At 67.7% G+C, this 55647-nt stretch carries 51 protein-coding genes and 1 pseudogene (2 of these 52 only partly in view); 25 read left to right on the forward strand and 27 right to left on the reverse strand.

The window, feature by feature from the left end; all coding sequences use genetic code 11:
- From U4Y91_RS32015 to U4Y91_RS32035, 5 genes are all read right to left on the reverse strand, one after another.
- Positions 1-1511, reverse strand: the 5' portion of a protein-coding gene (locus U4Y91_RS32015) for a (Fe-S)-binding protein (protein ID WP_321808411.1). It extends 415 nt beyond the left edge of the window; 1511 of the gene's 1926 nt are visible here — the first part of the coding sequence; its start codon is at positions 1509-1511; its stop codon lies beyond the left edge, outside the window.
- Between the two features lie 3 nt (positions 1512-1514).
- Positions 1515-3578 carry an NADH:flavin oxidoreductase gene (locus U4Y91_RS32020; RefSeq protein ID WP_321808412.1) on the reverse strand — a complete coding sequence of 688 codons (2064 nt, stop codon included), beginning with the start codon at positions 3576-3578 and terminating at the stop codon, positions 1515-1517.
- Between the two features lie 73 nt (positions 3579-3651).
- Positions 3652-4185, reverse strand: coding sequence for a DUF5943 domain-containing protein (locus U4Y91_RS32025; RefSeq protein WP_006488993.1), 534 nt, complete (start codon positions 4183-4185; stop codon positions 3652-3654).
- Between the two features lie 139 nt (positions 4186-4324).
- The gene (locus U4Y91_RS32030; protein ID WP_006756079.1) at positions 4325-5296 is read right to left on the reverse strand and encodes a dipeptidase; all 972 of its coding nucleotides are present in this window, start codon (positions 5294-5296) and stop codon (positions 4325-4327) included.
- Positions 5297-5337: 41 nt separating this feature from the next.
- Positions 5338-6612 carry a serine hydroxymethyltransferase gene (locus tag U4Y91_RS32035; protein ID WP_321808413.1) on the reverse strand — a complete coding sequence of 425 codons (1275 nt, stop codon included), beginning with the start codon at positions 6610-6612 and terminating at the stop codon, positions 5338-5340.
- Positions 6613-6981: 369 nt separating this feature from the next.
- On the opposite strand from U4Y91_RS32035, the gene U4Y91_RS32040 reads away from it, so the two are divergent.
- Positions 6982-8097 (forward strand): GlxA family transcriptional regulator, encoded by a 1116-nt coding sequence (locus U4Y91_RS32040; protein WP_321808480.1) that lies wholly within the window; start codon positions 6982-6984, stop codon positions 8095-8097.
- A gap of 54 nt (positions 8098-8151) precedes the next feature.
- On the opposite strand, the gene U4Y91_RS32045 is transcribed toward U4Y91_RS32040, so the two are convergent.
- Positions 8152-9564 carry a discoidin domain-containing protein gene (locus U4Y91_RS32045; protein WP_321808414.1) on the reverse strand — a complete coding sequence of 471 codons (1413 nt, stop codon included), beginning with the start codon at positions 9562-9564 and terminating at the stop codon, positions 8152-8154.
- 283 nt (positions 9565-9847) lie between these two features.
- Here U4Y91_RS32045 and U4Y91_RS32050 point away from each other — a divergent pair, with 283 nt between their 5' ends.
- The gene (locus U4Y91_RS32050; protein ID WP_321808415.1) at positions 9848-11269 is read left to right on the forward strand and encodes a PLP-dependent aminotransferase family protein; all 1422 of its coding nucleotides are present in this window, start codon (positions 9848-9850) and stop codon (positions 11267-11269) included.
- Between the two features lie 8 nt (positions 11270-11277).
- Complete coding sequence (locus U4Y91_RS32055; RefSeq protein WP_321808416.1) at positions 11278-12114, forward strand: ATP-dependent serine protease; 837 nt, start codon at positions 11278-11280, stop codon at positions 12112-12114.
- Between the two features lie 278 nt (positions 12115-12392).
- On the opposite strand, the gene fdhA is transcribed toward U4Y91_RS32055, so the two are convergent.
- From fdhA to U4Y91_RS32095, 8 genes are all read right to left on the reverse strand, one after another.
- Positions 12393-13589: a formaldehyde dehydrogenase, glutathione-independent gene (fdhA, locus tag U4Y91_RS32060; RefSeq protein ID WP_006755768.1), complete on the reverse strand. Its 1197-nt coding sequence runs from the start codon at positions 13587-13589 to the stop codon at positions 12393-12395.
- Between the two features lie 332 nt (positions 13590-13921).
- Entirely contained in the window at positions 13922-15112 is a 1191-nt protein-coding gene (locus U4Y91_RS32065) for an HlyD family efflux transporter periplasmic adaptor subunit (protein ID WP_321808417.1), read from the reverse strand.
- Positions 15112-16815 (reverse strand): efflux transporter outer membrane subunit, encoded by a 1704-nt coding sequence (locus U4Y91_RS32070; RefSeq protein WP_415750519.1) that lies wholly within the window; start codon positions 16813-16815, stop codon positions 15112-15114. Before U4Y91_RS32070 ends, U4Y91_RS32065 begins: the two co-directional genes overlap by 1 nt.
- A gap of 8 nt (positions 16816-16823) precedes the next feature.
- Positions 16824-17762, reverse strand: a complete 939-nt coding sequence (locus U4Y91_RS32075; protein WP_321808419.1) for a glycosyltransferase family 2 protein — start codon at positions 17760-17762, stop codon at positions 16824-16826.
- 10 nt (positions 17763-17772) lie between these two features.
- A complete protein-coding gene (locus U4Y91_RS32080; protein WP_321808420.1) occupies positions 17773-19359 on the reverse strand; it encodes a DHA2 family efflux MFS transporter permease subunit in 1587 nt (528 codons plus the stop codon).
- The gene (locus U4Y91_RS32085) at positions 19356-20639 is read right to left on the reverse strand and encodes a glycosyltransferase (RefSeq protein WP_321808421.1); all 1284 of its coding nucleotides are present in this window, start codon (positions 20637-20639) and stop codon (positions 19356-19358) included. Before U4Y91_RS32085 ends, U4Y91_RS32080 begins: the two co-directional genes overlap by 4 nt.
- Before the next feature lie 17 nt (positions 20640-20656).
- Complete coding sequence (locus tag U4Y91_RS32090) at positions 20657-21226, reverse strand: isoprenylcysteine carboxylmethyltransferase family protein (protein WP_321808422.1); 570 nt, start codon at positions 21224-21226, stop codon at positions 20657-20659.
- A gap of 67 nt (positions 21227-21293) precedes the next feature.
- Positions 21294-22196, reverse strand: a complete 903-nt coding sequence (locus U4Y91_RS32095; protein WP_321808423.1) for an alpha/beta hydrolase — start codon at positions 22194-22196, stop codon at positions 21294-21296.
- Between the two features lie 709 nt (positions 22197-22905).
- On the opposite strand from U4Y91_RS32095, the gene betI reads away from it, so the two are divergent.
- From betI to betA, 3 genes are read left to right on the forward strand one after another with little or no spacing between them, the layout of a single operon-like run.
- Positions 22906-23490: a transcriptional regulator BetI gene (gene betI / locus U4Y91_RS32100; protein WP_321808424.1), complete on the forward strand. Its 585-nt coding sequence runs from the start codon at positions 22906-22908 to the stop codon at positions 23488-23490.
- Between the two features lie 32 nt (positions 23491-23522).
- Entirely contained in the window at positions 23523-24992 is a 1470-nt protein-coding gene (betB, locus tag U4Y91_RS32105; RefSeq protein WP_321808425.1) for a betaine-aldehyde dehydrogenase, read from the forward strand.
- A gap of 22 nt (positions 24993-25014) precedes the next feature.
- On the forward strand, positions 25015-26715 hold the full coding sequence (gene betA, locus U4Y91_RS32110; protein ID WP_321808426.1) for a choline dehydrogenase: 1701 nt from the start codon (positions 25015-25017) through the stop codon (positions 26713-26715).
- A gap of 84 nt (positions 26716-26799) precedes the next feature.
- On the opposite strand, the gene U4Y91_RS32115 is transcribed toward betA, so the two are convergent.
- The 6 genes from U4Y91_RS32115 to U4Y91_RS32140 all read right to left on the reverse strand — a co-directional run bounded on the left by U4Y91_RS32115 (position 26800) and on the right by U4Y91_RS32140 (position 33527).
- Positions 26800-27921, reverse strand: a complete 1122-nt coding sequence (locus tag U4Y91_RS32115) for a hypothetical protein (protein WP_321808427.1) — start codon at positions 27919-27921, stop codon at positions 26800-26802.
- 223 nt (positions 27922-28144) lie between these two features.
- Entirely contained in the window at positions 28145-28648 is a 504-nt protein-coding gene (locus U4Y91_RS32120; protein WP_321808428.1) for an activator protein, read from the reverse strand.
- Between the two features lie 123 nt (positions 28649-28771).
- A complete protein-coding gene (locus U4Y91_RS32125; protein ID WP_321808429.1) occupies positions 28772-29596 on the reverse strand; it encodes an OmpW/AlkL family protein in 825 nt (274 codons plus the stop codon).
- 73 nt (positions 29597-29669) lie between these two features.
- A complete protein-coding gene (locus U4Y91_RS32130; RefSeq protein ID WP_321808430.1) occupies positions 29670-30923 on the reverse strand; it encodes a DUF2957 domain-containing protein in 1254 nt (417 codons plus the stop codon).
- 71 nt (positions 30924-30994) lie between these two features.
- Positions 30995-32608 carry a DUF2957 domain-containing protein gene (locus tag U4Y91_RS32135; protein WP_321808431.1) on the reverse strand — a complete coding sequence of 538 codons (1614 nt, stop codon included), beginning with the start codon at positions 32606-32608 and terminating at the stop codon, positions 30995-30997.
- A gap of 622 nt (positions 32609-33230) precedes the next feature.
- Positions 33231-33527, reverse strand: coding sequence for a cupin domain-containing protein (locus U4Y91_RS32140; RefSeq protein ID WP_321808432.1), 297 nt, complete (start codon positions 33525-33527; stop codon positions 33231-33233).
- Between the two features lie 418 nt (positions 33528-33945).
- Between U4Y91_RS32140 and U4Y91_RS32145 the strand changes: the two genes are divergently transcribed.
- The 3 genes from U4Y91_RS32145 (at position 33946) to U4Y91_RS32155 (ending at position 36513) form a co-directional block, all read left to right on the forward strand.
- The gene (locus tag U4Y91_RS32145) at positions 33946-34890 is read left to right on the forward strand and encodes an ABC transporter ATP-binding protein (protein ID WP_321808433.1); all 945 of its coding nucleotides are present in this window, start codon (positions 33946-33948) and stop codon (positions 34888-34890) included.
- A 5-nt stretch (positions 34891-34895) separates the two neighbouring features.
- Complete coding sequence (locus tag U4Y91_RS32150; protein WP_321808434.1) at positions 34896-35666, forward strand: ABC transporter permease; 771 nt, start codon at positions 34896-34898, stop codon at positions 35664-35666.
- A gap of 145 nt (positions 35667-35811) precedes the next feature.
- A complete protein-coding gene (locus tag U4Y91_RS32155; protein ID WP_321808435.1) occupies positions 35812-36513 on the forward strand; it encodes an MBL fold metallo-hydrolase in 702 nt (233 codons plus the stop codon).
- 49 nt (positions 36514-36562) lie between these two features.
- Here U4Y91_RS32155 and U4Y91_RS32160 read toward each other — a convergent pair whose 3' ends face one another.
- The gene (locus tag U4Y91_RS32160) at positions 36563-36793 is read right to left on the reverse strand and encodes a hypothetical protein (RefSeq protein WP_321808436.1); all 231 of its coding nucleotides are present in this window, start codon (positions 36791-36793) and stop codon (positions 36563-36565) included.
- A gap of 255 nt (positions 36794-37048) precedes the next feature.
- Here U4Y91_RS32160 and U4Y91_RS32165 point away from each other — a divergent pair, with 255 nt between their 5' ends.
- The 7 genes from U4Y91_RS32165 to U4Y91_RS32195 all read left to right on the forward strand — a co-directional run bounded on the left by U4Y91_RS32165 (position 37049) and on the right by U4Y91_RS32195 (position 42607).
- Positions 37049-37480, forward strand: a complete 432-nt coding sequence (locus U4Y91_RS32165; protein WP_321808437.1) for a YciI family protein — start codon at positions 37049-37051, stop codon at positions 37478-37480.
- Between the two features lie 143 nt (positions 37481-37623).
- On the forward strand, positions 37624-38430 hold the full coding sequence (locus U4Y91_RS32170) for a DinB family protein (protein WP_321808438.1): 807 nt from the start codon (positions 37624-37626) through the stop codon (positions 38428-38430).
- Positions 38427-39158, forward strand: coding sequence for an alpha/beta hydrolase (locus U4Y91_RS32175; protein ID WP_321808439.1), 732 nt, complete (start codon positions 38427-38429; stop codon positions 39156-39158). Before U4Y91_RS32170 ends, U4Y91_RS32175 begins: the two co-directional genes overlap by 4 nt.
- Positions 39159-39304: 146 nt before the next feature.
- The gene (locus tag U4Y91_RS32180) at positions 39305-40153 is read left to right on the forward strand and encodes an alpha/beta hydrolase family protein (RefSeq protein ID WP_321808481.1); all 849 of its coding nucleotides are present in this window, start codon (positions 39305-39307) and stop codon (positions 40151-40153) included.
- Positions 40154-40297: 144 nt separating this feature from the next.
- Positions 40298-41197 carry a LysR family transcriptional regulator gene (locus U4Y91_RS32185; RefSeq protein WP_321808440.1) on the forward strand — a complete coding sequence of 300 codons (900 nt, stop codon included), beginning with the start codon at positions 40298-40300 and terminating at the stop codon, positions 41195-41197.
- 52 nt (positions 41198-41249) lie between these two features.
- Positions 41250-41525: a carboxymuconolactone decarboxylase family protein gene (locus U4Y91_RS32190; RefSeq protein WP_415750520.1), complete on the forward strand. Its 276-nt coding sequence runs from the start codon at positions 41250-41252 to the stop codon at positions 41523-41525.
- Between the two features lie 74 nt (positions 41526-41599).
- Positions 41600-42607, forward strand: a complete 1008-nt coding sequence (locus U4Y91_RS32195; protein WP_321808441.1) for an aldo/keto reductase — start codon at positions 41600-41602, stop codon at positions 42605-42607.
- Positions 42608-42826: 219 nt separating this feature from the next.
- Here U4Y91_RS32195 and U4Y91_RS32200 read toward each other — a convergent pair whose 3' ends face one another.
- Together U4Y91_RS32200 and U4Y91_RS32205 are read right to left on the reverse strand one after the other, a co-directional pair.
- Positions 42827-43057 (reverse strand): hypothetical protein, encoded by a 231-nt coding sequence (locus U4Y91_RS32200; protein ID WP_124666872.1) that lies wholly within the window; start codon positions 43055-43057, stop codon positions 42827-42829.
- Between the two features lie 279 nt (positions 43058-43336).
- On the reverse strand, positions 43337-44242 hold the full coding sequence (locus U4Y91_RS32205; protein ID WP_321808442.1) for a hypothetical protein: 906 nt from the start codon (positions 44240-44242) through the stop codon (positions 43337-43339).
- Positions 44243-44320: 78 nt separating this feature from the next.
- On the opposite strand from U4Y91_RS32205, the gene U4Y91_RS32210 reads away from it, so the two are divergent.
- On the forward strand, positions 44321-44659 hold the full coding sequence (locus U4Y91_RS32210) for a helix-turn-helix domain-containing protein (protein WP_059511964.1): 339 nt from the start codon (positions 44321-44323) through the stop codon (positions 44657-44659).
- Between the two features lie 154 nt (positions 44660-44813).
- On the opposite strand, the gene U4Y91_RS32215 is transcribed toward U4Y91_RS32210, so the two are convergent.
- A complete protein-coding gene (locus U4Y91_RS32215; protein ID WP_321808443.1) occupies positions 44814-44981 on the reverse strand; it encodes a hypothetical protein in 168 nt (55 codons plus the stop codon).
- Between the two features lie 300 nt (positions 44982-45281).
- Here U4Y91_RS32215 and U4Y91_RS32220 point away from each other — a divergent pair, with 300 nt between their 5' ends.
- The gene (locus tag U4Y91_RS32220; protein ID WP_321808444.1) at positions 45282-47234 is read left to right on the forward strand and encodes a Xaa-Pro dipeptidyl-peptidase; all 1953 of its coding nucleotides are present in this window, start codon (positions 45282-45284) and stop codon (positions 47232-47234) included.
- 151 nt (positions 47235-47385) lie between these two features.
- Here U4Y91_RS32220 and U4Y91_RS32225 read toward each other — a convergent pair.
- Together U4Y91_RS32225 and U4Y91_RS32230 are read right to left on the reverse strand one after the other, a co-directional pair.
- Positions 47386-47517, reverse strand: a pseudogene (locus tag U4Y91_RS32225) (Zn-dependent hydrolase); the annotation flags it as partial.
- 178 nt (positions 47518-47695) lie between these two features.
- On the reverse strand, positions 47696-48625 hold the full coding sequence (locus U4Y91_RS32230; protein WP_321808445.1) for a 2-hydroxyacid dehydrogenase: 930 nt from the start codon (positions 48623-48625) through the stop codon (positions 47696-47698).
- A gap of 166 nt (positions 48626-48791) precedes the next feature.
- Here U4Y91_RS32230 and U4Y91_RS32235 point away from each other — a divergent pair, with 166 nt between their 5' ends.
- The 6 genes from U4Y91_RS32235 to U4Y91_RS32260 all read left to right on the forward strand — a co-directional run bounded on the left by U4Y91_RS32235 (position 48792) and on the right by U4Y91_RS32260 (position 53919).
- The gene (locus tag U4Y91_RS32235) at positions 48792-49715 is read left to right on the forward strand and encodes an ABC transporter substrate-binding protein (RefSeq protein ID WP_044844405.1); all 924 of its coding nucleotides are present in this window, start codon (positions 48792-48794) and stop codon (positions 49713-49715) included.
- A complete protein-coding gene (locus U4Y91_RS32240) occupies positions 49712-50890 on the forward strand; it encodes an ABC transporter permease (protein WP_321808446.1) in 1179 nt (392 codons plus the stop codon). Before U4Y91_RS32235 ends, U4Y91_RS32240 begins: the two co-directional genes overlap by 4 nt.
- Positions 50887-51825 carry an ABC transporter ATP-binding protein gene (locus U4Y91_RS32245; RefSeq protein WP_124521431.1) on the forward strand — a complete coding sequence of 313 codons (939 nt, stop codon included), beginning with the start codon at positions 50887-50889 and terminating at the stop codon, positions 51823-51825. Before U4Y91_RS32240 ends, U4Y91_RS32245 begins: the two co-directional genes overlap by 4 nt.
- On the forward strand, positions 51822-52595 hold the full coding sequence (locus U4Y91_RS32250) for an ABC transporter permease (protein ID WP_321808447.1): 774 nt from the start codon (positions 51822-51824) through the stop codon (positions 52593-52595). Before U4Y91_RS32245 ends, U4Y91_RS32250 begins: the two co-directional genes overlap by 4 nt.
- Before the next feature lie 232 nt (positions 52596-52827).
- Positions 52828-53496 (forward strand): lytic transglycosylase domain-containing protein, encoded by a 669-nt coding sequence (locus tag U4Y91_RS32255; protein ID WP_321808448.1) that lies wholly within the window; start codon positions 52828-52830, stop codon positions 53494-53496.
- 36 nt (positions 53497-53532) lie between these two features.
- Positions 53533-53919 carry a lysozyme inhibitor LprI family protein gene (locus tag U4Y91_RS32260; RefSeq protein ID WP_321808449.1) on the forward strand — a complete coding sequence of 129 codons (387 nt, stop codon included), beginning with the start codon at positions 53533-53535 and terminating at the stop codon, positions 53917-53919.
- Between the two features lie 21 nt (positions 53920-53940).
- Here the strand turns inward: U4Y91_RS32260 and U4Y91_RS32265 are convergent, their stop codons facing one another.
- A complete protein-coding gene (locus tag U4Y91_RS32265) occupies positions 53941-54816 on the reverse strand; it encodes a LysR family transcriptional regulator (protein WP_321808450.1) in 876 nt (291 codons plus the stop codon).
- A 169-nt stretch (positions 54817-54985) separates the two neighbouring features.
- Here U4Y91_RS32265 and U4Y91_RS32270 point away from each other — a divergent pair, with 169 nt between their 5' ends.
- Positions 54986-55647 carry the 5' portion of an alkene reductase gene (locus U4Y91_RS32270; protein WP_321808451.1) on the forward strand. The gene runs 451 nt beyond the window's last position, so the window shows 662 of its 1113 coding nt (coding positions 1-662); its start codon is at positions 54986-54988; the stop codon falls past the right edge of the window.

The following is a 55647-nucleotide window of genomic DNA, read 5'->3' on the forward strand; positions in this document are numbered from 1 at the left end:
ACCGTCACGCGCAGCCCGAGCGCGCGGTATTCGTTGCGCAGGCTGTGCATCACGTGCGGGTCGGCCGTCACGATCTGCTTGTACGACAGCGAGCCGAGCGTGCCGATCAGGCGCTTCGCCATCTGCTGGAACGTCGCTTCGTCGCCGAGGCGGCGTGCGACGTCGCCGGTGTCGGTCTCGGTCCCGCCGAGCACCGCGTAATCGACGCCCGCCTTGTTCAGCACCTTGACGAACGCGCGCAGCGTGCGCTGGTAACGCATGTCGAACGCGCCTTCACCCGCGACGAACAGCACGTCGACCGGCTTGCCCGGTTGCGCGACGGGCGCGCTCAGGTCGACCGACCAGTCGTAACGTGCAGCCGTGTCGTAGCCGCCCATCGTGCCCGTCTCGCGCAGGTTCGCGAGCACTTCCTGGCCCTTGCCCGGCACCGTGCCGTGCACCAGCGTGCGGTTGCGGCGCATGTCGACGATCGCGTCGACGTGCTCGATCAGCATCGGGCACTCCTGCACGCACGCGCGGCAGGTGGTGCACGACCACAGCGTCTGCTCCTCGATCAGGCCCGACACGATCGGGCCGTTCGGCTCGCCGCGATGCTGGCCGACCGCGAGGCCCGGCGTCGGGCTGCCGGCGTATGCGGCATCGGTGCCGCCCGCCATCCCGACGACGAGATCCTGGATCAGTTTCTTCGGGTTCAGCGGCTGGCCCGACGCGAACGCGGGGCACGCGGCTTCGCACTTGCCGCACTGCACGCACGCGTCGAAGCTCAGCAGCTGGTTCCAGCGAAATTCGACCGGCTTCGCGACGCCATACTCCTCGTGCGCGATGTCCGGCAGCTTCAGCGCGGTCGGCGGCGTGGCCGTACCGTTACCCGTGAACGAATCGCGGGTCGCCGCGAAACGCTCCTGGCGCGGGTGGAACGCGAGGTGCAGCAGGCCGGCGATCGCATGCTTCATCGGGCCGCCCTTCGCGGCGCCGACGGTCATCGTGAAGGCGCCGGCGCCGATCAGCAGCGCGCAGAGCACCGCGAACGCACCCGACATCGCACCGGTCGGCACGACCATGAACAGCACGAGGCCGAGCGCGAACGAGCCGAGCAGCCAGGGCAGCGCGTTCCACGGGCCGCGCGACAGGCGCGCCGGCACGTCCTTCGCCGCGCGGCGGCGCCAGACGAACACCACGCCGACGAGCATCGCGAGCGCCGCGAGGAAAATCAGCTTGTCGAGCCACGGCGAGTAGATCGCGAGGCCGTAGTTGACGAACACCAGCGCGAGCGCGGCGATCGCGCCGCCGGCGGTCGCGACGTGGGTCTTCGCGATGTACGGATCGCGGGCAACCACATGGTGCAGGTCGACGAAGTAGCGCTTCGGGATCGCGAACAGGTTCGCGATGCCGAACGAGCCGGGCGCCGTCGCGCGCCCGAGACGCCAGTAGGACGAGCGCTTCGCGACCGCGAACGCGAGCCCCGCCACCGACAGCCACAGCAGTGCGGTAATGAGGAAAGCCGGATTCATTTTTTAGAAATCCTTGACGAGGCGCAGCGAGTCGTAGATCGCACCGTGGACGTTGTGCATCGAGATGCAGTCGCCGACACGGAACAGCAGGAAGCGGCCGTTGCCCAGTTCTTCCGACAGGCACGGCTGCGGCTCGGCCGCGAACAGTGTGTGCGGATCGATCTGGCCGCGGTTCACCGATTCCGGCTTGAGCTTCCAGTACAGCTCGTCGTTCGGCGACGAACCGTTCTCGATCACCACCTGGTCGACCGCGCGCTCTTCCAGCTCCTCGGTGTATTCGTTGCGCAGCACGGCGATGATCTTGCCGTCTTCCTCATACACGCGATCGAGCATCGTGTTCGGCGTCGGGATCACGCCGAGCGCATACAGGCGGCGATAGAAGATCGGGAACGTCGTGCCGCCGCAATCGTCGGCCACCTTGACGTCGGGCGTCACCACCTCGACCTTCGAGCCGCGGCTCGCCATGAAGTCGGCCACGCCCGCGCCCGCGTGCGTGCTCACGCCGTCGAACAGCAGCACGTTCTGCTTCGGCTCGACCTTGCCCGTCAGGATGTCCCACGAGCTGACGGCGAGACCTTCGGCCACGCCCCACGCCGGCACCTGCCATGTGAAGCTCGAACCGCCGGTCGCGAGCACGACGATGTCCGGCTTCTCGGCCATGATCATCTTCTCGTCGGCGGCGACGCCGAGGCGCCGGTCGACGCCGAGACGCTTGGTTTCCATGTCGAACCAGCGGATGATCCCCGACATCTGTTCACGCTGCGGCGCCTTCGCGGCGATCATCACCTGGCCGCCCACTTCGGTGTTCTTCTCGAACAGCACCACGTCGTGGCCGCGCAGCTTCGCGACGCGTGCGGCCTCGAGCCCCGCGGGGCCCGCGCCGACCACCACCACCTTGCGCTTCGGGCCGCGCGACTTCTCGATGATGTGCGGCATCGTCGCTTCGCGCGACGTCGCCGCGTTCTGAATGCACAGCACGTCGAGGCCGTTGTACTGGCGGTCGATGCAGTAGTTCGCGCCGACGCACTGCTTGATCTCGTCCTCGCGGCCGTCGCGGATCTTGATCACCATGTGCGGATCGGCGATCTGCGCGCGCGTCATGCCGACCAGGTCGATCATGCCGTTCGCGAGCAGGCGCTCGGCCTGGCCCGCATCGCGGATGCTCTGCGCGTGCATCACGGGAATCTTCACCACCGACTTGATGCCGGCCGCGAGGTGCACGAACGGCTCCGGCGGCAGCGCCATCGGCGGCATGCAGTTCGCGATCGTGTTGTGCGTGTCGCCGCCCGAGCCGACCACGCTCAGGTAGTCGATCAGGCCCGTCTCCGACATCGCCTGCGCGATTTCCTTCAGCGCTTCGTGATCGAGGCCGTCCTCGTGGAATTCGTCGCCACACATGCGCAGGCCGACGCAGAAGTCCTTGCCGACCGCTTCGCGCACGGCCGTCAGCACTTCGATGCCGAAGCGCAGACGGTTCTCGAGGCTGCCGCCCCATTCGTCGGTGCGGTGGTTCGAACGCTTGCTCCAGAACTGGTCGATCAGGTGCTGGTGCGCGGCGGAGATTTCGATGCCGTCCATGCCGGCTGCCTTCACGCGCTTCGCGGCGGCCGCGAAGTCGCCGATGATGCGGCGGATTTCCTCGATCTCGATGATCTTCGCGTTACCGCGGTGCACCGGCTCGCGCACGCCCGACGGCGACATCAGGTGCGGCCAGTGCTCGCCGTGGAACGACGAGCGGCGGCCCATGTGCGTCGCCTGGATCATGATCTTCGCGCCGTGCTTGTGCATCGTGTCGGCGAGACGCGTGAGCGGGTCGATGATCTTGTCGTTCGACAGGTTCACCGACTTCCACCAGCCCTGCGGGCTGTCGATCGACACGGGGCTCGAGCCGCCGCAGATCGCGAGGCCGACGCCACCCTTCGCCTTCTCTTCGTAATAGCGGATGTAGCGGTCGCCCGGCAGGCCGCCCGGCTCGGCATACACCTCCGCGTGCGCGGTGCTGACGATCCGGTTGCGCAGCGTCAGCTGGTTCAGCTGCATGGGTTTGAACAGGTGGGGATAACGCATCGCAGGCGACCTCTGGCGTTCGAATGTCTCGTGTTGCGGGTGTTGGTTGTAGCTGTGTCGTCGGGTCAGCGCATCAGTGCGCGATCGGCGACACTTCGAAGACGCAGTGGTCGTGGTGCTCGGCCGCACACTGCACTTCCTTCGACTGCGCGCGCGGCGCGCCCTTGCCTTCCGGCGTCGTGTCGTTGACCCAGTCCATCGCGCCGGCGAACCAGCCCGCGAACATGTAGCAGAGCTTGCCTTCCTTGCCCGGCTGCTGGAGCACGAACGACGAGTGGCGCAGCTCGATCTTCGCGCGTGCGCTGGCCGGATCGGCCTCGATGATCGAGAACAGGCCCCAGCCGCGTTGCGACAGGCGCTTCAGGTAGTGCTCGAACACCGCCATGCCGGTGAGGCCGTGCAGCTTCGCTTCCTTGTCGCACCAGTGGTAGGCGGACTTGTAGCCGGCCTTGTAGAGGATCTCGGCATACGCTTCGACGCCGAGCGCTTCCTCGACGGCAACGTGGTTGTTCGTGAAGAAGTGGCGCGGCACGTACAGCATCGGCAGCGCGTCGGTGGTCCAGACGCCGGTATCGGGATCGACGTTGATCGGCAGTTGCGGTTGCATCGTGGTGACTCCGTGAGGAAAATTGGCCGCGCGGCTCAGGCGCAGGCACGACATCGTCCGCGTGCCAGCGCGACAGGCGCCGGCACGTCCCGATTGTTCTAGTGTTGAATCGCGGGTGGCGGTTCGGCTCGGCGGGTGCTTACGCGCCCCACACGTCCTTGAACACGCGCACCCAGTTCTCGCCCATGATCTTGCGGATGCGCGACTCCTTCCAGCCGTGGCGTTCCATCGCCGCGGTCAGGTTCGGGAATTCGCCGATCGTGCGGATGCCGTCCGGGTTGATCACCTTGCCGAAGTTCGTCAGCTGGCGATAGCGGCCCTTGTCATGCGTCAGCATGTCGAAGAATTCCTTCGCGAAATCCTGCGTGAAGTCCGTGCCGATGCCGACTGCGTCTTCGCCGATCAGGTTCACGACGTAGTCGATCGCCTCGATGTAGTCGTCGATGTTCGCCTCGATACCGCGCTTCAGGAACGGCGCGAACATCGTCACGCCGACGAAGCCGCCGGCGTCGGCGATTTCCTTCAGCTGCGCGTCGCTCTTGTTGCGCGGATGTTCCTTCAGGCCCGACGGCAGGCAGTGCGAGTAGCACACCGGCTTCTTCGAGAACGCGATCGCTTCCGACGACGTGTTGCCGCCCACATGCGACAGGTCGACCATGATGCCGACGCGGTTCATCTCGGTGATCACTTCGCGGCCGAAGTCCGACAGGCCGCCGTCGCGCTCGTAGCAGCCGGTGCCGACCAGGTTCTGCGTGTTGTAGCAAAGCTGCACGACGCGCACGCCCATGTCGGCGAACGCCTCGATGTAGCCGAGGTTGTCCTCGAACGCGTGTGCGTTCTGGAAGCCGAGGATGATCCCGGTCTTGCCTTCCTTCTTCGCGCGGAAGATGTCGTCGGTCGTGCGCACGAGCGTCAGCAGCTCGCCGTTCTCGCGAATCTTCTGCTTCATCACGCCGATGTTGTCGACGGTCTTGGTGAAGTTCTCCCACACCGATACCGTGCAGTTCGCGGCCGTGATGCCGCCACGGCGCATGTCCTCGAACACCGGCTTCTCGAACTTCGAGATGTTCAGTCCGTCGATGATGATGCTGTCCTGATGCAGCGTGCTCATATCTGCTCTCGCTCGTGTGTCTGGTCTTGTGGGGGGATCGATCAGTAAATCGGGAAGCGCTCGCAAAGCGCGAAAATCTCGCGGCGCACGCGCTGTTCGGTCGCGTGGTCGCCTTCCGGGTTCGCGCGCAGCGCGTCGAACACTTCGAGAATCAGGCGGCCGACTTCGCGGAACTCCGCGACGCCGAAGCCGCGCGTCGTGCCGGCCGGCGTGCCGAGGCGGATGCCCGACGTGACGGTCGGCTTCTCGGTGTCGAACGGAATGCCGTTCTTGTTGCAGGTGATGCCCGCGCGTTCGAGCGCCTGCTCGACCGGCGCGCCCTTCAGGCCCTTCGGGCGCAGGTCGACCAGCAGCAGGTGGTTGTCGGTGCCGCCGGTGACGAGGTCGACGCCGCCCGCCTTCAGCACTTCGCCGAGGGCCTGCGCGTTCGCGAGCACGTTGTCGATGTAGGTCTTGAAGTCCGCATGCAGCACTTCGCCGAACGCGACGGCCTTGCCGGCGATCACGTGCATCAGCGGGCCGCCCTGCAGGCCGGGGAACACGGCCGAGTTGATCTTCTTCGCGATCTCTTCGTCGTTGGTCAGCACGAAGCCGCCGCGCGGGCCGCGCAGCGTCTTGTGCGTGGTCGACGTGACGACGTGCGCGTGCTCGACCGGATTCGCATGGCGGCCGGCGGCGATCACGCCCGCGATGTGCGCCATGTCGACCATCAGCTTCGCGCCGACGCTGTCGGCAATCGCACGGAAGCGGGCGAAGTCCAGCGCGCGCGGGTACGCCGAGAAGCCGGCGATGATCAGGCTCGGCTTGTGCTCGAGCGCGAGTGCCTCGACCTGGTCGTAGTCGATCCGCATCGTGTCGCGGTTCACGCCGTACTGCACGGCGTTGAACCACTTGCCCGACAGCGCCGGCTTCGCGCCGTGCGTCAGGTGGCCGCCGGCGTCCAGCGACATGCCGAGCACCGTGTCGCCCGGCTTCGCGAGCGCGAGCATCACCGAACCGTTCGCCTGCGCGCCCGAGTGCGGCTGCACGTTCGCATAGCCGGCGTTGAAGATCTGCTTCACGCGCTCGATCGCCAGCGCCTCCACCTCGTCCGCGAATTCGCAGCCGCCGTAGTAACGCTTGCCCGGATAGCCTTCCGCATACTTGTTGGTCAGCACCGAACCCTGGGCCTCCAGCACCGCGCGCGACACGATGTTTTCCGACGCGATCAGCTCGACCTGCGACTGCTGGCGCTCGAGTTCCTTCAGGATGGCGCTGCGCACCGGCGCGTCGCGCTCGGCGAGGGGCTGCGAGAAGAAAGGCTGGGTGTTCGACATAGTGCGTCCGTGACGAAGAATAAAGGGCGTGAAACCGAAGCTCGAGGCCCGCCATACCTGGGTTTCCAGCGCATCCAGTGCAAGGCTGCCGACGGCTCTATTCTTGTCGTTCGGATTTTCGACGGATTGATGAATTTAGACGCGTTCTTTACCTTTTCCGCCATGCGCGTCCGTTTTGTACAAGTGACCGGTCGTGCTTTTTGGGATGACCAGGCAAACCGGCGTGTGCAGTGCACTCGCGATTTCACCGATGGACAGGCACTTCACCGGTGCCTGTGCTGCGCGTCCCGGGTGCAGCGCAGCCCGCTTACGGTGCAGTGCAGCATTCGCCCCGCGCCCATACAACGTATGGAGCTAGGGTTTAGCCGTATGGCACGGTTGTTGCGCTCGCTCCCACAATACCGAAGCTCGATCCGTGCCTCGGGCCAAAAGCTATTAGAGATTCAAGGAACGCTCCCCATGTCGCCCGACCGCACAGCGTCGCTGTCCCACTTCGCGTTCATGCCTTTACCGAACTTCACGATGATCGCGTTCACCAATGCGATCGAGGTGCTTCGGATGGCGAACTACCTGAGCGGCCAGCCGCTCTACCGCTGGTCGATCATCAGCCCGGACGGCGGCCCGGTCACGGCGAGCAATGGCCTCACGGTCGACACGGGCCCGGCCGAGTGCGTCGGGCAGCCGGATATCGTATTCGTGTGCGGCGGCGTCGACGTGCAGCGCGCGACCACGCCCGCCCATCTGTCGACGCTGCGCCGCTTTGCGCGTTCGGGCATTCCGCTCGGCAGCCTGTGCACGGGCACCTATGCGCTCGCGAAGTCGGGGCTGCTCGCGGGCTACGCGTGCGCGATCCACTGGGAAAACATGTCGGCGCTGAAGGAAGAGTTTCCGGACACGCGCTTCCTGAAGGAACTGTTCGTGGTCGACCGCGATCGCATCACGTGCACGGGCGGCGTCGCGCCGCTCGACATGATGCTGAACCTGATCGCCGCGCGGGTCGGCACCCCGCGCGTCACGCAGATCGCCGAGCAGTTCATCGTCGAGCACGTGCGCGACACGAGCGCGCAACAGCGGATGCCGCTCGTCGCGCGGCTCGGCTCGGCGAACAAGTCGCTGTTCGAAGTGATTTCGCTGATGGAGAACAACATCGAGGAACCGCTGTCGCGCGAGGAGCTCGCGCGGCTCGCGAACATGTCGCAGCGTCAGCTGCAGCGCCTGTTCCGCGAACACCTCGGGATGACGCCCACGCACTATTACCTGACGCTGCGGCTGCGCCGCGCGCGCGAGCTGCTGCTGCAGACCGACATGTCGATCATGCACATCACGATGGCGTGCGGCTTCCAGTCAGCGTGCCACTTCAGCAAGAGCTATCGCGATGCGTTCGGCGTCGCGCCGACGCGCGAACGCCGCAAGCAGGTCGCGCCGCTCGCGCAGGGCGCGGCGACATCCGCGCCGGCGTATCCGGCGCATGTGATTCATGCGTGACGCTCGAGTTGCGCGATAAAAAAAGCGGCCTCGAAGGCCGCTTTTTGCTGGTGCTTACGATCCCCACACCTGCATTTCGTCGAGCGAGTACCCCCACTGCGTCGCCCGCTTCGTACCGAGCATCCGCACGTAGCGCCCCTGCGCGTTCAGGTTCGGCAGCGTGACGTGACCGTACGACACGCCGTTGTTCGTCGAGTAGACCGTCGTCCAGTTCGCGTTGTCGTTCGACGTCTGGATCTGGTACACGAGCGCGCCCGCGTCCCAGTAGAGATCGACGCTGCTGATCTTCTTCACCGCGCCGAGATCGACGGAGATCCATTGCGGATCGACGCCCGTGCCTTCCGGCGAATCCCAGCGCGTGCTGGTCGTGTTGCCGTCGAACGCCTTGTCCGCCGTCAGCGATGTGTTGTAGCTCGCCGACGCAGCAGCCGGCCGACCTTGCGACAGCAGCGTCGGCTGCGCGGCGGCCGGGCCGCCGTAGTAGCTCGAGCCGAGCTTGGCCTTGGTCGTGTCGGCATTCACGCCGAATTGCGACAGGCTCCAGCGCTGGCCGGTCGTCACGTCGCCGACGTAGAGCTGGTAGCCGCCCGCGGTCGTCGACGAGAAGAACAGGTAGTTCGTACCGCTCACCGGCGCCGGGTCCGAGTTGTTGCTCACGCAGTCGTTGAGCGACAACGCGTTCGGTGTCGACGCCGGGTCCGCGGTCTTCGAATAGATCTGGTCTGCCCCGCCGCTGTCTTTCCAGCGCGCATAGAACACCATGCCGTCGCCGCGCACGATCGGATAGTAGGTCTGCAGACCGGCCGGACGATCGAACGTGGCGGTCGCGCCGGTCGCGATCGTGCGCTTCATCAGCCCCATGTTCGAGCCGGTGCCCGTCGCGTAGTAGACGGCGCTCGCGTCCGGCGCGAGGAACGGCATCGAATATTCGGCGCCGGCCGGTGCGTTCGTCAGGCTCACGACCGACGTGAACACCGGGCCCGCGCTCGTGTACGACAGCGTGCCCTGCTTCACGTCGCCGTTCTGCTTGAACACGAGCGTCTTGCCGTCGGCGCTGAATTTCGGATCTTCGTTGCGCGTCGCACCGGTGCTGTTCGTCAGGTTGACGGGCGGCGTGCCGGCGCCGAGTTGCAGCATGAACACGTTCCATGCGCCGTTGCTGATGCCCATGAACGCGAGCCACTTGCCGTCGGGGCTGAACACGCCGTTCATCGGATCGGTGATGCCCCAGCCGCTCTTGCTCAGCTGCGTGAGCGTATGGGCCGAAAAATCGTACAGGAACAGCTGGCTCGTGCCGTCGCCGTAGTTGACGTAGCTGTGATAGACGAGCTTGCCGGTCAGCGCCGCGGGAAACGACGCGTTGGATTGAGTCGGGGGATTGCTGATGCAGGCCGCTTCGGCGGCACCGCTGGACAGGTTGAGAGCGATGCCGGCCACGAGGCCCGCAGCGAGGAACTTCGATTTCACGCTGATTGCTTCCGGGTAAGGTAAGGACACAGCGGCCCCGGTCCCGCACACGGTGCACGGGGATCACGGATCCGCCATCGGAGGGCGCGAACGCGGTATCGATCACGCATCGGGAATGAAACTTGCGCAGAATGCCTGCTCGCTCGTCTGAAGAAAAGGCTCAAAGTGAATCGAAAACAACCGGATCAGCGACAGGCGAATCAACGTTTGAGGGCGGGATTGAACGCGGCGGAGGCCGTGCTACTCTTTTTTCACGACGGCCGCGATCGGCCGGAGGGCAGGCATGAAGCGATATGCGGCGCTCGCTCAGACGATTGGCGACGCGATCCGGCGTGGCGACCTCGGGCCCGGCGCGCGTATCCCGACCGTGCGCGCAGCGTGCCGCGCTTACCGTGTAAGTCCATCCACCGTGTTTCGTGCGTACTACAAGCTCGAAAGCGAGGGCCTGATCACCGCGCGTGCGCGCTCCGGATATTTCGTTGCGAACCTGGATGACAAGCGCGTGCGCGCGGGTCACGACACGCCGCGCAAACCGGCCGCGTCGCAGCCCGGCGACAACGATGTGCTGTTCCGCTTGCTCGACTCGCTCAAATTCGACGACATCGTGCCGCTGGGTTCCGCATTCGCGAGCTATTCGCTGTTTCCGATGAGCAGCCTGTGGCGGTATGCGGCGGCGGCGGCCCGCAACATGGACCGCACGAAACTGCTGGCCGGACTGCCGCCCGGCCATGAAGCGCTGCGCCGCCAGATCGCACTCCGCTACCTGAACGCGGGCGCGTCATTGCCGATGGAAGAGATCGTCATCACGACCGGCGCGGCCGAAGCGCTGACGCTGAGCCTGCAGGCGCTCACGCGCCCCGGCGACATCGTCGCGATCGAACGTCCGGCCTACCACGCGGTACTGCAGGCCGTGCGGCGGCTGCATCTGAAGGCCATCGAAATTCCGGTGGATCCGCGCACCGGCCTCGATCTCGATGCGCTCGCCGACGCGCTCGACACGCATCCGGTGCGCGCATGCTGGTTCATGACCTCGTTCCACAACCCGACCGGCGCGACGCTGCCCGACGAGCGCAAGCGCGCGCTGATCGACCTGCTCGCGTCGCACCGCGTGCCGCTGATCGAGGACGACGTGTTCGGCGAACTGCACTTCGGCCCGACGCCCACGCGGCCCGCGAAGCTGTACGACGAAAGCGGGCTGGTGCTGCATTGCGGGTCGTTCTCGAAGTGCCTCGCGCCCGGTTTCCGGGTCGGCTGGGTCGCGGCCGGACGCTACGTGAAGCAGATCAGGCAGGTGAAGAACGCGAGCGCACCGGCGGCCGATGTGCCCGCGCAGATGGCCGTATCCCGCTACCTGCTCGACGGCGCGTACGACCGCTTCCTGCGCAGGCTCCGCCGCAACCTGGCCGCGCACCAGGCGCAGATGCTGGCGGCCGTCCGCGCGCACTTCCCGCCCGACACGGCGGTGCATGCCCCGCGCGGCGGGTATTTCCTGTGGATCGAATTGCCGCCGCACGTGGATGCGATGCAGTTGTTCGGCGACGCGATGAAAAGCGGCGTCAGCCTCGCGCCCGGGCCGATTTTTTCCATGACGGGCGCCTTTCACCGCTACGTCCGGCTGAACTACGGCCGGCCGTGGACCCCTGCCGTCGAGGACGCGATGCAGACCCTCGGGACGCTCGCGCGGCGGCAACGACAGACGAGGTAGCAACGACCATGCAAGTCCTGCCCATCCGGAAAGTCCGCACGCGCGACACGTTGCGCGGCGCACTGAACCTGCACGCCGAGCCGCGCGATGCCGTCAGCCAGCGCTGCCGGCAATGCGGCTTCATGGCATTCCGCGCCACCGAGCAGTGCCCCGTCTGCGGACTGGGGGACTGGCCGTTCGCGCCGCTGCGCGAACCGAGCGAACCGAGCGAACCGAGCGACCAGAGCAACCGGAGCGACGAAGCGCAGGCCGCGCCGGCCGCTCCTCCGCACGACGCGCTCGCCGTCCCGACATGGTCGTCGCGCATCGGCGCCGCGGTGCGCAGCGCGGCGATCCGGCGGCCGAGCGCGTCGAGCGCGCCGCTGCTGAGCATCCTGACCCTCGTGCTGCTGGTCGGCGGCTATGTGACGTTCGACCGGACGTGCAAGGCCGACCCGGTCTGTCGCGGCCAGGGCGCGCCGCGGCCAGCGGCAAACGACGCCAGTCTGCATGCAGCTGATGCGCTGACGTTGCCGGTCGTGCCCGCGCCCGTCTATGCGTTTCATCCGGCCGACCGCCCGGCGCTCGACACCGATCGGCTTGCCGCCGCTGACCGGCTGGACGCAACCGATCGAGCAGGCTATGCCGGCACGAGCCGACACATGACCGGACGCACGGCAACGACGGTCGCGCGGCACGCACCGGCGGTGCGCGCGCGCAGCGGTACTCGCGTCGTCAACTGGAAAGGCGGCGCTACCGCGACGCGACACGCGCACGCGATCCGCCGCGTAAGCCTGCATACGCGCCACGGTCGGCGCGCGACGGCAAGCGCGACCCAAGTGGCAATGGTCTATCGCGCGCACTGAGCGCCGGGCGCGCCGGAATTCGGCGCGATCGCGGCCGCGATGCTGTCGTACGGAATCGCCGCAGACGACTCGAAGCGCGAGCCGGCGAGCGTCCGGCCGTTCGTGTCGGCGTTCGGCAGCCGGTTGGTCGCGGCAATCGTACTCGTGCCGCATGCTATTTCGCAGCAATCGCGGGCTGCGGCGATCGGGGTTAGCCTGCGCCGGCAGCGCCCGCCCATAGCGAAAACGGGCGGCACCGTTTCCGGTGCCGCCCGCTTCATGTTCCGCGCGTTCGTGCGTCAGGCCGCCAGCAAGCCGTGCGGATCGATCACGAATTTGCGCGGCGCGCCGCCGTCGAACTTCTTGTAGCCTTCCGGTGCCTGATCGAGCGAGATCACCTCGACGTTGACGATCTTCGCGATCGGCAGACGATCGAACAGGATGGCCTGCATCAGGTTGCGGTTGTACTTCAGCACCGGCGTCTGGCCCGTGAAGAACGAATGCGACTTCGCCCAGCCGAGGCCGAAGCGGATGCTCAGGCTGCCGTGCTGCGCGGCCTTGTCCTTCGCGCCCGGATCGTCCGTCACGTACAGGCCCGGAATGCCGATCGCGCCGGCAGGACGCGTGATTTCCATCAGCGAGTTCAGCACCGTCGCGGGCGCTTCCTCGGAATGGCCCGACGAACCGTGGCCGTGCGCCTCGAAGCCGACGCAGTCGACCGCGCAGTCGATCTCCGGCACGCCGAGGATCTGCTCGATCTGCTCGCCGAGCGACGCGTCCTTCGACAGGTCAACCGTCTCGAAGCCCATCGCCCGCGCGTGCGCGAGGCGTTCCTCGTTCATGTCGCCGACAATCGTGACCGCCGCGCCGAGCAGGCGCGCCGATGCGGCCGCCGCCATCCCGACCGGGCCCGCGCCCGCGATGTAGACCGTCGAGCCCGGCTTCACGCCCGCGCTCACCGCGCCGTGATAACCGGTCGGCAGAATGTCGGACAGGCAGGTCAGGTCGCGGATCTTCGCCATCGCCTGGTCGCGATCCGGGAATTTCAGCAGGTTGAAGTCGGCGTACGGCACGAGCACATACTCGGCCTGGCCGCCGATCCAGCCGCCCATGTCGACGTAGCCGTATGCGCCGCCGGCTCGCGACGGGTTCACGTTCAGGCACACGCCCGTATGCGTGTCCTTGCACATCGCGCAGCGGCCGCACGCGACGTTGAACGGCACCGACACGAGATCGCCGAGCTTCAGCGTCTCGACGTCGCGGCCCACCTCGACCACTTCGCCCGTGATCTCGTGACCGAGCACGAGGCCGACCGGCGCGGTCGTGCGGCCGCGCACCATGTGCTGGTCGGAACCGCAGATGTTCGTGCTCACCACTTTCAGGATCACGCCGTGGCCGATCGCGCGGCCGGTCGGATCGACCATCTTCGGATAATCGATCTTCTGAACTTCGACCTTGCCCGGCCCAAGATAGACGACACCTCGATTGCTACTCATCGTATTGTCTCCATGTCTCGTTGGATGGCGCTGCTGTGCGCCGGCAGATGCGGTGCTACGCAACGTGCTGTTCGAGAGTAGTCCCGGAGGTGGGGGCGTCGATGTCTCAAACGCGACACGCGTTTGATCGGTGCCGACATCGGTGGCGGAAATGCGAAAGTCGGGCCGGAAAAGGGGTGCGGGGCGGGGGTTGGGGGGAAGGCTGGGATGCCGGGCTGGGGGCTGCAGGGGATGCGGGCCGCGAGGCCGCCGGAGCCGCCGATCGTCGCGAACGACCCGCCAATCCGTGCGTTGGTCGGGTGCGCCGGCCACCCGCCCCGGCCCGCCGCCTGTCACCCGCCCTGATTCTCGCGGACGATCGCGGCAGCAGCCGCTTCCGCGTCGCTCGCGACGCCGTCGTGCATGCGCGTGCTGACGGCCGGCGTCGGCGGCTCGCTGTCGAGCGCATGGCCGTCGCGGTTGCGCGTATCGACCGTCACGCGCATCGACAGCCCGACCCGCAGCGGATGCGCGGCCAGATCGCGCGGATCGAGCGCGATCACGACCGGCACGCGCTGCACGACCTTGATCCAGTTGCCGGCCGCGTTCTGCGACGGCAGCATCGAGAACGCGCTGCCGGTGCCGGCCGAGAAGCCCTGCACGCGGCCGCGATAGACGACGCGCGACCCGTACAGGTCCGACACCACGTCGACCGGCTGGCCGACGCGCATGTGACGGATCTGCCCTTCCTTGAAATTCGCCTCGATCCACAGCCGGTTCAGCTGCACGATCGACATCAGCGGCACGCCGGGCCCGACCTGCTGGCCGGCCTGCACCGAACGCTGGCCGATCGTGCCGTCGACCGGCGCGACGATCGTCGTGCGCTTCAGGTTCCGGTACGCGAGCTTGAACTGCGCGGCCGCCTGCACGACGGCCGGGTTCTCGTCGAACGGCAGCTTGCTGCCGAGCGCGCGCGCGGCGTCGAGCTGCGCCTGCGCGGCCGCGAGGTTCGCCTGGGCGCCGGCGACCGCCGCGCGGGCGCGCGCCAGCTCCTCCGGCGCGACGATCTCGACCGACGCGCCCGAACGCGCGGCAAGCGCGCGCTGCGCGAGCGACAGGTCGGCCTGGCGCGCGTTCACGGCTGCCACGTACATCGTGTTCGAGATCTTCGCGTTCGCGACCTGCCGCACGGCCTGCGCGAGCTGCGCCTTCGCCTGCGCGAACGCGACGGACGCTTCCGTGTCGTCGAGCCGCACGAGCGTCTGCCCGGCGCGCACGGCCTGCGTATCGGCGACCAGCACGTCGGTCACGGCGCCCGGGATCTGTGCGGCGACCTGCACGATGCTGCCGGCGACGTACGCGTCGTCGGTGTCCTCGTAATAGCGGTCGCGTAGCAGCCAGAACGCGATCCAGACGAGCGCAGCGAGCATCACGACCGCGAAGAACAGCATGAAGCGCTTGCGGCGCGTCGCGCGGCGTGCGTCGAGTGCCGGGGCGTCCAGGGCGGCCGGCTGCGCGGCGGTATGAAGGTTGTCGTGGTGCATCAGTCGCTTTGCGTAACGATCAGGCGGTCATGCTGGAACAGGGGGAGCGCGGACGCGCGCGTGTCGGCGGCGACGGTGGGGGCCGCGCGCCGCACTTGCGCACTGGTGTCCGCCGCGTTGCCGCGGGCAGCGGCATTCGCCGTCGCGCCGCGTTTCGTCCGCGCGCCTTGCGCGGTACGCGCTGCGGGCATCGCCGCACCCGCAGTCGTTGCGCTCGCATCGAACCCGCCGCCGAGCGCGCCGACCAGCCCGACGCGCAGCGTCCGCTGCCGCCCGAGCAGCGCGATCAGCTGCGCGCGCTCGTCGATCAGCGTAAGGTCCGCGACATCGACATCCTTCTGCATCAGCACGCCGCGCCGATGGCGGTCGGCCGCGATCTGCACGATCTTCTGCGCGGCGGCGACGGCATCCTGCTGCTGCACGACGAGCGTCTGCGCGGTCTGCAGCGACGTGACGATTTGCGCGACCTGCCCGAGCGCGTCGTCGACGGTCTTGTTGTACAGCCCGATCGCGACATCGGCCTGCGCGACGTCCGCGCCGAGCTTCGCCTTCAGCCGGCCGCGATCGAACACCGGCAGCGAGATCGCCGGGCCGACGGAGCCGGCGAGCGAATCACGCGAGAACAGCGACGCGGGCGTCAGCGCGAACACGCCGCCGAGCGCGACGAGGTTCACGTCCGGATAGAACTGCGCGCGCGTCGAATCGGCATTCGCGAACGCGGCTTCGACGCGCAGCCGCGCGGCGACGATGTCGGGCCGGCGGCCGAGCAGATCGGCCGGCAGCCGCGCGGGCAGCGCGCCGCCGGGGAACGCGCCGACGCGCGGCCGCTGCAACGCGAGCCCGCGCTCCGGCCCACGGCCGGACAGCACGCCGAGCTGCAATTGCGCGAGCTTGATCTGCTCGTCGTTCAGCGCGATCTGTTCGAGCAGACGGCTGCGCTTGATCGACGCGTCGCTCGCGTCGTACGCATTGTCGAGGCCGCGCGCGGTGCGCTCGCGCAGCACGGCCGTCACGCGCTGGCTGATCTTCAGCTTCTGCTGCAGCAAGTCGCGCACCGCGTACGCCTGGTCGAGCTGGCAATACACGGTGACGATCGCGACCGCGAGCGTGAGCCGCACCTGCTCGGCCTCGACACCGGCCGCGTCGCGCAGCGACATCAGGCTCTTGGTCGCCGCGCGGTTCTTGCCCCACAGGTCGAGCTGGTAGTTCAGCCCGACGAACACCGACGACGGCGACACGACCGGATCGCCGAAGATCTCGACCGGCACGCGATAACCGCCCGCCGTCACGTCGGCGATGTCGCCCGGCTTCGGCATCCGCGCGCGGCTGACCGTCGCGCCGGCCGTGCCCGTCAAGCCCGTCAGCGAATCGAACTGCTGAAGCTGCGACTGCGCGATCCGCAGCCGCGCCTGCGCGACCTGCAGATCCGGATTGTTCTGCGAAGCCTCTGCGACCAGCGCGTCGAGCTGCGGATCCTGCAGCTGCTTCACCCAGTCGGGCGCAGGCCATGCGCCATCCGCGCCGGGCCCCGCGGTGCGAGCAAGCGCGTCGCCGACCGGTGCGCGCAGCGACAGCGACGGCAGGAACCCCGACGGCACGCAGCCGCCCAGCGCCAGCAGCGCGGCGGCCGCGACGATCGCGCAGCCGCCCTGCCCGCGCCGCGCCGGCCGGGCCGCTCGCGCCGCTTTCATGATGCGTTCCATCGCCGCCCTCACCCCTGCTGGACGCGCCGCGCGCGTGCGGCGAGACGCGGCCGCGTGCGCTCGAGCGGACCGAGCCGCCCGAACAGGCCGTCGGCGATGCCGAACGCGATGCCTGCGAGCTTGGCGCGCTTGTCGCGCTCGACGAGCGCGATCTGCACGACCTGCCACACGGTCAGCAGGTTCGGCACGATCGCCACCGGAAAGCGCAACCCGTACTGCATCCCGAGCTGCACCGCATTGCGTGCGCTGTAGTAGCGCCGTTGCCACGAGTGATTCATCGACGTCATTTCGAAAGGGCCGAACGCGTGCCGCTGCTTCGCGCCGATCCGGTGCGGCAGCACCAGCGACGGCACGACGTAGAGCGGCACGTTGCGCGCGAGCGCGCGGAAGCTGTACTCGGTATCGACGTGATCGATGAACAGCGTCTCGTCGAAGCGGCCGAGCACGTCGAACGCGGCGCGCGACACGACGCAGCCCGACGAGATCAGGAACGCGCAGCGCTGCGGCGGCGCGTCGGGCGCGAGACGCAGCCGGCGCAACGCGATCCCGTCCGTCGCGAGTTCGGGCAGGAAGCTGCGCGCGTTCTCGTCGAAGATGCGCGGGCCGGCCAGGAACGCGCGCCCCGCGAGCCCCGTGCAGGCGTCGCGCATCGTCGCGAAGTAACCGGCCGGCACCGATGAATCCTGGTCGAACAGCGCGACCGCGTCTACGTCGTCGCGAAACAGCGCCGCGAGCCCGGCGTTGTAGGCGCCCGCGATTCCGCCGCGATTGCCGTGATGCAGCAGCGCGATGCCGCCGCGCGCGCACACCTCGCGAGCGCGCGCATCGGGCTGCGGCGTGTTGTCGACCACCAGCAGCGCGTCGCATGCATGCCGCCACGCGCCGAGCGCCGCGAGCTGCGCTTCGGTCGGGTGATACAGGATCACGAGTGCGCCGAGTGTCGTCATGCCGCTCTCCTCAATGTCCGAACGAAGCGGCCGCGCCGCGCTTCGGCCGCGTCAGCCACATCATCGCGGCGAGCACGAGGCAGGTCATGCTCGCCATCCAGAACATGTCGCCCGTCGCCATCATGTACGCCTGCTGCATCACGACCTGATGCAGCGTGGATAGCTCGCGCACGCCGTCCACGCCCATCGCGTTCAGCGTGTGCACGAAGCGCTGCGTGTTCGCCGACGCGTGCGTGACCGATTGCGACACGACGTCGTAGTGATAGGTCGCGCGGTTGTCCCACAGCGTCACGCTCATCGCGGTGCCGAATGCGGCGGACAGCGTGCGCAGGAAGTTCGACAGGCTCGACGCGGCCGCGAGCCGGTCGTCCGGGATGCGCGACAGCGTCGCGGCCGTCAGCGGAATGAAGAAACACGGCAGCCCGATCCCCTGGATCAACCCCGGCGCGGCGATCTGCGCGAACGTCATCTTCAGCGTGAAATGCGCGTCCCATGCGAGCACGGCCGAAAATATCAGGAATCCGAACGTCGCAAGCACACGCGCGTCGAAGCGATGGGCGTGCAGGCCGACGAGAATCGAGAACACCAGCGCGAGCACGCCGAGCGACGCGGTGGCGAGCCCCGCATGGAACGCGTTGTAGCCCATCACCGCCTGCATCCACAGCGGGAACACGACGCCCACCACCGAGAAGCTCATCATCCCGAGCGAGATGATCAGCACGCAGAACGAGAACGTGCGGTCGCGAAACAGGCTCAGGTCGACGACCGGATGCGCGTCGCCCGCCTCCCAGATCAGCAGCGACACGATCGCGAGCCCCGCGACCACCGCGAGGGTGACGATCAGCGGCGAATCGAACCAGCCCTTGTCGTGGCCGAGATCGAGCATCGCCTGCAGCGAACCGACGCCGATCACGAGCAGCACGATGCCCGGCACGTCGATCGGGCCGGCCGCGCCGCGCTGCGCGTCGGGGCGCAGCATCGCGGTGCAGACGGCGAACGAGAACAGCCCGATCGGCAAATTGATCAGGAAGATCCACGGCCACGAGAAGCTGTCGACGATCCAGCCGCCGACCACCGGCCCGAAGATCGGCGCGAGCAGCACCGTCATCGCCCACAGCGCGAGTGCGACGGTGCGCTTGTCCGGCGGGAACGTGCGCAGCAGGATCGTCTGCGACAGCGGCACCATCGGCCCCGAGCACAGCCCCTGCAGCGCGCGGCAGACCACCAGCACGTGCAGGTCGCGCGCGAGCCCGCACAGCAGCGACGTCAGCGTGAACAGCAGCACCGCGCCGACGAACAGCCGCAGCTCGCCGACGCGCCGCGCGAGCCAGCCGGTCAGCGGCACCGCGATCGCGGCCGCGACCGAATACGAGCTGATCACCCACGTGCCCTGGCTGTTCGAGACGCCGAGACTGCCGGAGATCGCCGGCACCGCGACGTTCGTCACGGTCGAGTCGAGCACTTCGATGAAGGTGGCGAGCGACAGCGCGAACGTCAGCAGCGCGAGCCGCGCGCCGCGCACCGGCGGTGCGGCGGGTGCGGGTTCGCGTGCATCGACGGCGGCGGGCGCGTCCTGAAGCGGCGCTGCGGTGCTCATGCGCCCGCCGTCGCGAGGTAGGCCTGCACCCGCGCGCGTCCGTGGTTCGGTGCGAAGCGCTCGATGAAATCGGCGGCGCGCTCGCAGCCGTCCGGCGCCGCATCGATCAGCGCACGCGTGCGTTCCGCATGCACCGCGAATTCGGGCTCATCCAGCACGCGCGCGAGCGCCGCACCGAGACGCGCGCCGTCGACGGGGCCGTCGATGCGCACGCCGGCGCCGCTCGCCGCGACGCGCTGCGCATTGTCGAACTGGTCGTGCGCGAACGGCGTCACGACCTGCGGGATCCCGGCTTCGAACGCGAGCGCCGCCGTGCCGATCCCGCCGTGATGCACGAGCGCGCGGCAACGCGGCAGCAGCGTGCGCATCGGCACGAAGCGGCGCACCAGCAGCCGGTCGCCGTCCGGTGCCGCATCGTGCGGGCTCAGCAGGATGCCGCGCGCGCCGGTGGCATGCAGCGCGTCCGCGACCGCGCGCGCATACGCGGCGTGATCCACCCGCGTCGACCCGGCCGTGAACACGACGGGCCGCTCACCGGCCGCGAGAAACGCGTCGAGCGCGCGATCGTCGTCGGGCGTCGCAATGTCGTTGAACAGCGGAAAGCCGCTTTGCAGAAGACCGGCCGGCCAGTCGCGCTGCGCCGGTGCGAACCAGTCGGGAAACAGGCACAGCACGCCGTCGGTCGAATGCAGCCAGCGGCCGAGCACGCGCCGCGCGGGCGCGAGCCCGAGGTCGCGGCGCACCGCGTTGAGCGCCGGCCCGCACACGCGGTCGAGCACCTGCCGCTCGATCAGCGTCATCAGCGCCGCCTTCACCGGCAGCGGCCAGCGCGCGGGGATCGTGAGGCGCGGATGCGTCGGCGGCACGTGCGCGGACAGCAGCGTCGACGGCGACACCTGCACCGACACGTACGGCGTGCCGTGCAGCTCCTGCATGAAGCGCGCGGAAAATGCCCACAGCGTGCCGACCAGCACGGTGTCGCGATCGGTCAGTGCACGCAGCGCGTCGTAGTGCGGGCGCAGCACGGGCGCGATCACCTGCCACAGCGTGCGGAACGACGTGCGCGGATCCCACAGTGCCGGGTTCGCCATCGCGGCCTCGTACTCGGCCGCGGTGCCGACCGGCACGAACGTGAAGCCGCAGCGGCGCGCGGCCGCCTCGAACGGCGGATGCGTGCAGAACACGACGTCGTGGCCGCGCGTCGCGAGCGCGCGCGCGACGCCGAGCAGCGGGTGCACGTCGCCCGCCGAGCCGATCGCGGTCACGATCACCTTCGCCATCGCGCGCCTCGCGGGAGTCAGTAGAAGCCGGGGATCAGCGCCGCGACCTCGCGGCGGTACTGCGCGTACGCCGGCCCGAAATGGCCGGTCAGCCAGCTCTCCTCGACGCGCACCTTGTACGCGAGCGACGCGAACACGAGCGCGACGCCGAGCGCGCCGCGCCACTCGCCGCCGATCAGCGCGGCGCCCGCCAGCGCGATCAGGCAGCCGGTGTAGATCGGATGACGCACGAGGCCGTACGGGCCGGTGCGAACGAGTTCGTGGTTTTCCTTCAGCGTGACCGACACACTCCAGTTCGTGCCGAGATGCAGCCGCGCCCACACGGAGAACAGCAGCCCCGCGACGAGCACCGCGAGCCCGCATTGCGCCTGCAGGCCGAAGCGCTGCCAGTCGGGCACGAGCGCCTGCCACGACGGATCGGGCAGGATGATCAGCGCGCCGCCGACGATCAGCGGAATCGACTGCAGCGTGCGCGAGCGCGACGCCTCCTTGCGCACGGTCGTCTTCACGGCCTGCGACGTCGCGATCCAGTAGGCGAGCCAGACGGCCCACGGAACGACGATGGCGATGGTCTGAACGATATTCACGGCTGGCCTGCCTCGTGTGGATGAGAATTCGGATGTAGCCGGTGCGCCCGGTGCGCGACGTGCTGCGTCATGACGACAGCGCCGGCATCTGCGCGGACACGCACGCATGCGCGGCACCGAGCGCGATGCCCGCGGCAGCGGGCGGCGCGTCGCAGAAGAAGTCGAGCAGCGCCGCACGTGTGGCTTCGCGCTGCGCGCGGCCTTCGATGTCGAGGAAATGGCCGGCGTCGGGAATCGTCGCGAAGCGTGCGCGCGGCACGTGCGCAGCCAGCTGGCGAACGTCCGCCGGCGTCGTGTATTCGTCGCGCTCGCCGTTCAGGAACAGCAGCTCGCAGCCGATGTTCGAGAACTCGCTCAGGTAGCGCTCCGGCTGCAGCGACAGGATCTGGTCGACGTGGAACGCGACCTGGTCCTGCTCGTCGCGCGGCAGGCGCGTCAGATACCGGTAGTTGTACAGCTTCATGATGCGCGGCAGGTAGCGGCCGACCGTATCGTTCAGCAGCTGCGCGGCCTTCAGGTTCTCGCCGGCCGCGATGTGGTTGCGGGCGCGCGTCACGTAGTCGACCATCGCGTCGTTCAGGAACGGCGAGAACGAGCAGATCGCCGCGCGCCGCACGCTCGGGCAGCCGCGCGCGAGCGCGAACAGCGACGCCACGCCGCCCCACGATACCGACACGAGGAACGCGGGCGCGAAACGCTCGACCAGATGCTGGAGGATCGCGGCCTCGTCGTCCTTGGTCAGGATGAAGCAGCCGGGGTTGTGCTGGCGCGACTGCCCCGCGTACGGCAGGTCGAAGCAGATCGTGTTCATCCGCTCGCCGAGATACTGGACGGTCTGCCCGAACGAGGCGGTCGTCGCGAGCGCGCCGTTGACGAGCATCGTCGTGTCGAACGACGGATCGAACACGTTCCGTTCGACGTAGACCTTCAGACCATTCGGTAGCGGGACCACGTGTTTTTCGGTCGGCATCGTCGTTCTCCGGTGGATGCGGCGTCTCGGCGTCGCGGCATGCTGCAGGTGCGCAATGGCGGGCGCCGGCCCGGTCGCGGTCGTTGGCCGCGCCCATTGCCGACGCACCGCGGAAATAACCCGCGGCGCCGATTCATTCCTTGTGGTGCGGCGCCATACTAATACGGGCAATATTACTTACTCAAGTCATTCCAACGATCCCCTCTACTCCATCTGGAAATACGCCCGATTCGAATATTTTTGGCATTTTTTATGGTATGCAGAATCGATCGAAACGTGTCGGCAATCGTTTGCGAGCGAGCCCCCAATCAGCCATGCGACCCAATCATTTCCTTTAAATTCAAATAGATATAAAGTTTAAATCGACCGATTGAAACGAATTTTCGGAAAATAGTGCTCCCAGCGCCAGACATTCGAATTCCCGGATTTCCGCGAATTTCACATAGCTCGACATTCTTTCGACCAGTAATAAATCGAATCCGGAAACATTCGCAACTCTTTACCGAAATCGTTTTAAACAAACTTCAAATTATTTAACCACCTTTCAATTGGTTTTTCCGCACCTGCACAATCGCGGCGGCATCATCGGCTTGCTTCCTCCGTCCTTCCATCTACCGTCCGACCCTGCTTTTTTATTGATTGAACGGTCAATAAAAAACCGCTAAGCTCTCGACTTCCAGGAACGGCCCGTCCGGGCGAAGGAGTCGCGATGCCGAAAGTCGGAATGCGGGAGATTCGTCGCGCGCAGTTGATCGACGCGACGCTGCGCTCGATCGACGAGGCCGGCCTGCCCGGCACGACGCTCGCCTCGGTCGCGCAGCGCGCAAACATCTCGACGGGTATCGTCAGCCACTACTTCGGCGACAAGGACGGCCTGCTCGAAGCCACGATGCGGCACGTGCTGCGCGATCTGTGGGCGGCCACCACGCGCCGCCGCGTCGCCGCCCGCAAGGACCCGCGCTCCCGGCTGCGCGCGATCGCCGCCGCGAACTTCGACGTCACGCAGGTCAGCACGCCCGTGATGAAGACCTGGCTCGCGTTCTGGTCGCAGAGCATGCACGACGCAATGCTCAAGCGCCTGCAGCACGTGAACACGCGGCGCCTCCATTCGAACCTGTGCGCGGAATTCGCCAAGGCGCTGCCGCGCGCGAAAGCACGGCAAGCCGCCAGCGGCCTCGCCGCGCTGATCGACGGCCTGTGGCTGCGCGGCGCGCTCGCCGGCGGCCCGATCGACACCCGGGCTGCACTGAAGCTCACCCACGATTACATCGACCTGCTGCTCGCGTCCGACTGACGCGTCACGCACTCGCCCTCAAGGAGATCCTCATGTCCGTATACGGTTTGCAGCGCCTCTACATCGGCGGCGGTTACGTCGACGCCACCAGCGGCAAGACTTTCGACACCTTCGATCCCGCCACCGGCGAACTGCTCGCGCAGGTGCAGCAGGCGAGCGCGGCCGACGTCGACCGCGCGGTCGCATCGGCGCAGGAAGGCCAGCGCGAATGGGCCGCGATGACCGCGATGCAGCGCTCGCGCATCCTCCGGCGCGCGGTCGACCTGCTGCGCGAACGCAACGACGCGCTCGCGGCGATCGAGACGCGCGACACCGGCAAGCCGATCGGCGAGACGCTCGCGGTCGACATCGTCACCGGCGCGGACGTGATCGAGTACTACGCGGGCCTCGCGACCGCGATCGAGGGGCTGCAGGTGCCGCTGCGCGCCGAGTCGTTCGTCTATACGCGCCGCGAGCCGCTCGGCGTGTGCGCGGGCATCGGCGCATGGAACTACCCGATCCAGATCGCCTGCTGGAAGACCGCACCCGCGCTCGCGGCCGGCAACGCGATGGTGTTCAAGCCGAGCGAAGTCACGCCGCTCACCGCGCTGAAACTCGCGGAAATCTATACGGAAGCCGGCGTGCCGGCCGGCGTGTTCAACGTCGTGCAGGGCGACGGTTCGGTCGGCGCGCTGCTGACCGGCCATCCGGACATCGCGAAGGTGTCGTTCACCGGCGGCGTCGAGACCGGCAAGAAGGTGATGTCGCTGGCCGGCGCATCATCGCTGAAGGAAGTGACGATGGAGCTCGGCGGCAAGTCGCCGCTGATCGTGTTCGAGGATGCCGACCTCGACCGCGCGGCCGACATCGCGGTCACCGCCAACTTCTTCAGCTCGGGCCAGGTCTGCACCAACGGCACGCGCGTGTTCGTGCACAGCTCGGTCAAGGACGCATTCACGCAGAAGGTGCTCGAACGCGTGAAGCGCATTCGCGTCGGCAAGCCGACCGATGCCGACACCAACTTCGGCCCGCTCGTGTCGGCCGCGCAGCTCGACAAGGTGCTCGGCTTCATCGAGAGCGGCAAGGCCGAAGGCGCGAAGCTGCTCGCGGGCGGCACGCGCCTGACCGACGGCCACTTCGGCAGCGGCCAGTACGTCGCGCCGACCGTGTTCGGTGACTGCCGCGACGACATGAAGATCGTCCGCGAGGAGATTTTCGGGCCGGTGATGAGCATCCTCGAATTCGCATCGGAGGACGAAGTCATCGCCCGCGCGAACGACACGCACTACGGCCTCGCGGCCGGTGTCGTGACCGAGAACCTGTCGCGCGCGCACCGCACGATCCACCGCCTCGAAGCCGGCATCTGCTGGATCAACACGTGGGGCGAATCGCCGGCCGAGATGCCGGTTGGCGGATACAAGCAATCCGGTGTCGGACGCGAGAACGGCATCACGACGCTCGAACACTACACTCGAATCAAGTCGGTACAGGTCGAGCTCGGCCGTTACAACCCGGTGTTTTGAGAACGAGAGGAGATTCCCCGTCATGACGACACGCGAATACGACTACATCATCTGCGGCGCCGGTTCCGCGGGCAACGTGCTCGCGACGCGCCTGACGGAAGATCCGAACGTCACGGTGCTGCTGCTCGAAGCGGGCGGCCCCGACTACCGCTTCGACTTCCGTACGCAGATGCCGGCGGCGCTCGCCTATCCGCTGCAGGGCCGTCGCTACAACTGGGCCTACGAGACCGACCCCGAGCCGCACATGGACAACCGCCGGATGGAATGCGGCCGCGGCAAGGGGCTCGGCGGCTCGTCGCTGATCAACGGGATGTGCTACATCCGCGGCAACGCGCTCGACTACGACAACTGGTCGACGCACAAGGGGCTCGAGAACTGGACGTATCTCGACTGCCTGCCGTACTTCAAGAAGGCCGAGACGCGCGACGTCGGCCCGAACGATTACCACGGCGGCGACGGCCCCGTGTCGGTCACGACCAGCAAGCCGGGCGTGAATCCGCTGTTCGAGGCGATGGTCGATGCGGGCGTGCAGGCCGGTTATCCGCGCACCGACGACCTGAACGGTTATCAGCAGGAAGGTTTCGGCCCGATGGATCGCACCGTCACGCCGAAGGGTCGCCGCGCGAGCACCGCGCGCGGCTACCTCGACCAGGCGCGCGCGCGGCCGAACCTCGAGATCGTCACGCACGCGCTCGCCGACCGCATCCTGTTCGACGGCAAGCGCGCATCGGGCGTCACGTACCTGCGCGGCAGCGAGCGCGCGACCGCGCATGCGCGCCGCGAAGTGCTCGTGTGCAGCGGCGCGATCGCATCGCCGCAGCTGCTGCAGCGCTCGGGCGTCGGCCCCGGCGCGTGGCTGAAGGAACTCGACATCCCCGTCGTGCTCGACCTGCCCGGTGTCGGCCAGAACCTGCAGGATCACCTGGAGATGTACATCCAGTACGAGTGCAAGGAGCCGGTGTCGCTGTATCCGGCGCTCAAGTGGTGGAACCAGCCGAAGATCGGCCTCGAATGGATGCTGAACGGCACCGGCCTCGGCGCGACCAACCACTTCGAGGCGGGCGGCTTCATCCGCACGCGCGACGACGACCTGTGGCCGAACATCCAGTATCACTTCCTGCCCGTCGCGATCAACTACAACGGCTCGAACGCGATCGAGATGCACGGCTTCCAGGCGCACGTCGGTTCGATGCGTTCGCCGAGCCGCGGCCGCGTGAAGCTGCGCTCGCGCGACCCGAACGATCATCCGAGCATCCTGTTCAACTACATGGCCGAAGCGCTCGACTGGCGCGAATTCCGCGACGCGATCCGCGCGACGCGCGAGATCATGCGGCAGCCCGCGCTCGACCGCTATCGCGGCCGCGAGCTGAACCCGGGCGCCGATTGCAAGAGCGACAAGGAACTCGATGCGTTCGTGCGGGCCCGCGCGGAAACCGCGTTCCATCCGTCGTGCTCGTGCAAGATGGGTTATGACGACATGGCCGTGGTCGACGAGGAAGGCCGCGTGCACGGGCTCGACGGGTTGCGCGTGGTCGATGCGTCGATCATGCCGATCATCACGACCGGCAACCTGAACGCGCCGACGATCATGATCGCGGAGAAGATCGCCGACAAGATCCGCGGACGCAAGCCGCTCGCGCGTGTCGACGTGCCTTACTTCGTCGCGAACGGTGCGATGGCGCGCAATGTCGCGAAGGCGGTGCGGCAGCCGGAAACGGCGTAACCGCGGGCGTAACCGCGCAAGCGCCCTCCCCGGGGCGCAGCAGCAACCTGCACGGCTCGCGGCGTTCTCGCCGCGAGCCGTTTTTCATTTCATCGGGCGCTCGCCGCCCGTATTGAACCGCGCGGTCGCAGCCGCCCTCGGCCGCACGCGTTTCGCGCGCACGATCGGATTCGATCGCGACGTCAGGCTCATCGCGCCGCGCAAGCGATCGAACGCGACATTCTCCGTCGGCCCGAAGCGGCCGACCGTCGGCCACGCGAGCGCTTCATCGAGCCACGTCTGCCACGCGTCGCCGTGAAAGCGGCGCGCGAATTCGCGCACGATGCCCGGCGCCGCAATCACGATGCCAGCCAGCAGGTAATACGCCCAGAAACTGCCCGCGCCGACGAGCCGGTCGAGCCGGCATACGGACACCGCCGCGAGCAGACCGTCCATCGACGCGAGATCGGTGCGCCGTTCGCGAATCGCGCGTGCAACGAGATTGTGCCGACCGCCGTACGCAGCGAAGGACACCCCGTTGCCGGCGGCAAGCTCCGCGCAGAACATCGCGAGCGCGGCCATCTCGTCGACGCGCGCGGCATCGTCGCACGGCCCGCAGACGCGCAGCACGATCGCGTCGATGATCGCCCCGGGCCGGGCCGACGGCGCCACGCAGGCCGCCGCGACGGCCGCGCGTCGCTCTCTCAGGTTCTTCGCGGGCGGTGCTTCGCCGTTCGCGGATGGTTCCCGTACTTCGTGCTCGCCGCCATCGTCACCGCCGGGTTCGACACCGCCGGCAATCCGCTCGAGCGCGGCCCAGCCGTCGTCGGGATCGTCGAACGCCCATGCATCGACGAAGCCGTGCGCCGACTCGAATACCGCGCGCGATCCGCGGCAGCGTCGCTCGGCATGCGCGAGCTGTGCCGTGTCGGGAACGTGCAGGCATGCGCCGAGCGGATCGCTCGCGTCGCACGCGCAACCGCCGCCGTCCGTTGCAATCCACGGCGCGAGTTCGTGCAGGACGGCGATCGCTTCGTGCGACAGGTTCACGCCGGCTCGCCCGCGTGCCGCGCGTGCTGGCAGGACGGCCGTTGCGCCGGCGTCGGCCGTCGCCACGCAAGCCGCTTCGTCCAGGTGTTCGATCAGGTACTGCAGCCACGCGGCCGTGCGCAGCCGGTCGGGCGTCGCACCGCGGGCATCGCCATACTTCGCTGGGTCGGTAAGCATGGGGCGTCCGAAATGGTTGTCTTGTGTCGGCCGAAGCAGGCGGCACGGTGCGCCGCACCGGCCCCCTGCACGGCCGCCCGCCTCGGATCGCGAGGCAGGCGGCCCGTCGGTCGTCGCGCCGCTACGCGCGACGACGCGGATGCATCGCGAAACCGGAACGCCCGCCGCGCATCCCTGCACGGCCCTCGTCCATGGCGGGCGTCCGGCCTCGCTCAGGTGCCGCTTACTGCACGTGGAACTTCGGCGACGTGGCAACCGTGCCGCTGACCGTGCAGTCCGGCGTCAGCACCGCGTTGTTGAACGTCAGCGACGAGTTCGGATCGCTCCACGTCGTCACGATCTTGCTCGGCCCGCAGGTACCGAGCAGCGTCACGGTCACCTTCGCGTTGTTGATCGACAGTTGCGTCGTGCTGTCGGCCTGCCCCGTCCACGGTGCCGCGCTGGTCGCGCTGCCGCTGATCAGGCCGCACGTCGCGCCGCCCGCGAACGTCGTCGACGTGATGTTGACGATGCCCGTCGAACTGATCGTGCCGTTGAACGTCGCGTTGCAGCTCGCGTTGATCGCCCCCTTGGCCAGGACCGTGAGGCCCGTCGCGGAGAACGGCTCCCCGTTCGGGTTCATCGCATGCCCGTCGACGCGCGAAACGGTCACGGCGAAAGCAGGCGCGGCCGAAACCACGGTGAATGCCACTGCAGCAACAAGCGATACGATTTTGCGAATGCTCATTTGAACTGCCCCCTCTCTCTTCACAAATGGCGGCACGCCGCCAGGAACGCGACACGCCGGCCGGATTCGCCCGGCCGCCCGGTCGCAGGAAGCCGCCGGCATGCGCGATGCACGCCGGACGGCTCAGAACCTGTAGGAAATCCCGACGAACGTGATCAGCGGGTCCGCCTTCAGCCGCGTGCGCGTGGTCGCGAGCGTCGAACCGTCGGCGGCCTTGATCACGAGCGACGAGTAGGTCTTCAGCGGCATGTAGGTCAGCGTCGCCGTGAGCCCCCAGTGCTTGTCGATCGCATAGCTCGCGCCGACGTTGTAGACCGGCGTGAACGACGACGACGCCTTGCCCTCCACCGACGTCGGCCCCGGCTTGCCGGCGCCGGCCGCGAGCACGCTGCCGAGGTTCTCGTTGATGTCCTTCGCGAAGTTGCCGTTCAGTTCGATGTTGCTGAACCAGCTGTAGGCCACGCCGATCCCGACGAACGGACGGAACTTCGCGGTCGGTGCATTGAAGTAGTACTGCAGAATGATCGTCGGGCTCCATTGCCGCGCATTCTTCACGGCCGGCTGGTTCGCCGACTTGTCCATGTCGACGTTGCCGAGGGAACCGGCCGGGCCCGGCGGCCTGATCACGCCGTGGCCGGTCAGCGTGAACTCGGGCGGCACGCCGAGCACCGACGTCACCGCGATGTGGTCGGTGAAGAAGTGCGTGAGCGTGAGGCCGACCGTATCGGCGTTGTTGACCGTCAGGCTCGTGCCCGGCGACGTGAACGATCCGGGCAGCCGCAGCGGCCCGTTGATCGGCATGCTCGCGAGATTCGTCGTCAGCCCGTTGGTCGAATCCTGCGGCATGATGTGCAGCCAGCCCAGCGTCGCGACGTTGTCGCCCGCCTGCTGCGCCGATGCGAGCGTCGACACGCCTGCGACGACACCCGCGACAATCAGCTTCTTCATCAAGTCTCCCCCTCATTCCGTCCGGGCACCGCGCCGTTGCGCGCGGCGCCGCCGTGTCTCCATCCATGCGCGGTTACTGCACGAACGCACCGACCGTGAAGTACGGATTGCGCGTATCGGCCATGTCGAGGAACCCGAACACGCCGCCGGTGAACACGAACTTGCCGGTCGCCGGCCCCGACGCCGCGTCCGCGTGCACGGTCGTCACGACGCCCGGCACCTTCTGCGTGTAATCGAGGTTCAGCGCGCGCGTGAGCGCGGCCTGCGATGCGTTGAACGGATCGAGCAGCGTCGCCTGCGCACCGACGAGCGCGGTCGCGCGGTAGTTGAACGCGCTGTCGACGCCCGTGTACTCGCCGTTCTGCGAGCCCTGCGCGATCGCCGCCTGCGGGCTCAGGAACGAGATGCCCGACTCGTCGTCGGCGCTCGGCGGGCCCTGCGTGAGGTCCGCGTTCGCGGCGCCCGTGCGGATGAAAACCGGCACGAGCTGGTTGCGCAGCTTGCCGACGATCAGGATCCCCTTGCCGGCCTTCGCCGGATCGAGCGCGGCGAGCGTCGGCGCAATCTGCGGCTGGTAGTTCAGCGACTGGAACGCCGGGGCGTCCGGGCGCAGCGTGAACGCCTGGTTCACGGTCGCGCTCGACGCGAGCGGCTGACCGCCGTTCTTCTTGCCGAAGTTGTCGGTCTCGACATAGCTGCCGTCCGCGTGGATCGTCACCTGCTGGTCGAGCGCCACCGGCTGGAAGTTCTGCGACGGCACCTGGTGATAGCCGAGCTGGTTGTACGTGCCGGCGATCTTCGACAGATCGGTTTCGAGCGACGAGAAGCTGATGAACGGGTAGTACGGAAATGTCGTCTTCGGAATCCTGCCGACACCGATCACGCCGTCGAACTGGATCGTCGCGCCGGGAATCGCGCCGCCCAGCACGCCTTCGCCGAGGAACAGGCGCGCCGGACGGCTCGGGTCGAGGCTCGCGTTCTGCATCCGGAACGTGCACTGGTTCAGCTTCACGGTCGGCAGGCCCGTTTCGTCGGCCAGCGTGCCGTCGACGACGTTGGCCGGCGCGGTGTCGCGCGTCGGTTGCACGGTGCCGGTGGTGGTCGGCACCGGCGATGCGAGGTAGGTCATCCGGTACGTCATCTTCGTCGTGTCGAGCTGCACTTTCACGAGTTCGCCCGAGCCGGAGCCGCCGACGAACACCGTGCCGTAGTCGATGGCCTGCGGGCACAGCCGGACCACCGGTGCGGGCGGCGGGTCGCCATCGCCGCCGCAGGCAGCCAGCACGGGCGCGAGCGACGCCGCGGCCATCCAATGCTTCACATTCATAGGAATCCTCTTGAATTTAGATTCGCCGGCGGCGACGCGTGCGCCGCCGGTGTTCCGGGTTCAGTCCACGGTTACTGGACGAACGCGCCGACCGTGAAGAACGGATTGACCTTGTTGTTGTTGACGACCATCGCGTAGACGTTCCCGGCCGTCACGAGCCAGCCCGTGTCGCCCTTGCTGAAGATCGCCACGTTGCCGTTCGCCCCCTTCGCGTTGAAGTCCTGCGAGGCCGTGACCTTGATCTTGCCGGGCGTGGCCTGCGTGTAGTCGAGCGCGAACAGCGACGTGACCGACGACGTCTGCGGATCGATGAACGCCGCGGTGGCGCCCTGGAACAGCGTCGATGTATAGTTCGCGGCCATCGTCGACACGGCGGTGCCGTCGTTGCAGCTGCCCGCTTCCGGCATGAAGAACGTGCCGTTGAACGTGCCGGGCAGATCCGGGTGCGGGATGTTCGGATTGAAGCTCGGGCCCGGCTGCGCGATGGAGTTCCCGACGCCGGTCGACGTCACGACGCCGCACGCCGACGCGCTGGTCGCGCCGATGTAGCCACCCTTCAGGGAATTCGCGGCGATCGCGGTGGTCGACGACAGCATCGAGATCCCGACTTCGGCATCGGCAACCGATGCGAGTGCATTGCTCTCGTCGACGTGCGTATAGCCGACGCGAATCACGATCGGCACCCGCACCCCGTTCAGCTTGCCGACGATCATGATGCCCTTCGCCTGGCTCGGCGTCAGGATCACGATGCCCGGCGCCGGTCCGGCGACCGGATACACGATCGTGCCGAACTGATTCGCCACCGCGTTGCTCACGAACACGTTGTCGGCCGATCCGTCGGCATGCTTGCGCAGGGTCCACCGCGATCCGGTCGTCTGGCACGAGTAGTCGCTGCCTGGCGTGATCGTGCACGAGCCGTCGGCATTGAACGTCTGGTTCCAGTTGACGACGTCCGGCTCCCAGCCGACGGCACCGTTCGCATTCTGTGCGGTACCGCCGACCGGCGACAGGTGAATGCCGACTTCGTTGTAGTTGCCCGCGACCTTCGTGAAGTCGGTTTCCGTTTCGGTGAAGCCGATGAACGGATAGAAGTCGAACGTGCGTGACGGCACCACGCCGAGCACGAAGCCGGGGAACGGTTCGAGGCCCTTGAACGCGATCGTCGCACCCGGAATCCCGCCGCCGATCACTCCGTTGCCGACGAACAGCATCGGCGGGTCCGCGCGATTGATCGTCACCGCATACGCGCCGTCGCTCGTCGCGCCGCTGTCGAGCACGAACGCGCAGCGGTTCTGCTCGGCGGTCGGCAGATTGGCCGGATGGTGGAACGCGCCGCTGATCGTCAGGCCCGCACGCGTGTCGTTGACCTGCCCCGCCGACGTCGGCACCGACGACTCGATGAACTGCATCTGGTAGGTCAGCTTCGTCGTGTCGAACTTCACCTTCACGTATTCGCCGCTGCCGGCGCCGCCCGTGTAGGTCGTCGTGTAGTCGAGCGAGTCCGGACACAGCTTCGTCACGACGGGCGGTGTCGTCTCGGCGCCGCTCGGCCCGCATGCGCTGCCCGAGCACTGCGGCACGTTGATCGGGCCCGGATCGTCGCCGCCGCCGCAACCAGCGACGAACGGCAGCGCCAGCACGGCGCACGACAGGATCGCCTTCCGCCATTCAGGAATGCAAAGCATCAACCCCTCCTTTTTAGGTACGACAGGTCTCGTCCGGACGAGCTGCGTGGCCCGCCGGTTGGTATCGCGCCGCCGCGACAGCGCGCGGCGCATGACGATGCGCGCAATGCGCGCCGCGTTGCCGGTCGGGCAAATGCGATCAGGACCGCCGCGGCAGGCACGCGCTCTCCGGCGGCGCCGTCATGCGGCACGGCACCGTCGGAGCAATCGAAACGGGAGGTGGAGCGTCGCTACAGTGGCAACGCGATGTGATGACGCAGGCACGCGACTCGCGTCGCGCCCGCATCCGGCGAAAAGCAGCAAAACGGCCGTCCGGCCGGCCCCTCGGAAAGGCGTCTCATGGTGTGGTCTCCATACGTACGCTTGATTCGTTATCGTGATGCGTCGTTGGTCGAGACTATGATCGGACGATACGCACAAGTAAATGGATGCAGAGTTCCAAACGCGCCGAACCGCGCACGCCTAGTGCGAGCAGGGCGTTTGACAATTTTTCAAACGGCCTTCATTTTATTTGCTCAGACAAATACCGGGGCTGTACAACGCGCGTTCGAATGACGGCGCTCGACTCGCGCGAGGCCCGGCGTGCAGGCCTCCGGCGGCCCACACCCACTGCGGCGCACGCTTACACGTCGATGATCGCGAGCGTGCCGTGGCTGCCCGGCAGCACCGCGTGACGCGTGCCGGCGACCGCGAGATACATCTGTCCGGCCTCGACCACGACCGTCTGCGCGTCGACCTCGAGCATCAGCCGGCCGTCGAGCACCAGCAGCCCCTCGTTGTAGTCGTGCACTTCCGCTTCGTACGGCTGCGCGTCCATGCGCAGCACCTTGATCCGGGCCGGCCCGACTTCGCCGACGATCGTGGATTGCCACGCGACGGCCTGGGCGGCCGCGATGGACTTGAAATCGATCAAAGACATGCGCACCGCTCCGGGAACATGAGAGGAACGCATTATCGCGAGCGCGGCGCACGCCGTCCCGGTACGGCGCGGCGTCGACCGGGCAGCACAGTCGGCCGGCCGCCAAGCGCACACGCGATCGCGATCCGATTGCCCGAAAACCGCACGCATTGTTCACTCGATTCCAATAAAGCGTCACTTTATTGAATCAAGCACGCGCATTTCACGCAAATCCCGCACCGGCATCGCCTGTCCTTGCCGTCGAAATGCATTTCCATCTTCCGATTGCTAATATGGCGGTCCTGCGATCCCGCACCACAACGCCGTTCGACATGACGCCCGTTCGCCATGCCGCCCCTGCCCCCGGCCGCTTCGCGGCGGCGGCTCCGGGCACGCGCGGCGCGCAGCGTCGGACCGAGCGGCCGTGCCATCCGTGAGCATGCAACCGATCCTTTCCGTCTCCGACCTCTCCAAGACATACGCGTCCGGCTTCCAGGCGCTGAAGCACGTGACCCTCGACATCCGCCCCGGCGAGATCTTCGCGCTGCTGGGCCCGAACGGCGCGGGCAAGACCACGCTGATCGGCTCGATCTGCGGCATCGTCACGCCGACCGAAGGCCGCGTGACGGTCGGCGGCCACGACATCCGCGATCAGTACCGCGCCGCCCGCGAAATGATCGGCCTCGTGCCGCAGGAGCTGACCACCGACGCGTTCGAATCCGTCTGGGCGACGGTATCGTTCAGCCGCGGCCTGTTCGGCAAGGCGCCCGACCCCGCGCATATCGAGAAGACGCTGAAGGCGCTGTCGCTGTGGGACAAGCGCGACAACAAGCTGATGACGCTGTCGGGCGGCATGAAGCGCCGCGTGATGATCGCGAAGGCGCTGTCGCACGAGCCGCGCATCCTGTTCCTCGACGAGCCGACGGCCGGCGTCGACGTCGAGCTGCGCCGTGACATGTGGAAGCTGGTCGACTCGCTGCGCGAAAGCGGCGTGACGATCCTGCTGACCACGCACTACATCGAGGAGGCCGAGGAAATGGCCGACCGGATCGGCATCATCCTCGGCGGCGAGCTCGTGCTCGTCGAAGAGAAGCGCGAGCTGATGCGCAAGCTCGGCAAGAAGCAGCTGACCGTGCAGCTCGAGCATCCGCTCGCGACCGTGCCGGCCGATCTCGCCGCGTTCGGGCTCGAACGCGCGGACGACGGCGCCGCGCTCGTCTACACCTACGACTCGCAGCGCGACGACGCGAGCATCGCGAAGCTGATCAACGCGCTCGGCTCGGCCGGCATCGGGTTTCGCGACCTGCATACGACGCAGAGCTCGCTCGAGGACATTTTCGTCAGCCTGATCGACAACCGCCGCAACGGCGCACAAGGGGCCTAACGCACATGGCGAACATGAATTTGCATGGCATCCGCGCGATCTACCGCGCCGAAATGGCCCGCACGCGCCGCACGCTGATGCAGAGCATCATCGCGCCGGTGATCTCGACATCGCTGTACTTCGTCGTGTTCGGCTCGGCGATCGGCTCGCGCATCAGCGACGTGAACGGCATCGGCTACGGGTCGTTCATCGTGCCGGGCCTCGTGATGCTGTCGCTGCTGTCGCAGAGCATCTCGAACGCGTCGTTCGGCATCTACTTCCCGCGCTTCACGGGCACGATCTACGAGATCCTGTCCGCGCCCGTGTCGTACTGGGAGATCGTGATCGCCTATGTGGGTGCGGCCGCGTCGAAGTCGCTGCTGCTCGGGCTGATCATCCTCGCGACGGCCGGCCTGTTCGTGCCGCTGCACATCCTGCATCCGTTCTGGATGGTGCTGTTCCTCGTGCTGACGTCGATCACCTTCAGCCTGTTCGGCTTCGTGATCGGCATCTGGGCCGACAGCTTCGAGAAGCTGCAGCTCGTGCCGCTCCTGATCATCACGCCGCTCACGTTCCTCGGCGGCAGCTTCTATTCGGTCGACATGCTGCCGCCCGCGTGGCGCATCGTCACGCTGTTCAACCCGATCGTCTATCTCATCAGCGGCTTCCGCTGGTCGTTCTACGGGCTGGCCGACGTGCACGTAGGGATCAGCCTCGCGGCGACCTCGCTGTTCCTCGCGATCCTGCTTGCAATCGTCGCGTGGATATTCCGCACCGGCTACAAGCTGAAGAACTGACGCGGCTCGGCCGAGGGGTCGCCCCGGTTCGCGGATCCGGGGCCGCGCTGCTAGACTGGATCGGAAGATCGACTGCTGCCGTCTGCCGCACCGCAACCCGCGACGCGCAGACGGCCCGGCTCCCTTCCCTGCGCGAGGATCCCCGATGAGCGCCTCCCGAATCGACGTCGTCCGCGACGGCCTGTTTCGCGCCACGTCCTACGTCGACACGTTGAATCTGAGCTTCAGCCAGTTCTTCGTACGATCGCCGCACGGCGACGTGCTGTGCGTCGAAACGGGCACCCGTTCCAATTTCACGCAACTGAGCGCGGCACTCAATACCATCGGCATCGCGCCGTCGATGGTCAGCAGCGTGATCGTCCCGCACTTCGAGGCCGACGAAATGGGCGCGCTGCCCGACTTCCTCGCGGCCAACCCGGCGCTCGTCGCGTACGGGCATCCGATGTGTACATGGGGGCTTGCCGACGTGTTCGGCGTGCATGCGGTTCCGCTGACGGACGGTGAACCGAGGACGCTGTCGGGCATCGACGTCGTGCCGGTCTTCACGAAACACGTGCATCAGTGGGATTCGCTCGTGGTGTACCTGCCGGCGTACAAGGCGCTGCTGTCGTCGGACATCCTGATGCGCTTCGGCCGGGAGGATGCCGACGATCCGCTGCCCGCGATCCTCGACGCGATCACGCGCTCGGACTACCTGCCGTCGCTCGCGCACCTGGCGAGCGCGCTGCGCCGCATCCAGGCGCTCGATCTCGACATCATCCTGCCGATGCACGGCCCGGCGATCACGCACGACATTGCGCGCGTGATCGCCGGTGTGATCGCCCATTGCGACGCGGCCGCGGCATAGCGCACGCGCCGTCGCGTGCGGCAGCCGGCCGCCGGCGGCCCGTCGCCCGTCAGGTGCCGGTCACGACGAATTCGGCGGACGCCTTGCTCTGGATCGCGGCCATCACCGCGAGTTCGCGCTTGCTGCGCGGCTCGCCGGACACGACGCCCGTCGCATGCTTGGCCTTCGCGCCGAGCGGAAAGAACACGAACGACGCGCCGGCCGGCGCATCCGGCTCGGCCCGCAGGCGTTTGTTCAGAATCTTCAAGTACTTTTTCTTCGAGACTTCCTTCGTTGCCATGGCGCCCTCCGCATGAACGTAATGCAGATCAGCATACCAGCTTTGACCGGCGATTCCGGCGCGCCGCGGCGCGATCGACCCGTACCGGAATCAACCGGCTTGCGCGACTCGCCGCGTCATCGGCCTCAAGATTTTTTTTCGCGCGATGTCGATTCGCGCGATCGTCGCGCGTCGTAGAGTCGTAACCGATCGATTTGCCGTCCGCACGGCCGGCCGGTCGCGGATTTTCCCTTTCCCGTTCAAGGAGTCACAAAGATGCGCGTCATGGTAATCGTCAAGGCAACGGCCTTTTCCGAATCGGGCACGATGCCCGATACCGAACTGCTGGCCGCAATGGGCCAGTACAACGAGGAACTCGTGAAGGCCGGCGTGATGCTGGCCGGCGAAGGGCTGCACCCGAGTTCGCGCGGCAAGCGCGTGCACTTCTCCGGCAAGGACCGGACCGTCGTCGACGGCCCGTTCGCCGAAACCAAGGAACTGATTGCCGGCTACTGGCTGTGGCAGGTCAATTCGATGGAAGAAGCCGTCGAATGGGTCAAGCGCTGTCCGAACCCGATGCCGACCGAATCGGACATCGAGATCCGTCAGGTCTTCTCGCCTGAAGACTTCGGCGAGGCATTCACGCCGGAGTTGCAGGAACAGGAAGCGCGGCTGCGCGCGGAGATGGACGGCAAGCACGACGCGTAAGCCGGCCGCGGCCGCGGTGCCGACGCGGGATCGACGCAGGCGCCCAGACCGAATCCTCCGAACAAACGGATTGCAAACGGATTGACGGCACCTCGCCTAGTAACGTATCGTTTTGATACGTTACTAGGCGAGGCCTTGTCGTCATGCATTCCCGTTTCGACCGTTTTCGCGCGACGCCGCTCGGCACGCAACTCGAAGCGCTGATCGCGCAGCCTGAGCGCTATGTCGAATTCGCGGCGCTGTCGCGTGTCGGCGTCGCCGCGATCGGCGCGATCCAGCACGAAATCGCGCACAAATTCCCCGAAATCGAAGCCGATACGACGGCCCGGCAGTTCTGCGGCGCGATGGTCGCCGACGTGATGCGCCGCCACGGGCATGACGTCGTGCAGGCGCGCGGCCGGATCGGCGGCGCACTGTTCAGCTACGGCGCGGTATTCAGCGCATTTCCGCAGGTGCTGCCGTTCGCCGACGTCGTCGCCGAGCTGGCCGCGATGCCTGCGCGGATCGCCGCGTATGCCGCGCACTTGCCCGCCGTGCTCGTCACGCGCCGCCCGGCCGGCACGGGCTTCTCGCTCGTCGAGCACGCATGCCACCTGCGCGACCTCGACGCGGTGTTCACCGAACGCATCGAGATCGTGCGCACGCACGAGCTGCCGGTGATCGCCTCCGTCGACGGGACGGCACTCGCCGCGCAGCGCGACTACCTGGCACAACCGCTCGACGACGCGCTCGCCGCGTTCCGCACCGGCCGCACCGCGCTGTGCGCGACGGCCGCCGCGCTGCAGCCACCGGAACTCGCACGCTGCGGGCTGCGCGACGGCGTCCGCCGGATGTCGCTCGACGAACTCGTGCGCGAACTGCTCGACCACGATCGCACCCACGTGCTCGAACTCGACGAACTGCTCGCCGAACTCGAATTGCCGCCCCTTCCGTCGTCGACCGCCCAATGAGCCAGCCCACCACGCCCGTCGTCTTCGTCCACGGTTTCTTCGGCACGTTCACCGTGCCCGAATGGCCCGGCCCGCATCTCGCCCCCGACCTGCTCGGCTACGGCATCCACCGCAGCGTGCCGTTCGACGCGATCACGCTCGCCGCGCAGGTCGAGCATCTGCGGCAGGCCGTCGACACGCACTACGGCGCGCAGCCGGTCGATCTCGTCGGTCACTCGGTCGGCGGTGCGATCGCGATGCTGTTCGCCCATGCCCACCCGGCGCGCGTGCGCCGGATCGTCAACGTCGAAGGCAACTTCACGCTCGACGACGCATTCTGGTCGGCGTCGGTCGGCCGCATGTCGCCCGCGCAAGCCGACGCGATGCTCGACGGCCTGCGCAGCGATCCAGCCGGCTGGCTGCGCGGCGCGATCGACGAACCGTCGCCGCGCCAGCTCGACGACGCGCGCCGCTGGCTCGGGCATCAGCCGGCGTCGACGCTGCGCGCGATGGGACGCTCGGTCGTCGCGACGACGGGCGAACCCGGCTATCTGCAGGCGCTCGCCGAAGTTTTCGAGCGCCATCCGGTGTGGCTCGTCGCGGGCGACCGCTCGCGCGCGGGCTGGCATGTGCCGGACTGGGCGCTCGCGCGCTGCGCCGGCTTCGAGACGATCGCCGGCTGCGGGCACCTGATACCGGCAGAGCGGCCCGCCGCGTTCCGGGAGGCGCTGGCGCGCTGTCTCGGCTGACGCGCGCGGCCGCCGGCCTGCGCGCCGGCCACCTGACAACTCGTAGGATTCGCCGAAATTTGGCTGAAAGGCACGGTTGCTAGAGTCGCCAAACAGGGTTTTCCCGATGCCCGACTGCCGAACGGAAACGACACATGCGAGGCTCCATGAACCTGATACGCACGTTCTGGCTACTGCTGCTGCTCGCCGTCGCGGGCCCGGCCCTCGCCTTTCAGGCGCGGGTGGTCGCGATCCCGAGCGCGGCGATGAACGAGACGCTGAAGGCGACCGTCGTGCTGCCGGACGACTATGCGCGCCTGCGCCACGGCCCTGAACGCGCCGTCGAGCGCTTTCCGGTCGTCTACCTGCTGCACGGCTCCGGCGGCGACCACACCGACTGGACCGCGAACACGCGGATCGCCGCGCTGGCCGATCGCCATCACGTGATCCTCGTGATGCCCGACGGCGGACACGAAAGCTGGTATATCGACAGCCCGTTCGACTCGGGCAGCCGCTACGAAACCTTCGTCGGCGACGAAGTCGTGTCGTATGTCGACATGCACTTCAGAACCATCGCGACCAAGGGCGCACGCGCGATCACCGGGCTCAGCATGGGCGGCTTCGGCGCGCTGCGCATTGCGCTCGACCGGCCCGACACGTTCGGCGCGGTCGGCAGCATCAGCGGCGCCGTCGATCCGCGCTGCTGCGAGGACGAGCCCGGCATCGACCACGTGTTCGGCGATCCCGTCCGCCATCCGTCGTTCTGGAACCGCAACGCGATCGTCGAAAGCGCGCGCGCGTTCGTCCGCGCGCATCTCGACCTGACGATCGACTGCGGCCGCGACGACTCGTTCGTCAGCTCGAACCGCACGCTGCATCAACGACTCGTCGCACTCGGCGTGCCGCACGACTATGCGGAGCGTCCGGGCGGTCACACGTGGGACTACTGGGCGCATGCGATCCGCTACCAGATGCAGTTCTTCGCGACGTCGTTCCAGCACGGCGGCTACGCGTAGGATCCGCCCACCCGCGTCGCGCGCCATCCGGCCGGCGTGACGCGGGCAGCCTGACGCGCATCGCGCTGCCGCGCCCGTGGGTCGTCGCAGCGCGCGACGGACCCGATGGTAGGATGCGCAGGCATCGACCACCCGACTTCCTCCATGCCGCGCGACAACTTTGCGGACCTGCTCGCCTTCATCGCCGTCGCGCGCGAGCGCAGCTTCACGCGCGCGGCCGCCCGGCTCGGCGTGTCGCAATCCGCACTCAGCCATACGATCCGCTCGCTCGAGACGCGTCTCGGTGTGCGGCTGCTCACGCGCACGACGCGCAGCGTGGCGCCGACCGAAGCCGGCGAGCGCCTGCTGCTCAACCTCGCGCCGCGCTTCGACGAAATCGAGGCCGAACTGTCGGCGCTCGCGGAACTGCGCGACAAACCGGCCGGCACCGTGCGCATCAACGCAACCGACTACGTGATCCGCACGCTGCTGTGGCCGAAGCTGTCGCCGATCCTGCGCGACTACCGCGACCTCAAGGTCGAGTTCGTAACCGACTACGGGCTGTCCGACATCGTCGCGGAACGCTTCGACATCGGCGTGCGGCTGGGAGACCAGGTCGCGAAGGACATGATCGCGGTGCGCATCTCGCCCGACCTGAAAATGGCGATCGTCGGCGCGCCCGCGTATTTCGCGCAACGCGAGCACCCCGCGACGCCGCAGGATCTCGTCGCGCACGACTGCATCAACCTGCGGCTGCCGACGCACGGCGCGCTGTACGCGTGGGAACTCGCGCGCGGCGACGACACGCTGCAGGTGCGCGTCGACGGCCAGGTCACGTTCAACGGCACCTATGAAATGCTCGACGCGGCGCTCGCAGGCTACGGCCTTGCGTACGTGCCAGCCGAACTCGCCGCGCCGCACGTCGGTGCCGGCAGGCTCGTCAGCGTGCTCGACGACTGGTGTCCCACCTTTCCCGGCCACCACCTGTACTACGCGAGCCGGCGGCAATCGTCGCGCGCCTTCGCGCTGATCGTCGACGCGCTGCGCCATCCCGGCCATTCATGAACCGGTTCGATAAGTGCATGCGCATTCCTGGGGATTATCGATAAGCGCGTCGGTGGCTACCATCGTCGATGTCTTCCATGTCCTCCGGAGCCCTCGATGTCCGAACCGACTTCCGCCGCGCGATCGCAGCCTGATCACGGTCGCGAGCCTCGTCGCGCTGTATCGCGTGAACGAACTGCCGTTCCATCTGAAGAAGGCGCTCGACAACGGCATCACGCGCGACGAGCTGACCGAGGCGATCACGCATCTCGCGTTCTATTCGGGCTGGCCGACCGCCAGTTCGGCGCTACCGATCGCGCAGCGCGTGTTCGACGAAGCAGGCGTGTGAGCGCCACATCCGGACCGCACGCTCATTCAACCGACGTCAATCGACGCGGGCGCTCGCCCGCATGGAGCCTCACCATGGATTACCGCTATCTCGGGCGCAGCGCGCTGAAAGTGTCGCCGCTGTGTCTCGGCGCGATGATGTTCGGCGGCGAGACCGACGAAGCGACGTCGACGCGCATCATCGACAAGGCGTTCGACCAGGGCATCAACTTCATCGACACGGCCGACGTCTATCACGCCGGACGCTCGGAACAAATCGTCGGCCGTGCGATCGCGCGGCATCGCGACAGCTGGGTCGTCGCGACGAAGTTCGGCTTTCCGGCCGGTCCGGACGCGGGGCCGAACCGTCAGGGCCAGTCGCGCAAATGGATCTACGAATCGGTCGACGCGAGCCTGAAGCGGCTCGGCACCGATTACATCGACATCCTGTATTTCCACCGCACGCTGACCGATGCGCCGCTCGAAGAAGGGATGCGCGCGGTGGCAGACCTGATCCGGCAAGGCAAGGTGCGCTACGTCGGGCTGTCGAACTTCAAGGGCTGGCGCATCGCCGAGATCGTGCGCCTCGCCGACCAGTTCGGCATCGATCGCCCGGTGGCGAGCGAACCGCTGTACAACCTCGTCGATCGCACGGCCGAGGTCGAACAGTTGCCGGCGGCCGCGCATTACGGCATCGGCGTCGTGCCGTACAGCCCGCTCGCGCGCGGCGTGCTGACCGGCAAATACGCGCCCGGCGCACAGCCGCCCGCCGATTCGCGCGCGGGCCGTGGCGACCGGCGCATCCAGCAGACGGAATGGCGGCCCGAGTCGCTGCACATCGCGCGGCAGGTGGCCGAGCACGCGGCCGCGCGCGGCACGACGTCGGTCGCGTTCGCGCTCGCATGGGTGATGAAGAACCGGATCGTCAGCTCGACGATCGCCGGGCCGCGCACCGAAGCGCACTGGGACAGCTACATCGATGCGTTGACGCTCGAACTCGGCCCCGACGACGAACGCTTCGTCGATTCGCTGGTGCCGCCCGGACATGCGTCGACACACGGATACACGGATCCCGGCTATCCGGTCGAAGGGCGGAAGGTTTGATGTTCGTCTGCTGAAACCGGGTGCGCGCCGCCCGACTGCATGATGCGACGGGTGCAATGGCAGGTTGGCGGAGAATGAGCGACTGACATGCCGGACGTTGTCGTCCGGCAAGCTGGTACGTCGGCACGCCGCCGAACGTCGAATGACGCGGCGAAACGATCAGAACGAAAAACGGAAGACGACCGCGGCCGAAGCGAAAGCAGAAGCTGCGAATTCAGTTCAGTTGCCGTGCGCTGCGTCGGCGCCCACCACGCGATCGAAGAATTCCTGCGCACGCGCCAGTTCGTCGAGCGCGCGATCGAGGCGCGACATCGCAAGTGCATAGTCGGCCGACGAGATGTCGTCGTCGCTTTCGCCGCGCACGGCGCGAAACGCCTGGTCGACGTTGCGCGTCGCTTCGACGAAGCGTTGCGCGGCCCGGGCTTCCCGCGAACAGGTGTGGGTCGACATCGACACTTCTCCCTCAGGGTTGCTGTGTGAAGCAAGCCGACGCCCAGTGTGCGTGGTGCGCATGTCGGCGGCGTGAACGACGGCAAGCAGCCTGTCGATGCACGGCCACCGCGCGGCACGCTTCGTGGCGATTGTCGCTCCGCACCCGCCGATCCGCTACGGCGAGATTGCAACAAATTCTTGCGCGCGCCGAGATGGCGGCCACACGCATGCGCGTCGTTGCACGCGCATTCAGCTGCCCTGCCTGGCGTCACGCGCCGCGCATCGGCGGCGCGAACGTCATGCGCGCCCGATGCGCGGATGCGCGAGACCGCCGAACGCGGCCGCTTCAGCGGGCGACAGATCGAACAGATCGCCGGTGGGTTCGTGCGGATGCTCGGCCGCGGGCCGGCTGCGCAGCCGCGCGACATGCGTGGGCGCGACGTAGGCAGCCGCCGTTTCGATCGGCGGCACGTCGAACAGGTCGCGCGTGACGCCGCGCACGGCATCCGTCGGCGAACGGCCGCGCAAGCGCGCGACCAGTTCGACGAAGCGATCGAAATCGCCGGCGCGCGTCGCCTTGTTCACTTCGGCGAGATCGCGCGCCTTCAGCACGCACGGCTGTGCGAGCCGCACGAAATACGGTGCCTCGAGTTCGACCGACAGCGCGAGCGGATAGCTCTTGCCGGTTTGTTCCTTCGCACGCCCGATGCAGTCGACCACGGCCGCGCCCTGCGCGACGCCGAGCGGCTTGCCCGTGCTCACGCTGCGCAGGTGATCGGGGCACACGCGCAGTTGCGTGCCGATCGTCAGCGCGGTGGACGATGCGCAGACGAGCGCGTAGTGCTGTTCGCGACGCCGGCCCGACGGCAGCGTCGCGCGGCTCGCGATGAACGTGTGCGGCGGCAGCGGCCGCACCTGGCCGCTGGCGTCGACCCAGGCATTCCACAGCAGCGCGTCCTCGCGCTTGCGCTCGCCCGGCCGCGGGCGCGACGCAACCGGCGAGAACAGCGCGAGCAGCGAACCCGTGCGATGCGCGGCGACTTGCGCGCTGCTGCCGAGCGGCTGGTTGATGCCCCACAGAAAACGCCCGCCTCCGAGCCGGCGCTCCCATTCCTTGCGGAGCACGACGGTCGGCAGTTCCTCGCCGGACTCGGTACCGATCTTCGTCCAGCAGAACGTGGGAGGGAGGTGTTTCAGTGTCATCAACTTTCTCGGGATACAGCCTCGCTGGTGACAGCAAGCCCATTCAACAACCGTAACTGTATAGGTATAATGCATCGCATGGAAGCCCCGGATCACGATTTTCCTGTACAAGACCTGTTGCGCCGTCTGATGGCGGACACGCGCTCGTCCAGCGAAATTGCACGACTTTCCGGGGTCAGCCAGCCGACCGTGTCGCGCCTGCGGCTGTCGAACGGGCATCGGCTGCGGCGCAGCGCGCCATTCAACAAGCTATGCAGTTTCTACGGCGTCGATACCAGCCCGGCGCGCCGCCGCTACAACGACCTGCTGCGCGACGCGATCGTCGACGCGTGGGACGGCTCCGACGAGCACGGGCGCGCGCTGCTGGTCGTGATTCAAGGGTTGAAGGATCTGCAGGCGAAGGCCGACGACGGGTGACGGCGCGCGCAGGCGTTCATGAATGGAAGGAAGACCGAGAGCATCCGGCGATGCGGGCGATGGCGAATACGATTCGTCACCGCCCGTTTTGCATGGGGCGACAGGACGCGAAGCAACGGCAAGCGCGTCGCCGGACATGCGCGATGTCATCGCACTACGCGCGCTGCATCGGCATCCGGTTCGAAATTTTTTTACCTATGGTTAAAAAAGTTTGACACGCCGTTTTCGCTGAGATAACTTTTGCGCAAGCTTCCGGAAAGCAAACGCGAACCGGCAAGCCATCACGATGCGCGGCGCGGCCGAAACCGCCGATCCGTTTCATTCCGTCGCCGCACGCGCGTCGCGTCGTGTTTTTTCGCAGCGCAGCACCGCAGCTCGCAACATCCCCGTCTCATCGAATGATGTCGTTCCGTTTCATCTGGAAGGACGCGCGGCATGCGCGCATTTGATTTGCAGTCCTGCATGACTGGCAATGCGATACCGCCGCTTTCCGGCCGGAATCGCGCCCGTCGTTGTCCCGATGGTGCAGTTTCCTCTTCGTCGCATGCAGTAATCGGCCCGGCCCGCAGGGGGCGTATCGCGGAACGGTCGTATCCACACAATCAAAAGAACGAGGTCGGCAATGCAATTTCATATCAGAGGATCACGCAGCGCATGGCTACCCGCGCTCGTTGCAGCCGCGACGCTCGCCGCGTGCGGCGGTGACGACGGCGGCAGCGTGGCGGGCGTCTCCGCGCTCGCGCAAAATCAACAGGACGAGGCCGCTGCATCGGCGGCCGGCGCTCAATCGCTCGCAGCGCGCGTGTCACCGTCCGGCGTCCCGTACGCGAACCCGGCGAGCGGCGGACGCTACAAACCGGTGATCAGCAACGGCCAGGTACAGCCGTCGCTGTCGGGCGGCACGATCGAGGAAAACGCGTGGATCGACACGCCGGTCGACTCCGACGGCGACGGTACGCGCGACCGCATTCACGTGCGCGTCGTGCGTCCGTCCGAGACCGCCAACGGCGCGCGCACGCCGGTCATCGTGCTCGCGAGCCCGTACTACGCGGGGCTTGCCGACAGTCCGAACCACGACGTCGACGTCGAACTCGACGGCTCGCCGCATCCCGTTGCGACGGCCGCCGCCCCCGGCGGCGCGTCCACGCGGATCATGGCCGCCGCGCCGCAAGTGCGGATGCTGCAGCAGCTCGAGGCGGCCGCCGCCGGCCGTTCATGGATCGAAGGCTACTTCGTGCCGCGCGGCTTCACGATCGTCTATGCGGATTCGCTCGGCACCGCCGGCTCCGACGGCTGCCCGACGATCCTCACGCGCGACGAATCCGTCGCGATGGCGTCGGTGATCCGCTGGCTCGGCCGCGATGCGACCGCGAAGGATGCGAGCGGCAAGGCAGTCGTCGCGAGTTGGTCGACGGGCCACGTCGGCATGTACGGCGTGTCGTACGACGGCACGCTGCCGAAGATGGTCGCGAGCCTGCGCACGCGCGGGCTCGATGCGATCGTGCCGATCGCCGGGTTGTCGAACATGTACGGCTACTATCGCTCGGGCGGCCTCGTGCGCGCGCCGGAGGGCTATCAGGGCGAGGACGTCGACGTCTATATCAAGGCGCTGCTGACGAATGCGCATCCGGAGCGCTGCACGCACCTGATCGACGAAGCGCTGCAGCAGGAAGACCGCAAGACGGGCGACTATTCGCCGTTCTGGGCGGCGCGCGACATCCCGACCGAGCACGCCGTCGCGCCGGCACTCGTCGCGCAGGGGTTGACCGACGACAACGTGCGCGTCGACCAGTCGACATCGTGGTATCTCGCGATGCGGCGTCAGGGCGTGCCGACGCAGCTGTGGCTGCATCGCCTGAAACACACCGATCCGACCCGCGTGCCGGCGATGGCCGATGCGTGGACCGCCGAGGTGAACCGCTGGTTCACGCGTTACCTGATCGGCGTCGACAACGGCGTCGAACGCGATCCGCGCGCGGTGGTCGCGCAGGCCGACGGCACGCTGCTGAAGGAAACCGACTGGGCCGCGCGGCGCGCCACGCCGGTCGCGTATTTCGCGGGCGGCGACGGCACGGGCACCGGCACGCTGTCGCGGCTGCCGAGCGGCGGCCCGCTCGCGCGCTTCACCGACGATGCGTCGATTCCCCCGCTCACGCTGGCGAACGCACCGACCGGCGAGCATCGCAGCCGCTTCGAGACGACCCCGTTCCCGGCCGCGACGCGCCTGTCCGGCTCCGCGACCGCCCGCGTGCGGCTGACCTTCACCGGCGTCGCGAACGTGACGGCGCTGCTGGTCGACCGCGCGCCGGACGGCACGGCGACGATCGTCTCGCGGGCATGGACCGATCCGCGCAACCGCGTGTCGGACTGGATCTCGGCGCCGGTGCTGCCGGGGATGCCGTATGACCTGAAGCTGACGTTCATGCCGCGCGACTACACGCTCGAAGCGGGTCACAAGCTCGGCCTCGTCGTGCTGTCGAGCGACAACGAGGCGACGCTGCGGCCGGCACCGGGCACGGGGCTCGCGCTCGACCCGGCAGGAACGTCGGTGACGGTGCCGCTGGTGTCGTCCTGACCCGGAGCGCGCAAAACGGGCGCGGTGGTCCGAAGGATGCGCGTGCGATCGCGAACGATCGCACGCGCCCGAATCCAAAGGAAACGTACCCTGGGCGCCACGCGGCGATGCTGCACCGTTGCGTGGCGCCGTTCTTCATCGGCGACGCGGCTCAGCCCGCCGCAAGACACCTGAGCACGACATCCGGCAACACGTTCGCGCGCTCGACGAGCTGATCGCCGCCGGCATGTTCGCGGGGGTTGCGGCTGATCCCGCCGCGGCTCGGCACGAAGGGTACGGCAGCGATAGTCATCGATCGTCTCCATGAACGGCACACGTCCGGCAGCGGCCGGACGGCATGGAGTGCGATGTCATTGCAGCGGGATCGATGTTCCGGCGCCGAATGGCCGGCCGTGAAGCGAATTTCTTTCATTTTCGCGTGCGGGTTGCGGATACATGCCCGCGCGCCGCACGGACCGCACTCACAGCGGCGTCAGCACCGGCTCCCCGGCAAAATGCCGCGCGGCATTATCAAGAAACTGCTGGACCGAGCGATCGAGCGCCTCCGGCGACCAGCCGCCCATGTGCGGCGTCAGCACGATATTGTCGAGCGCCGTCAGCGCGCGCGGCGGCGCCGGCTCGCCTTCGTAGACGTCGAGCCCCGCGCCCGCGATGCGCCGTTCGCGCAGCGCATCCGCCAAAGCGGCGGTATCGACAACGCTGCCGCGCGACACGTTGACGAGAAACCCGCCGGGGCCGAGCGCATCGAGCACCGCGCGGTCGATCAGGTGACGCGTGCCCGCGCCGCCCGGCGTCGCGACGATCAGGAAATCGGCCCATTGCGCGAGCGCCTCGACGCGCTCGAAATAGCGATACGGAACATCCTTCCCGGAACGGTTGTGATAACCGATCTCGATGTCGAAGCCGGCCGCGCGACGCGCGCATTTCTCGCCGATCTTGCCGAGCCCGACGATACCGAGCTTCTTGCCCGACACGTTCGGCGGCATCGGCAGCGCGTCGCGCCATACGCCCGCGCGGGTTTTCGCATCGAGTTGCACGACGTTGCGCACCGCCGCCAGCAGCAGCGCGAACGCATGATCGGCGACGCAATCGTCGTTGGTGCCCGCGCCCGTCACCACGGTGATGCCGCGCGCCTTCGCATGCGCGACGTCGATGTGCTCGTAGCCGGCGCCGAGCGCGCTGACGAACGTGAGCTGCGGCAGACGATCGATTTCGGCGGCTGTCAGGCCCGTGCTGCCGTTGGTCAACACCGCGCGAATCGTGCGGCCGTGTTCGGCGATCGCGCGCTCGCGTTCCTCGGCGGTCGGTGCATGGTGGACGTCGTACGACGCGGCGATCTGGCGGTGCGCGTCGTCGCGCAGCGCGATAAGGACCAGCAGCTCGGGCTTCATGTCAGCAAGTGTCCGCAGGCGGGAATGCGCTCCAGTGTAACAACGGCGCGCGACGCGTGCAGGTTACCCCCACGCGTGCTGTGGACGTGCCGCCGCACGCGGTTTGCCAAAGCCGACTCAGTCAAGTAACTTTCGGCGTACGTCCCCGTTCTGGAGAAAGGCCCCGATGAAGCTCGCCCTGCCCGCCCGCATCCTGGGCCTCGCGTTCGCCGCCGCAGTCGTCGCACCCGGCGCGCATGCCGACACGCCCGTCGTGGTGTCATCGAAGATCGACACCGAAGGCAACCTGCTCGGCAACGTCATCGCACAGGTGCTGAAGGCCCACGGCATCCCCGTCACCGAAAAGATCGCGCTCGGCACGACCCCGATCGTGCGCAAGGCGCTCACGAGCGGCGAGATCGACATCTACCCCGAATACACGGGCAACGCGGCGTTCTTCTTCAACAAGGCCGACGATCCCCTGTGGAAGAACGCGAGCCAGGGCTACGACACCGCGAAGAAGCTCGACTACGCGGCGAACCATCTCGTCTGGCTGACGCCGGCGCCCGCGAACAACACGTGGGGCGTCGCCGTGCTCGCGCCGGTCGCGCAAGCGCAGCACCTGAAGACCTTCTCCGACTTCGGCAAGTGGATCGCGGGCGGCGGCAAGCTGAAGCTCGCGGCATCGGCCGAGTTCGTGAACAGCGCATCCGCGCTGCCGTCGTTCGAAAAGGCATACGGCTTCAAGCTGAAACCCGATCAGCTCGTCGTGCTGTCGGGCGGCGACACGGCCGCGACGATCAAGGCCGCCGCGAACCAGACCGACGGCGTGAACGCGGCGATGGTGTACGGCACCGACGGCGGCATCTCGTCGAGCGGCCTCGTCGTGCTCGACGACGACAAGCACGTGCAGCCCGTCTATGCGCCGACGCCGGTGATTCGCGAAGCCGTGCTGAACGCGCATCCGCAAATCGCCGACTTCCTGAAACCCGTGTTCGCGAGCCTCGACCTGAAGACGCTGCAGACGCTGAACGCGCGCATCCAGATCAACGGCGAACCGGCGGCCGGCGTGGCGAAAAGCTACCTGAAGTCGAAAGGCTTCGTTAAGTGACGGGTCGCGCGGTGGCGTCCGCGCGACGCATCACGCTCGACAAGGTCGGTATCCTGATCGGTGTCCTGACGATCGTGGCGGTGTTCGGCATGCCGTTCATGGTGCTGCGGCCGAACCGCATCGCGGCCGGCACGGGGCTGTCGGTATTCGCCGCGCTGCCCGCCGTGCAGGGTGCCGCGCTCGCCGCGCTGTGGCTCGCCGGCGCGTTGTGGGCGATGACGGCGAGCCGTCCCGCATGGCGGCTCGCGGCCGGCTGCACGTGGCTCGCGACGCTGGCCTACGCGGTCGGTGCGGCCGCGACGCACGCCGTCGCCCCCGACGACGCGCTCGCACGCGTGTCGCCCGCGGCAGGCGTGTGGCTGCTGCTGTTCGCGTGGGCCGTGCTCGTCGCCGACGCGCTCGCGCGGCTCGCATTCGGCCCGTGGCGACGCCTCGTCGCGCTCGCCGTCGCCATGGCAGCGATATCGCTGCCGCTCGCGAGCGGCTGGTGGGATGGCCTGTCCGTAATGCGCGAGTACGCGGTGCGCAGCGACGACTTCTGGCGCGAGGCAATCCGGCACGTCGCGCTCGCGGGCGGCTCGGTCGCGGCCGCGCTCATCGCGGGCCTGCCGCTCGGCATCGCGTGCGCGCGGGTCGCGCCGGTGCGCACCGTCGTGATGCCGGTGCTCAATATCGTGCAGACGATCCCGAGCATCGCGATGTACGGGCTGATGATGGCGCCGCTCGGCCTGCTCGCCGCGCACGTGCCGCTCGCGGCCGCGCTCGGCATCCGCGGGATCGGCGTCGCGCCGGCCGTGCTCGCGCTGTTTCTCTACTCGCTGCTGCCGATCGCGTCGAGCGTCGTGGTCGGGCTCGAGCAGGTGCCGCCGCACGTGACCGAAGCAGCACGCGCGATGGGCATGACGCGCGCGCAGCGGCTGCTGCGCGTCGATCTCGTACTCGCGTTGCCGGTGATCCTGAGCGGCGTGCGCATCGTGCTGGTGCAAAACATCGGCCTGACCGCGGTCGCCGCGCTGATCGGCGGCGGCGGGTTCGGCACCTTCATCTTCCAGGGAATCGGGCAATCGGCCGCCGATCTCGTGCTGCTCGGCGCGATCCCGACCATCGCGCTCGCGCTGGCGGCCGCCGTCGTGTTCGAAGCCGCGACCACGCTCGCGAAGGGACGTACCGCATGATCGAGATCGAACGCATCGGCAAACGCTTCGGCGACGTCGTCGCCGTCGACGACGTATCGATGACGATGAAGCAAGGCACGATCACCGCGCTCGTCGGCGCCTCGGGCAGCGGCAAGTCGACGCTGCTGCGGATGATCAACCGGCTGATCGCGCCGACCGGCGGCACGATCCGCATCGACGGCGTCGACACCGCGAGCGTGCCGCCCGAGCAGCTGCGGCGGCGCATCGGCTACGTGATCCAGGGGCACGGCCTGTTCCCGCACTGGAGCGTCGCGCGCAATATCGCGACCGTGCCGCGCCTGCTCGGCTGGCCGGCCGAGCGCATCGACGCGCGCGTGCGCGAACTGCTCGACCTGTTTCATCTCGCGCCGTCCGAATTCGCGGACAAGCTGCCGCACGAACTGTCGGGCGGCCAGCAGCAGCGCGTCGGCGTCGCGCGCGCGCTCGCGGCCGAGCCCGCGATGCTGCTGATGGACGAGCCGTTCGGCGCCCTCGATCCGATCATCCGCAACAAGGCGCAGGACGATCTGTACGCACTGCAGCGCCGCCTCGGCATCACGGTCGTGATCGTCACGCACGATATCGAGGAAGCGCTGAAGCTCGGCGACACGATCGCGGTGATGGACGGCGGACGGCTGCTGCAGGTCGCGTCGCCGGCCGAGATTCTCGGCAAGCCGGCGGCGGGTGTCGTCGAGCAGCTCGTCGCCGGCGTCGACCGGCCGCTGCGCTTGCTCGCGCTGACGCCGATCGACGCGGTGGCCGAGCCCGGTCACGCCGACGGCGAACCGATCGCCGCGACGCGCACGCTGCGCGACGCGGTGTCCGAGCTGCTGTGGCGCGGAGCGGACGCGTTGCCGGTCGAAGGCGGCAACGGGCACGCCGTGCGCCGCATCACGCTCGACGCGATCCGCGCGCACGCGAGGAAGCCCGCATGACGACGCGGCCCGCGCATTCGCATTCGCCCCGGCCGCGGCGGCTGCCCGCGCATGTCGCGCGCGCGGCCGCGCTCGCGCTGCTGCTCGTGCTGCTGTTGCGCCCCGCGTGGCTGCAGGGCGTATTCGCGCCGTTCGCGGACAACGGCGCGCCGGTCATCTACGATCGCGCGAGCCTGCTCGATCTCACGCTCGCGCATCTCGGCACCGTCGCGCTGTCGAGCCTGCTCGGCACGCTGGTCGCGGTCGCGGCCGGGATCGCGGTCACGCGGCCGTCCGGCGCGGATTTCCTGCCGGTCGCGCGCAGCGTCGTCGACATCGGCCAGACCTTTCCGCCCGTCGCGGTGCTCGCGCTCGCGGTACCGGCCGTCGGCTTCGGGTTGAAACCCGTGCTGATCGCGCTCGTTCTGTACGGGCTCCTGCCGATTTTCGAGAGCACGATCGCGGGGCTCGAGGACGTGCCGCGCGACGTCGTCGACGCCGCGCGCGGGATGGGGATGAGCGGCTGGCAGCAGCTGGTGTCGGTCGAGCTGCCGCTCGCGTTTCCGGTGATCGTGAACGGCATCCGGCTCGCGGTCGTGATCAATCTCGGCACCGCGACGATCGGCTCGACGGTTGCCGCGCGCGGGCTCGGCGACGTGATCATCGCGGGCCTGCAGACGTCGAACACCGCGTTCGTGCTGCAGGGCGGTGTGATCGTCGGGCTGCTCGCGGTGCTGGTCAGCGATGCGATCGGGACGATCGCGCGGGTGGCGGGCGCGCGACGGGCGTAGCACGCGGCAGGCGGATTACGCCCTCGCAGTCGCTGCGTCGCGGGCGAAAAAGGGGGCGCAAAAAAACCGGGCGCGCTTCATCCGGACTCCGATGCGTGTTCGTGCAACGATCCTGTCTGCGCACCGCGCGCATCGAAACAAGCCTACATCGTGCTTTCATTCGAGCCTGCGCTCGAACACGCACGACGATTGGCCGATATACTATGCGCCTCTCATTTCCCCGCACTCCACCATGCGACGACGGTTTCTCTGGCTGATCGTGCTCTCGCTCGGCATTGCGCAACAGGCCTCCGCGCAGCAGGCGCCAACGCTGCCTGCCTCTGCGCCCGAAGCGGCCGCATCCGCGCCGGCCGAGGCCTCCGCCCCGCTCGCGAACGATCAGCCGAACGAATCAAACCGCCGCATCACCTCCTACCTGACGAAGAAATTCGGCGTTGCGAAAGAGCGCGCCGCGAAGCTCGCCGATATCGTGAGCATCACTGCGACGAAATATTCGCTGCCTCCGGCACTCGTTTACGCGATCATCTCGATCGAATCGCGCTTTCAGGAAAAAGCGCGCGGCCAGCATGGCGCGACCGGGCTGATGCAGGTCGTGCCTGCAGCACACCGCGGCATGCTGCGCGACGTGAAGGACCTGACCGAGCCGAATGCGAACGTCGAAGCGGGCTCCAAAATCCTGTCGGGCTACGTGAAGGCGGCCGGCGGCAACGTGCAGGCCGGGCTGAGGAGTTATGGCGGCTCCAACGCGTATGCGGCGAAGGTGATGCAGCGGGTCGACACGTTCCGCTTCGTGCTCGATCCCGACGACGATACGAATACCGCGAGCGACGGGAAGGCACGCATGGTGCCGGTCAGCGATCCGTCCGCCGCGGCGCCGGCAGCGAAGCGTAACGGGAAGTAAGCGCGATGCGCACGTGGCTTTCGGACTGACCCGCGCATGCACCCGGCTACCCGTTTTCTCGCCATCGTCGCACTGTGGGCCGGCCCCATATCGGCATTCGCCACCGTCGATTGCGAACAGCAGGGGCCGACGATGGAGGCCGTACGACAATGCCTGCTCGACTCCCGCCAGCAACAAGTCGACAGCGCGTATCGGGCGCTCAAGCGCAAGCTCGATCAGCGCAATCCCGACGCCGCGAACCGGCTCGCGAAATCACAGGCGAGCTGGGCCCGCTTCGCCGGCGACACCTGCGACTACATGAAGGCCGCCAATCCTCGGCAGATGATGCCGGGCGACGCGTGGATCAATTGCTGGGTCGATTTCAGCGACGCACGCGTGCGCATCCTGAACAAGTGGGAAGCGCAGCTGGAGGCGCCGCACTAAGCTGCGGCGCGCGCGCCTCCATCACTCCCGCGCGAAATGCGCGCGCAAGAATTCGATGAAAACCTGCGTCTTCGCAGGCAGCAACCGCGTTTCCGTCATCGCATAGACGGGCACCGGCGTGCCCTCCCAGTCGGGCAGCACGCGGCGCAGCCGGCCGGCGGCCACATCATCGGCCACCACTTCCTCCGGCAACTGGATGATGCCCGCGCCGTGCACGGCCAGCTGCCGGTTCATGCCGACGCTGTTCACGACGAACCGACTGCCCACCGGCACCTCGACCGTGCGCTCGCCGCAGAGCAGCGTCCATGCGGCTACGCGTTGCACGCTCATGCACTGGTGCCGCGTCAGGTCGGCCGGTTCGAGCGGCTCGCCCGCGCGGTCGAGATAACGCGGCGACGCATACAGGCAGTTGCGGAACGTCGCGAGCCGCCGTGCGACGAGTTGCGAGTCCGCGGATTCGCCGATGCGGATCGCGACGTCGAACGGCTCGCTGACGAGATCGACGCGCCGCGACGTCAGTTCAAAATCGAACGCCAGCTTCGGATACCGTTCCGCGAATTCGACGATCAGCGGCGTCAGGTAGATCACCGCGAAATCGACCGGAAACGACGCGCGCAGCACGCCCGACGGTTCGGCCAGCAGCTCGCCGAGCTGCTCGTGTGCGAGCCGCGCCTCGTCGACGATCCGCTTGCAGCGCGCGAAATACAGCTGTCCGGCCTCCGTGAGTTCGATCCGGCGCGTCGTGCGATGCAGCAAGCGCAGGCCGATGGCCTTTTCCAGCGCGGCGATCCGCCGCGACAGCGTCGAGTTCGGCATGCCCAGCGTGTCGGCGGCGCTGCGGAAGCCGCGCGCCTTCACGACCTCCACGAACAGCGCCATGTCGTTCAGCAGTTCCATGCTGAATGCTCCACCAATGGATCAATGTTCTCCACGATACCCGGTTTATCTCGAAAAAGAAGCAATGGATGATGCAGACGTGGACGCGAGGCCGGCGCAACGTGCGCGGCGAGCGCCCGATGCGGCATCGCCCCGATGACGCATTCCGAACTTCGATGAGGAAAACGAGATGAAACCCCTGTTCGTTTCGGCACGTGCCGATGAAGATACGCCGCAACTGTTCGCCCCGGTCCGCGTCGGCCGGTACACGCTCGACAACCGCCTCGTGATGGCGCCGATGACGCGCAGCCGCGCCGCATTCGACGGCACGCCCGGCACATGGGCCGCCGAGTATTACGCGCAGCGTGCGGGCGTCGGGCTGATCGTTACCGAGGGCACGCAGCCGTCGGACGACGGCCAGGGCTACCTGACGACGCCGGGCATTTATACCGACGCGCACGTCGCCGGCTGGAAGACGATCAGCGACGACGTGCACGCACGCGGCGGCCGGCTGTTCATCCAGTTGATGCACGTGGGCCGCATGTCGCACCCCGACAACACGCCGCATCACCGGCCGGGCGTCGCGCCGTCGGCGATTGCGCCGGGCGTGCCGATGTTCACCGCGATGGGCATGCAGGAGATTTCGGTGCCGCGCGCGCTGACGACTGCCGAGGTGCGCGACACCGTGAACGACTTCCGCTTCGCCGCGCGGCGCGCGATCGAAGCCGGCGCCGACGGCGTCGAGATCCACGGTGCGAACGGGTATCTGGTCCAGCAGTTCTTCGCGCCGAACGCCAATACGCGGACCGACGCATACGGCGGATCGATTGAGAAACGCGCCCGGTTCGCGAT

The sequence above is a fragment of the Burkholderia sp. BCC1993 genome (assembly GCF_905339865.1).
Classification (GTDB): Bacteria; Pseudomonadota; Gammaproteobacteria; order Burkholderiales; family Burkholderiaceae; genus Burkholderia.

What these genes read in the sequence shown, in the direction of transcription:
- U4Y91_RS32020 (WP_321808412.1), bottom strand. Translation starts at nt 3,578, where the DNA reads ATGCGTTATCCCCACCTGTTCAAACCCATGCAGCTGAACCAGCTGACG.
- U4Y91_RS32025 (WP_006488993.1), bottom strand. Translation starts at nt 4,185, where the DNA reads ATGCAACCGCAACTGCCGATCAACGTCGATCCCGATACCGGCGTCTGG.
- U4Y91_RS32030 (WP_006756079.1), bottom strand. Translation starts at nt 5,296, where the DNA reads ATGAGCACGCTGCATCAGGACAGCATCATCATCGACGGACTGAACATC.
- U4Y91_RS32035 (WP_321808413.1), bottom strand. Translation starts at nt 6,612, where the DNA reads ATGTCGAACACCCAGCCTTTCTTCTCGCAGCCCCTCGCCGAGCGCGAC.
- U4Y91_RS32040 (WP_321808480.1), top strand. Translation starts at nt 6,982, where the DNA reads ATGGCACGGTTGTTGCGCTCGCTCCCACAATACCGAAGCTCGATCCGT.
- U4Y91_RS32050 (WP_321808415.1), top strand. Translation starts at nt 9,848, where the DNA reads ATGAAGCGATATGCGGCGCTCGCTCAGACGATTGGCGACGCGATCCGG.
- U4Y91_RS32055 (WP_321808416.1), top strand. Translation starts at nt 11,278, where the DNA reads ATGCAAGTCCTGCCCATCCGGAAAGTCCGCACGCGCGACACGTTGCGC.
- fdhA (WP_006755768.1), bottom strand. Translation starts at nt 13,589, where the DNA reads ATGAGTAGCAATCGAGGTGTCGTCTATCTTGGGCCGGGCAAGGTCGAA.
- U4Y91_RS32065 (WP_321808417.1), bottom strand. Translation starts at nt 15,112, where the DNA reads ATGCACCACGACAACCTTCATACCGCCGCGCAGCCGGCCGCCCTGGAC.
- U4Y91_RS32070 (WP_415750519.1), bottom strand. Translation starts at nt 16,815, where the DNA reads ATGGAACGCATCATGAAAGCGGCGCGAGCGGCCCGGCCGGCGCGGCGC.
- U4Y91_RS32075 (WP_321808419.1), bottom strand. Translation starts at nt 17,762, where the DNA reads ATGACGACACTCGGCGCACTCGTGATCCTGTATCACCCGACCGAAGCG.
- U4Y91_RS32080 (WP_321808420.1), bottom strand. Translation starts at nt 19,359, where the DNA reads ATGAGCACCGCAGCGCCGCTTCAGGACGCGCCCGCCGCCGTCGATGCA.
- U4Y91_RS32085 (WP_321808421.1), bottom strand. Translation starts at nt 20,639, where the DNA reads ATGGCGAAGGTGATCGTGACCGCGATCGGCTCGGCGGGCGACGTGCAC.
- U4Y91_RS32095 (WP_321808423.1), bottom strand. Translation starts at nt 22,196, where the DNA reads ATGCCGACCGAAAAACACGTGGTCCCGCTACCGAATGGTCTGAAGGTC.
- betI (WP_321808424.1), top strand. Translation starts at nt 22,906, where the DNA reads ATGCCGAAAGTCGGAATGCGGGAGATTCGTCGCGCGCAGTTGATCGAC.
- betB (WP_321808425.1), top strand. Translation starts at nt 23,523, where the DNA reads ATGTCCGTATACGGTTTGCAGCGCCTCTACATCGGCGGCGGTTACGTC.
- betA (WP_321808426.1), top strand. Translation starts at nt 25,015, where the DNA reads ATGACGACACGCGAATACGACTACATCATCTGCGGCGCCGGTTCCGCG.
- U4Y91_RS32115 (WP_321808427.1), bottom strand. Translation starts at nt 27,921, where the DNA reads ATGCTTACCGACCCAGCGAAGTATGGCGATGCCCGCGGTGCGACGCCC.
- U4Y91_RS32120 (WP_321808428.1), bottom strand. Translation starts at nt 28,648, where the DNA reads ATGAGCATTCGCAAAATCGTATCGCTTGTTGCTGCAGTGGCATTCACC.
- U4Y91_RS32125 (WP_321808429.1), bottom strand. Translation starts at nt 29,596, where the DNA reads ATGAAGAAGCTGATTGTCGCGGGTGTCGTCGCAGGCGTGTCGACGCTC.
- U4Y91_RS32130 (WP_321808430.1), bottom strand. Translation starts at nt 30,923, where the DNA reads ATGAATGTGAAGCATTGGATGGCCGCGGCGTCGCTCGCGCCCGTGCTG.
- U4Y91_RS32135 (WP_321808431.1), bottom strand. Translation starts at nt 32,608, where the DNA reads ATGCTTTGCATTCCTGAATGGCGGAAGGCGATCCTGTCGTGCGCCGTG.
- U4Y91_RS32140 (WP_321808432.1), bottom strand. Translation starts at nt 33,527, where the DNA reads ATGTCTTTGATCGATTTCAAGTCCATCGCGGCCGCCCAGGCCGTCGCG.
- U4Y91_RS32145 (WP_321808433.1), top strand. Translation starts at nt 33,946, where the DNA reads ATGCAACCGATCCTTTCCGTCTCCGACCTCTCCAAGACATACGCGTCC.
- U4Y91_RS32150 (WP_321808434.1), top strand. Translation starts at nt 34,896, where the DNA reads ATGGCGAACATGAATTTGCATGGCATCCGCGCGATCTACCGCGCCGAA.
- U4Y91_RS32155 (WP_321808435.1), top strand. Translation starts at nt 35,812, where the DNA reads ATGAGCGCCTCCCGAATCGACGTCGTCCGCGACGGCCTGTTTCGCGCC.
- U4Y91_RS32160 (WP_321808436.1), bottom strand. Translation starts at nt 36,793, where the DNA reads ATGGCAACGAAGGAAGTCTCGAAGAAAAAGTACTTGAAGATTCTGAAC.
- U4Y91_RS32165 (WP_321808437.1), top strand. Translation starts at nt 37,049, where the DNA reads ATGCGCGTCATGGTAATCGTCAAGGCAACGGCCTTTTCCGAATCGGGC.
- U4Y91_RS32170 (WP_321808438.1), top strand. Translation starts at nt 37,624, where the DNA reads ATGCATTCCCGTTTCGACCGTTTTCGCGCGACGCCGCTCGGCACGCAA.
- U4Y91_RS32175 (WP_321808439.1), top strand. Translation starts at nt 38,427, where the DNA reads ATGAGCCAGCCCACCACGCCCGTCGTCTTCGTCCACGGTTTCTTCGGC.
- U4Y91_RS32180 (WP_321808481.1), top strand. Translation starts at nt 39,305, where the DNA reads ATGAACCTGATACGCACGTTCTGGCTACTGCTGCTGCTCGCCGTCGCG.
- U4Y91_RS32185 (WP_321808440.1), top strand. Translation starts at nt 40,298, where the DNA reads ATGCCGCGCGACAACTTTGCGGACCTGCTCGCCTTCATCGCCGTCGCG.
- U4Y91_RS32195 (WP_321808441.1), top strand. Translation starts at nt 41,600, where the DNA reads ATGGATTACCGCTATCTCGGGCGCAGCGCGCTGAAAGTGTCGCCGCTG.
- U4Y91_RS32200 (WP_124666872.1), bottom strand. Translation starts at nt 43,057, where the DNA reads ATGTCGACCCACACCTGTTCGCGGGAAGCCCGGGCCGCGCAACGCTTC.
- U4Y91_RS32205 (WP_321808442.1), bottom strand. Translation starts at nt 44,242, where the DNA reads ATGACACTGAAACACCTCCCTCCCACGTTCTGCTGGACGAAGATCGGT.
- U4Y91_RS32210 (WP_059511964.1), top strand. Translation starts at nt 44,321, where the DNA reads ATGGAAGCCCCGGATCACGATTTTCCTGTACAAGACCTGTTGCGCCGT.
- U4Y91_RS32215 (WP_321808443.1), bottom strand. Translation starts at nt 44,981, where the DNA reads ATGAAACGGATCGGCGGTTTCGGCCGCGCCGCGCATCGTGATGGCTTG.
- U4Y91_RS32220 (WP_321808444.1), top strand. Translation starts at nt 45,282, where the DNA reads ATGCAATTTCATATCAGAGGATCACGCAGCGCATGGCTACCCGCGCTC.
- U4Y91_RS32230 (WP_321808445.1), bottom strand. Translation starts at nt 48,625, where the DNA reads ATGAAGCCCGAGCTGCTGGTCCTTATCGCGCTGCGCGACGACGCGCAC.
- U4Y91_RS32235 (WP_044844405.1), top strand. Translation starts at nt 48,792, where the DNA reads ATGAAGCTCGCCCTGCCCGCCCGCATCCTGGGCCTCGCGTTCGCCGCC.
- U4Y91_RS32245 (WP_124521431.1), top strand. Translation starts at nt 50,887, where the DNA reads ATGATCGAGATCGAACGCATCGGCAAACGCTTCGGCGACGTCGTCGCC.
- U4Y91_RS32250 (WP_321808447.1), top strand. Translation starts at nt 51,822, where the DNA reads ATGACGACGCGGCCCGCGCATTCGCATTCGCCCCGGCCGCGGCGGCTG.
- U4Y91_RS32255 (WP_321808448.1), top strand. Translation starts at nt 52,828, where the DNA reads ATGCGACGACGGTTTCTCTGGCTGATCGTGCTCTCGCTCGGCATTGCG.
- U4Y91_RS32260 (WP_321808449.1), top strand. Translation starts at nt 53,533, where the DNA reads ATGCACCCGGCTACCCGTTTTCTCGCCATCGTCGCACTGTGGGCCGGC.
- U4Y91_RS32265 (WP_321808450.1), bottom strand. Translation starts at nt 54,816, where the DNA reads ATGGAACTGCTGAACGACATGGCGCTGTTCGTGGAGGTCGTGAAGGCG.